The sequence below is a fragment of the Streptomyces sp. NPDC059832 genome (genome assembly GCF_042731715.1).
In the GTDB taxonomy this organism is placed as follows: domain Bacteria; phylum Actinomycetota; class Actinomycetes; order Streptomycetales; family Streptomycetaceae; genus Streptomyces.
In genome coordinates this window covers 150917-208587 of record NZ_JBHWIY010000013.1, presented here as the reverse complement: position 1 = coordinate 208587, position 57671 = coordinate 150917, and the positions used below count along the sequence as shown (strand labels likewise).

The window sequence follows — 57671 nt, the reverse complement described above, 5'->3', positions numbered from 1 at the left end:
TCCAGGTGCTGGACATTGAGCGTGGTGACAACATCGATGCCGGCGTCCAGGAGCTCCTCCACGTCCTGCCACCGCTTGGCGTTGCGGGCCCCCGGAACGTTGGAGTGGGCCAGCTCGTCGACCAGCGCGACCTGGGGACGGCGGGCCAGCACCGCGTCGAGATCCATCTCGGTGAAGAGCGCACCGCGGTGGCTCAGCGTACGGCGGGCCATCGTCTCCAGGCCGTCGGCCATGGCCGCGGTCGGCCGGCGACCATGCGGCTCGACGAGGCCGACGACCACATCCGCGCCCCGTGCGCGCAGCCGCTGCCCCTCGGCAAGCATGGCGTACGTCTTCCCGACCCCGGGGGCGGCCCCGAGGTAGATCCGCAACCGTCCACGTGCCACCGGCGGACTCCTGCCCGGGTCACCCCCATGTCGTGTTCGCGCCCTTCCATGGTGCGCCCGTCGAAGCCGTTCCACTCGACGACACCGACGACACCGGCCGGAACACTCGACGCCACCCTTGGGGTGCTTCGCGTCACCGGCGAGCCGCGGTGGTGGCGGGTGATGTGCCTGACCGGCGTCGACCACTTCTCCACGCTGGGCCATCAGCCGGGCATCGCCGCCCTGGCGGCCGGGCTGCTGTCCCCCATGGCCACCATCGGGCTCGTGGCCGTCACTCCGGCGGGCGCGCTGCCGGTCCACCGGCGGGCGGCCGAGGAGAGCCCGCACGGCGAGGGCTCGACCGCGATGCTGGAGCGGCTGCTGACCACCGCTGCGGTGGTCATGAGCGTGTTCCTGATCGCCACCGGCTTCATCACCACCGTGCTCATCCCGGAGAAGGAGTTCGAGCCGGGCGGCCGGGCGAATGGCCGCGCACTCGCGTATCTGGCGCACGAGTACCTCGGAAACATCTTCGTCTCCCTGACGCCCTGGCCGCCCTGCTCCTGCACGTCCGCGACCTCACCGGACACAACCCGCACATCTGCTTCGAGTGGACCGAAGGCAACCCCTTCACCGACTACCTGCGCTTCTTCCTCTCCGGCCAGGGCGAGTTCGCCCCCGTCACCCGCGAGGTCCTCCGCGAAAGGCAACCCGACCGGGCCCGCCGCCCCCGTGTCCACGTCGGATGAGCCGGTCGCGCACCCGAGTCCGGGCCAACGCCTCCGCTTCCCCACGCGCCTCCCCCTCACCCCCGGGTCAGCCCAGCAGCGCGCTCAAGGAACCCGCGGTGGTGTGCTGTTCGCGGCGCATCGCGCCCCGGGCCAGATGTACCAGCTCTTCTGGCGTGAGGCCGGCGAGCGTGCGGCGAAAGTGCGCGATGAGGTCGTTCGCGGCCCCGGTCAGCGCTGCGTCGTCGTTGGGCCGGGCGGGCAGTCCGTCACCGTCCAGCAGGAGCGCCTCAAGAACGGCGTACAAGTGGGCGGAGCCGGCCTCGCGGACCGTGAACGAGAAGTGAGCCGACGCGCTCCCCCCGGTGGCTTCGGCCACATGCGCGAACCCCCTCGGTACGTAGAGGACTTCGCCCTGACGCAGAACCACGTCCAGCAGCGGCTCCCCCGGGTCGCCGTCCACGCGCTCGGGCTGCCAGTTCCCGTCGGGCGGTCCCGGATACACACGCCACCGCTTCGAGCCGTGCATCTGCACGGCCAGCACGTCGGCGTCGTCGCGGTGCACCGGACGGCCCTGCGTCCCCGGCGGGGTGAGGAAGAAGAACGCCTCCACCTGGCGTTGAAAACACTCCGCAAGCCCGTCGGCCAGTGCCCGCACACCTGCGTGCCACTGGTCGACGTACCGCAGAAGGAGCGTGGCTCCCTCCTCGCCGATCAGTCGGCGCACCGCCCCGGCATCCACGTAGCGGTTGTCGATCCCGCCCAGGACGACTCGGGGGGAACAGTAGCGCTCCTCCGGTACCGGACCGTCCTCGTGCACGAGCGTCGCGTAAGGGGTGGTGAGGAGACCTGCATCCAGGATCCTGTCCAGCTCGGCGACCGTCAGCAGCTCCATCGGGGGTGTGCGGGGGTGCAGTACGGCGGGTGTGCGGCGCCACAGGGTGTGATGAAATGCCTGCTCGTCGCCCACATATCGTGCAAGCGGGTCCATCGTTGCCTCTCCACGTTCCATGCCGTCGGCGTGATCAGACGGTCTGACGGTTGCTGTACGCACGCGGTCGTGCCCTGCCGATGACATCGTCCGGGGTGACTGCGTCGAGCTGCGCGCCGAGATGGTCCAGGAGGCCGGCCGCGGCGCGCAGCAGGGCGTCATCGTCCAGCGGACGGCCCGGCAGAGCGAGGCCGTCGACGATCCCCGTCAGCAGAGCGGTGCGCAGATGCTCCGCACCGGCCTCCCTCACCACCACGGTCAGATGAGCCGACGAGGAGTCACCCACGGCCGTGGCGGTGTGCGCGAAACCTCTGGGCACGTACAGCACGTCACCGCTCTCAAGGACCGTGTCCAGCAGTGGCGCTCCTGGATTCTCCTCGCGGACCGGCGCCCAGTCGCCGTCGGCCGGACCGGCGTACACCTGCCAGTGCTTGGCACCGCTGAGCTGGATGGCCAGCAGGTCCCCGTCGTCCCGATGCACCGGACCCCGGCGGCCGGGACGGCTCAGGAAGAAGAACGCCTCGACGAGCCGGCCGAGCCGCTCGGCAATGCCCCTCGTGAGTTCACGCACGGGGGGATGCCATTGGTCGACGTAACGGAGCTGCAGGGTCGCCCGTTCCTCATCGATCAGTCGTCGGACCGCCGCCGCGTCAACGTACCCCTGGGCAGGGCTCCCGGTGATGACGCGCGTCGGGCAGAAGCGATCGTCGGCGATGCTCCCCTGTGCGGTGTACAGGCCGACGTACGGAACGCGTAGCAGTCCCGCGTCGAGGAGCGCGTCCACGTCAGAGAGTGTCAGCACCTCCAACGGCGGGTCCTGCGGCCGCAGAAGCACTGGTTCCTTCCGCCAATACGTACCCAGGAGCTGCTCCACGTTCGGTACGCAGCGTTCCAGCCAGTCCATTTGTTCCGTCCCTCTCCGAGTGGACCCGCCGGTGTGATCACCGGCGGGTCCCGGACGCGCTTGCGCGCACTGGTGTGCGCGTCGGTCAGCCGATCAGATGACGTCGGGGTAGCAGTCCCCGCACCCGGCCTCGATCCTCTGGTCCGAGGTCGGGGACGCGGCGGCGTCCCCGACGGACGGCACGAAGAACGCCCCTCCGGCAACGGCGAGCGCCGCCACGCCCAGTGCGGCACGCTTGGAGATCTCCGCACGCTTCAACGGCTCTGCGGCCTGGGAATACGACATGACCAACTCCTTTCCCCGGCAACGGTTTCCACCGCTCCCGGGTGTTCGCTCGACCCCGGTTCCGAGGCCGAGAATGATCTTGCGTCGGCCCGCGTACACAGGAGAAGCAGCACTGACGCGTTCCATACGCCACTTACGGATCTCTGATACGCCCGCTCCTGCCCAGCCGGTGTCCTGTGTTGTGACTTGCCGGAGCAGTCGTTTGCAGCAGCGGGGGATGGCGGCGAGCCCGAGAACGGCAAGTGGTTGCGGGGGCGTTCGTCGTGGTGGCCGGGTCCGCCGAAGCCGGTCGGCCAGGCCACGGTCCGCTCGATGACCCACCTTCGGCGCGAGTCGATCGAATGATCTTCGCGTGGATGTGGGACGTGGCTGACCCCGGGCTCGCCTGCCTCGAACAGGACGGGAGAACCGGTGGCCCGGAGCGTGCTCGTTGCATAGGCTCGTTGCGTGCAGTGGCATCAGGTACTCGGCTTCGTGGTCGCCGTCACACCCCTCACCTTGATTCCCGGCACGAGCTTCACGCTGGTCACGCAACAGGTGATCGCGGGATCGCGGTCCGACGGTGTGCGCGCCGCGTTTGGCTCCGCGTGCGGGCTCCTGGTGCACGCGACATTTGCCGCGATCGGCCTGTCGGCCCTCGTCATGTCGTCGGCCCAGGCGTTGACGGTGGTGAAGCTCCTGGGCGGCATCTATCTGATCTGGTTGGGCGTGACCACGTGGCGTTCGACGCGTCGAGGCGTCGAACCAACGGCACGGAGGCGATGGCGCTTGCCAGGGGCTCGGCTCGGAGGGTTCGGCCAGGGGCTGTGGTCCAACGTCCTCAACCCGAAGGCCGCGTCGGTCTATCTCACCTTGGTGCCGCAGTTCCTCACGTCGAGCCGCCCCGTCGCGCCACAGATCGCGACGCTCGCGATCGTCCATGTGGCCGTCGTGCTGGTGTGGCTGCTGTTCTGGACGTCCGTGGTCGCCGCTGCGCGCGCGGCGATCGACACACCGCGATTCCGGCATGGGATGAGCCGTCTGGCGGGGGCCGTGCTGGTCGCCCTGGGAGTTCGAACGGCAACGGCGGGCTGAGCCCGCGTACCTCGGCCGTCCCGTAGCTGCCGGTCACGGTGAAATGGTGCCGTCGTAGGGGCGTCCATCACGGTCAGGTCCGTACCGTGCAAGTTGCCCTCCGAGGTCCCCTCGGAGCCTGCTTCCCCACCCGTCGAAGGGCGAGCCGCCCGGTTCGGCCAGTCGCACCAATGCTCGGGCCGCATGTGGTGGGAGTGGACGAAGAGGGCGGTTTCCGCAGGTCCTAAGCTCCTGCGCAGTCGAGCAGGGAGGGATGCCGTGCAGAAGCTGGACGGGTCGGAGCAGCTGAACAAGCTGGAGGAGGTCGGTGCCTGGTTGCACCGCCGGTTGCCGGATCTGCTCGTGGAGAGCCAGGTGCCCGGGGCAGCCGTGGCGGTCCAGGCCGGTGATGAATGGGTCGAGTCCGCGGCCGGTGTGCTGAGCACGGCCACAGGGGTCGACGCCACGGTGGACTCTCTCTTCCAGATCGGGTCGATCACCAAGGTGATGACCGCGACGCTGGTCATGCAGTTGGCCGACGAGGGACGACTGGATCTGGACGCTCCCGTACGGGCCGTCCTGCCTGAGTTCCGGATCGCCGACGAGGAAGCGGCGCGAGGGATCACCACGCGGCATCTGCTGAGTCACGTCGCGGGTTTCGAGGGGGACATCTTCACCGACACCGGCAAGGGTGACGACTGCCTGGAAAAGTACCTGGGCGTCCTGCGGGACGTGCCGCAGCTCTTCGAGCCGGGCGCGATGTTCTCGTACAACAACGCCGGGTACTGCGTGCTCGGGCGGATCGTCGAGGTGCTGCGCGAGGAGCCGTTCGACGTCTGCGCCCGGCGGCACCTGTTCACTCCGCTGGGTATGAGTCACACCGCGAGTGACCCCTACGAGGCGATCGTCCACCGCACGGCAGTGGGTCACATCGAGACGGTGCCGGGGGCGCCGCTGGAGCCGACGCCGGTGTGGGCCCTGGCACGCTCGAACGCACCGGCCGGATCGATGCTGGCGATGCGTGCGCGCGATCTGCTGGCCTTCGCCCGGATGCACCTCGCCGGAGGCCGGGGCCCCGACGGGGTGACCGTGCTCGGCCCGGAGACCGTCCGGGCCATGCAGCGGCCTCAGGTCACGCTGCCCGACATCGACCAGGGCGCCGCCTGGGGGCTCGGCTGGGAGCTCTTCGACCTGTCGTCGGGCGGCACGGTCATCGGACACGACGGGAACACCATCGGTCAGTCGGCGTTCCTGCGCCTGGTGCCGGAGCGGGACGTCGCGGTGGCCATCGTCACCAACGGCGGCCTGTCACGGCGCGTGTACACGGAGATCGCGGGCCGGGTCCTCGGTGAACTCGCCGGGGTCGGTCTGCCCGCCCCGCCGGTGCCGGACATGGGCGTTCCCGTTGCGGAGACGTCCCGGTACGTCGGTACGTACACGTCCAGCACCGCCGAGACCACGGTGAGCCGGGACACCGCCGGGCGGCTGTGGCTGGAGCGCACTCCCCGGGGAACCGTCGCCGAACTGGACGAGGCGCCGTACCGCACGGAGCTGGTCGGCAGGCGCGGTGACACCTTGATCCCCGTCGAGCCGGAGCGCGGGGTCCACGCGCCGCTCGCCTTCCTCGGTGACGACGGGCAGGGACACGCGCTGTATCTGCACACCGGCCGGGCCGAGCGGCGGGCACGGCGATGAACGAGATGCACCGCCGCGCGATCGTGGCAGACCTGCACAACGACCTGCTGTGTGCGGTGGTCGCCCGGCCGGTGGACCACTGGGCGGAGTTCTTCCGGGAGCGCTGGCTGCCGCAGTTGCTCGCCGGCGGGGTGAACCTTCAGGCGCTGCCGGTGTTCGTCGAAGATCCGTACCGGCCGGAGGGGGCACTTCGCCGCACGCTGCGCATGATCGAGGCGGCGCACCGGCTCGCGGCCGGCAACGCCGACGCCGTCACGCTGTGCACGGACGGCGCCCAGGTCGACCGGACACTGGCTGAGGGCCGGATCGCCCTGGTGCTGGCACTGGAGAGCGCACCCGGCGTGGGCGAGGACGTGGAGCTGCTGGAGACCCTGTTCCGGCTGGGGGTCAGGATCGCGTCCCTGGCCCACTTCGGTCGCACCTCCCTGGCCGACGGCAGCGGCGAGGACGCGACGGGCGGCCGGCTGACCCGCTCCGGGGTCGCGGCGCTGGCAGAGATGGAGCGCCTCGGCATGCTCTACGACATCAGTCATCTCGGCGCGTCCGGGGTCGAGCACGTCCTGGAGCTGTCCTCACGGCCGTTGATCGCCACGCACTCCGGTGCACGGGCGCTCTTCGACCACCACCGCAACCTTGACGACGAGCAGATCCGGGGCGTCGCCGCGGGCGGCGGAGTGGTGTGCGTGAACTTCTTCGCTCCGTACCTGCACGAGAGCGACTACTCGATCGGCCGGCTGATCGACCACATCGAGCACATTGCCGGGGTGGCCGGCGTCGAGCACGTCGGGCTGGGTCCCGACTTCATCAAGGAAGTGCTTGCCGACACCACTCCCCCGTGCTGCGAGCAGGCCTTCGTCGAGGGAGTGCCGGCCGACGCCTATCTGCCCGGACTTGAGGGTCCGGCCGGGCTGCCGCTGGTCACCGATGCGCTGCAACAGCGGGGGTGGCCGGAGCGCGACATCGTCGCGGTCCTGGGGGAGAACGTACGGCGCCTGCTGCGGAACGAACTGGGCCGGCCCGCGTCCACCGGCTGAGCGCCGTGCACGGCAGGAGATTCCCTTCGTGCGATCGGAACGACGCACACCTGAATGTTCAGTGAACCCGACGAACGACGCCTGAAGTACGTGTCTCAAAATCGTCGGATGGTCGAGGAGATGGAGAGCCCTATCGTGCGCACGAGCGATGGTTTTGAGAACGCACGTGAGCCCGTGGACAGCAGCCGGGTGCTGACGATCCGCGATCTGTCGGTCGAGATCCGCCGGGGCGACCGGATCGTCCACCCTGTCTCGGACGTCAGTCTGGCGCTCGATCGCGGGGAGACCCTGGGGATCGTCGGGGAGACCGGATCCGGCAAGTCCATGACCGGCCTGGCCGTGATGGGCATGCTGCCGGCCGGTGGCCGGGTGACCGGCGGCTCGATCGACTTCGGCGGTACGGAGCTCGTCGGACTCCCCGCGGACCGGTACCGGGCCCTGCGCGGCAACGACATCGCGATGGTGTTCCAGGATTCGATGACGGCCTTGAACCCCACCCGCCGCATCGGCGAACAGGTCGCCGAACCGGTGCGGTTGCACCAGGGCGCGTCGAAGCAGGCCGCGCGCACCCGTGCCGCGGAGCTGCTCGACCTGGTCGGGATACCGAAGCCCGTAGAGCGGTTGGACGACCATCCGCACCAGCTCTCGGGCGGCATGCGGCAACGCGTGATGATCGCGATGGCCCTGGCGTGCGAGCCGCGGGTCGTCATCGCGGACGAGCCGACCACCGCGCTCGACGTCTCCATCCAGGCGGAGATCCTCGATCTCCTGGACGACCTCAGGTCCCGGCTGGGCATGTCGATGATCCTCATCACCCACGACATGGGAGTGATCGCCCGGCACGCCGACCGGGTGGGCGTGATGTACGCCGGGCGCGTGGCCGAGACCGGGCCGACACCCGCTCTTTTCAGCCATACCCGGCACCGCTACACCCATGCGCTGCTGTCCTCGATCCCCTCGCTCACCCAGGACCGGCGCGAGCAGCTCTTCAGCATTCCCGGCACACCGCCGGATCTGGCCGCCTCCCCCGCGGGCTGTCCTTTCGCGCCGCGCTGCGCGGCCGCGACGGACCGCTGCCACGAGGAGCGGCCGCCGCTCTCGGTGGAGGAGGACGGGCACACCCACGCGTGCCGGCACCCGGTCGCCACGGCAGCGCTCCGTACCGGCTCAGGGGCATCGGCCGTCGCACGGCCCGCCGTCTCCGCCGAGGCCCCTGCCGCACGCGGGACGACGCCGCGGCTGCGGATCGTCGATCTCGGACTTGAGTACCCGGTGGGCGGACGGGGCCTCCTCGGGCGGCGCCGCACGGTCAAGGCGGTCTCCGGAGTGAGCTTCGACGTGGCGCCCGGTGAGACGTTCGGCCTGGTCGGGGAGTCAGGGTGCGGCAAGTCCTCGCTGGGCCGCATGCTCGTGGCCCTGAACCGGCCCACGTCGGGCGAGGTGATCTTCGACGGCGCGTCGGTGACCGGTATGAGTGCCCGCGAACTCGTGCCGCGCCGGTCCCAGTTGCAGATGATGTTCCAGGACTCGAACTCCTCTCTCGACCCCCGGATGCGCATCGGCGCGATCCTGCGCGAGCCTCTCGCGATCCAGGGCATCGGCAGGCGCGCCGCCCGGACCGCGCGGGCCCGCGAGCTCCTCGGGGACGTGGGGCTGCCGTCGGGCGTCCTGGAGCGCTACCCCCACGAACTCTCCGGGGGACAGCGCCAACGGGTGGGGCTGGCCCGCGCGCTGGCCCTGGATCCGAAGGTGCTGGTCGCCGACGAGCCGGTCAGCGCGCTGGACGTCTCCATCCGTTCCCAGATCCTCAATCTGATGCTCCGCGTCCAACGTGAACGCGAACTGAGCAGTGTCGTGATCTCCCACGATCTCGCGGTCGTGCGGTACCTGGCCGACCGCGTCGGAGTCATGTACCTGGGCAAGTTGATGGAGACCGGCACCACCGAGGAGGTGTACGGGTCCACCGCGCACCCGTACACCGCGGGGCTGCTCGCGGCGGTTCCCGAGGCGGACCCCGCCGCGCCGCGCCCCCGGCCGGGCGCGCGTGTGCGCGGCGAACTGCCCAGTCCCATCGATCCGCCCAGCGGCTGCCGGTTCCGCACCCGATGTCCACTGGCGACCGAGGTGTGCGCGGCGGCGGAGCCCGCCCTCGCGACCCTCGCCGGCACGCACAAGGTCGCCTGCCACCACCCCCTGCTGCCGGCCGCACAGTCCGAGGAGCTCTCCGCACGATGAACCGTCACTCACCGCTCCCCTGCATGCCGGGGACCCCACGGATCTCCCGGAGAGGAGATGGTCACGCATGAGCTGGTACGTGGTCCGACGGCTGGCGATCTCCTTCGTCGTCCTGCTGGGCATCTCCGCGATGGTGTTCTTCCTGCTGCACGTGGTCTCGGACGACCCGGGCCGCGTGGTCCTGGGACAGCGCGCGTCCCCCCAGGCCGTGGCCGACTTCAACCGGGAGCACGGGTTCGACCGGCCGCTCGTCGTGCAATACCTCAGCTATCTGGGCCAGCTCGCCCACGGTGACCTGGGCAGGTCGTACAAGCTCAACGAGAACGTGGGGGCGGTACTGCAGCAGAACGCCGGCCGCAGCGCGATGCTGTCGCTCGCCGGCCTGGTCCTCGCGCTGCTGATCGCCGTCCCGCTCGGCATCCTCCAGGCGGTCCGCCGCAACAGTCTCGTCGACCGCGCCGCCACAGCGGCCTCCTATGTGCTCTACGCGACTCCGTCGTTCCTGCTGGGCCTGATCCTGATCGCCCTGTTCAGCCAGTCCCTGCCGTTCTTCCCTGCCGAGGCGTCCCAGTCGCACTCCTCGTGGGTGGTCCTCACCGATCCCCGCGCCATGGCCCTGCCCGTCATCACGCTCGCTGTCACCAGCGTCGCGATCTTCTCCCAGTACCAGCGCTCGTCGGCTCTCGACCAGCTCGGCCAGGACTACATCCGGGTCGCACGGGCCAAAGGGCTCCCGGAGCGGAGCGTCCTGACGCGCCATCTGCTGCGCAACGCCTGTCTGCCGCTGATCACGCTGGTCGGCACGCTCATCCCCAGCCTCCTGGCAGGCAACCTGATCGTCGAGTCGCTCTTCAACTACCCCGGCCTCGGCCTGCTGTTCCTGAACAGCCTGCAGCACGAGGACTACCCGGTGCTCCTCGCCTACACCCTGATCGGCGGCGTCCTCACCGTGGCCGGCAACTTCGTCGCCGACATCGCGGTCGCCGCCGCCGACAGCCGAATCGAGTTGAACAAATGACCTCACGACACACGGACACGGCGGGGGCCCCGGAGGCGGGCGCCACGGCGCCGTCGGCAGCCGACCCGGCCGAACCGACCGACGTACGCGAGCGGTTCACTCCGAAACCGGTGCTGCGCGCACTGCGGCACCACCCGCTGGGCCTCGTCGGCGGGCTGCTTCTGATACTCGTCGTCGGGTTCTGCTTCCTCGGCCCCCTGCTCTACCAGACCAACCAGACCGACGTGGATCTGGTGAACGCGGCTCTGCCGCCCAGCACCGAGCATCCGCTCGGGACGGATCTCAACGGGTTCGACGTGCTCGGCCGCCTCATGGCGGGCGGCAGGGTGTCCTTGCAGATCGGGCTGCTCGCCGCGCTGTTCGCCACCACGATCGGTACGGTCTACGGCGCCGTCGCCGGACTCGCCGGCGGGATCGTCGACGGGTTCCTGATGCGGGTGGTCGACACCCTGCTGTCGGTCCCCTTCCTCTTCTTCGTCCTGATCCTCTCGGTGCGCTTCCACGCGAACGCCGTGTCGCTGAGCCTGGTCATCGGCGGGTTCTCCTGGCTGGTCTCCGCCCGGCTCGTCCGCGGCGAGGTCCTGACCCTGCGGGTACGGGAGTTCGTGCTGGCGGCCCGGGTGATGGGGGCCTCCCGCCCACGGCTCATCCTCACCCACCTGATTCCGAACGCGCTCAGCGTGATCATCGTCGTCATCACCTTCCAGGTGGCCGACGCGATCCTGGTCGTCGCCGCTCTGGGCTTCCTGGGCTTCGGCCTGACATACCCGACCGCGGACTGGGGCAGCCAGCTCGCCAACGGCGCGACCTTCATCTCCGCCGACTACTGGTGGCTGGTGTATCCCGTCGGCATCTGCGTCATCGTCACGGTGCTGGGGCTCAACCTGCTGGCGGACGCGTTCCGCGACGCGGTCGGTCACCGGGCCGGCTGAGGCCGCTCGCCGCAACCGTCACCTCTCCACCCTCTTCCACCACACCTCGCAGGGAGCCATCCATGACACATGTGCCCGGCAAGGCGCGAGGACGCCGCTTCGCGGTGCTCGCCGCCGTGCTCGCCGTACTGGCCACGGCGTGCACCGGCGGCGACCTGGCCAAGGATCTGCAGGGCGGTTACAAGACCCTGCCGAAGGAGTCCGGGAAGCCCAAGGACGGCGGCACGGTCACGGTCGCGCTGACTCCGGGGCTCAGCCCCAACTACATCTATCCGTATCCGCCGGCGTCCGCCAACGGCACCGTCATCGCCCGGGGGCTCCTGTGGCGCTCCCTCTACCGCCCCAGTGGTGAGGGCGACCAGATCGCGGACGCCGCACTGAGCCTGGCCGAGGCGCCCCGCTACAGCACCGACCGCAGGACCGTGCGCATCAAGATGAAGCACTACTCATGGTCCAACGGCAGGCCGGTCACCGCCGACGACGTCGTCTTCTCCCTGGCCCTGCTGAAGGCCGCGCTCAAGGAGAGCCCGGCCAACTGGAGCTTCTACACCCCGGGGCAGTTTCCCGACGGCATCACCGCGAAGGCCACCGCGTCCAACGAGCTCACCCTCAGGTCCACGACCGCGTACAACCCGTCCTACCTGATGTCGATGCTGACCCTGCTGTACGTGATGCCCGCCAAGGAGTGGAACATCGCCCGCACCTCGGGGCCGCACCTGGACTACACGCGGCCGGAGAACGCCAAGGCCATCTACACCTACCTCACCAAGGAGTCGGAGTCCCAGGCCACATTCGCCGACAACCCGCTCTGGCAGGTGGTCAACGGCCCGTACCGGCTCAAGAGCTTCGACCCCACGACCGGCTCGTTCTCCCTGGTCCCCAACACGTCCTACAGCGGTCCGGGCGGCTCACGGCTCGACCGGGTCGACTTCAAGTCGTTCACCTCCGCCCCGGCGGTCCTCAACCAGTTCAAGGCCGGCAACCTGACCGTCGGAACGCTGGACTCCAGCTTCATCATGCAGATCGGCGCGCTGAAGAAGAAGGGTTACCACGTCTACGGCGCCCCGGCGCCCGCCCGGTTCGACCCGCTGGTCCTGAACTTCGAAAACACCACCCACCACTTCGACAAGATGATCGCGCAGCCGTACTTCCGCCAGGCCCTGCAGCACCTGATCGACCAGCAGGGCTACATCAGGAGCCGGGGCGTGTACAACGGTGCCGCCTCCCCCAACTACACCACCGCGGGCAGCGACTCCCCGTACCCGCCCGCCTTCGGTGACCAGGCGCCCTACCCGTACGACCCGGCCGCCGCCGAGAACCTGCTCACCGCCCACGGCTGGAAGGTCGAGCCGGGCGGCGCCACCACCTGCCGGCACCCGGGCACCGGGGCCGACGAGTGCGGGGCGGGCATCCCGCGCGGGCAGACGATCGAGTTCTCCCTCGCCTCCGCGAACACCCCGGCGTACGTCGGCGCCCGGGACACCGCCTTCGCGTCGGAGGCCAAGAAGCTGGGCCTCAAGGTCACGCTCGTGAGCAAGTCGCTCAACTACCTGTACACCAACTACGGCAACTCCTTCGCGCCCGCCAACAAGAACAAGTGGGCGGCACAGGACTACGGGCCGCTGTACCTGGCGGCCGGATACCCGAGCAGCAACACCGTGTTCAACACGGAAGGCAGCTTCAATCTCGGCGGGTACCGCGACGCCGAGGCGGACAAGCTGATCGACGCGTCGACGTTCGGAGCGGATTCCAAGGCCCTGTCGGCCGAGGTGACCCGCCTCGGCAAGGACCTGCCGGTGCTCTACTTCCCGACTCCGCACACCCTTGTCGTGTGGAAGGACAGCCTCTCCGGGCCGCCGTCGTCGTTCAGCTCACTGCTCAGCTTCCTGTATACGCCGGAACTCTGGTACTTCCACAACTGAATGCCGCGCGCGGGAAGGTGGTGAGCCGTCATGGACACGTTCCACGACACGTCTGCGGACATGGCTGCGCTGCGTCGACTGATCGGCGGAGCACGGGTGGTGGCGCTCGGCGAGGGCGCACACAACGTCACGGAGTTCTACGGGCTCAGGGACCTGCTGTTCCGGTTCCTGGTCCGGGAGTGCGGGTTCACCGGGCTGGTCCTGGAGTCCGGATTCGCCGAGGGGCTGGCCGTCGACGAATGGATCGACGGCGGGCCGGGACGGGTCGAGACCGTCGCCCGGGACGGCATCACCTACCGCTTCGGCGAGTGCGAGCCGATGCGGAGGCAACTGCGCTGGATGCGTCGGCGCAACTCCGGCGGGTCGGCGAAGGTCTCCTTCTACGGAATGGACCTGCCCGGCTCGTCCACCTCCCCCGGCCCGGCGGTCCGTGCCTGCCTCGACCGGCTGCCCGCACGTCCGGGCGACAAGGAGTTGCTGCGGCTGAGCGATCTGGGCGACCGGTCGCAGGCGGCGGTCCGTTACGCGGCGATGTCCTCCTCGGACCGTGCCCGGCTGCTCGACGGCCTTCGCGGACTGGACGAGCGCGCACTCCGACACCGCCGGCACAGCGGCCCGGACGACGAGGACGCCGAGATCGCCCTGTGGTGCGCGGCCTCGCTCAAAGCCTTCGCCGCCGAGGCCGACGAGGACGGGACCTCCTCGGAGGGTCCCTACCCGCGGGAGGCGTTCATGGCGCGCAGCGTGGAGTGGATCCTGCGCCGGGAGCGGCGCATCGTGGTGAGCGCCCACAACGCGCACGTCCGCCGTACGCCGCTGCACGGTCGGCCGACCCTGGGCGGTCTGCTCTCCTCCGAGCTGGGAGCGGACCTCGTCGTCATCGGGATGACGTACGGCTCCGGGCCCGAAGTCACCTTCACCCAGCGGTCGTCGCGTCCGTTCGACTGCGACGTCACACTCGGGGCGCGGACCCTGACGCCGGAGTCCGTCGAATCGCGGCTCGACCGTCTCGGCCCGCAGGTGACCCTCCTCGATCCGCGCCGCGCGCCCGCCGGGTTCTTCGACGGCGTCGAGGGGACGCTCGCCGGTGGGGAGCTCGACCCCGTCGACGACTTCCCGGCCGCCTTCGACGCACTGCTCCACGTCCGGCGGGTGAACCGGATCCCCGGGGCGTTCGAGCGGTTGCGTGCCGAGTTCGTCGCGGCCGCGCGAGCGGACTTCGGGGCGGCCCCCGACGCAGACGCACCAGCAGATCAGTCCATGCGTCCCGGAGACCTCGACGGTCTCCGGGACACCGAGGAGTCGGAGTCACAGTGAACAGCAGCCCTCCGCCGTATCCGCCCGCGCGGACCGTCGACGCCTTCGAGGACGTCGCGGGCGTCCGGGTGCCGGACCCGTACCGGTGGCTGGAGCCGGAGACCGACGAGGTACGGCGGTGGCAGCGCCGGCAGGCCGAACTCGCCACTTCGATCGCCTACGACGGGCAGGACCCTGCGGCCGTACGGAAGCTGATCGAGACCTACGATGCCGGGTCCCGCCCGGCACTGCCGAGGTTCGCGGCGGGCCGCTGGTTCCGCGCCGTGAAGGCACCCGGTGCGGCGGCGCCCAGCGTGGTCGTCGCCGGCCGGCCGTTCGGCGCGGGCCGACCGGTGGTCGACCTGACCGCGTTCGGCGACGGGCAGAACCCCGCGTTCCTGTCGTGGCTCGCGCCGTCGCCGAACGGTCGCGTCCTGGCCCTGGGCGTCTGCACCGACGGCAGCGAGCACAACACGGTCCGGCTCGTCGAGGTGGACTCGGGGCGCGTACTGGACGGCGCGCCGCGCCAGGTCCTGCACAGCGCATGGGCCGGTGGCGTGTCGTGGCTGCCCGACAGCAGCGGCTTCCTCTTCCTCGCCCTGACCGGTTCGCCGCACGAGTTCCGGCAGGCCGTGTACCGACACCGGCTCGCCACTCAGGACAGCGCGGGCAGCACCGTGGTGGAACCGGTCCCGGTCGGTGAGGGCTCCCAGGAGTACACACTCGTGCAGTTCTCGGCCGACGGCCGCTGGGCCGTCGCAAGTCACCGGGTGGGCAGTCCTGTTCCGGTCGCCGTACGCGATCTGTCCCGGCCCGCCACCCCCTGGCGCCCCTTCGTCACCGACTGCGCCGGGACCGTCGCCGGACACATCGTCGGCGACCGCTACATCGCGGTGACCGATGTAGCGGCACCACGCGGGCGCGTGGTTGCGCTCCCGCTGGACGCCGCCGACCCCAACGACCTCGCCTCGTGGACGGAGTTGGTGCCCGAGGGCGAGACGGTGCTGCGGTCCTTGACTCCGGTCGGTGACCATCTTTACCTCGGTGAGTTCGACCGGACGTGCGCCCGGGTACGGATCCTCGACCGCTCCGGCGCCGTCACCGGGGAGGTTCCGCTACCCGGGCAGGGGGCGCTCTCCGCACCGTTCTTCGCCCTGACCGGCCTGGCCGTGGGCCCTCCCCCGGACGACTTCGTCTTCGCCTTCTCCACCCCGACCAGCTCCTGGGGCGTCTATCGGCACCGTCCGGGAGAGGCGGACATCGAGACGCTGTCGGCCCCGGCGGTCACCCTGGACGCCGACGTGACGTTCGAGCGGGCCGTCGCACTCGACGGCGTGGAGATCCCTTACCACGTGGTGCGACCGGCGGGCAGCGACCCGACACGGCCCGCGCCCACGCTGATCTCCGCGTACGGAGCGGCGAACGTGCCTCTGCTGCCGCAGTACCAGTCCGAGATGGCCGCCTTCGTCGCGGCCGGCGGCGTGCTCGTACAGGCGCATCTGCGCGGGGGCGGCGAGTTCGGCCGCGACTGGTACCTGGCCGCGCACCGGGAACGCAAGCACGTGCGCGACCGCGACCTCGTCGCCGTCGCCGAGCACCTCGTCGCCACAGGGCTCACCACTCCCGAGCGGCTCGCGCTGACCGGTGGCTCCGACGGCGGTCTCATGTGCGGGGTCGCCCTCACGACGCGCCCCGAACTGTGGTGTGCCGTGCTCCCGATGGCGCCGCTTCTCGACCTCATCGGGGGCACCCGCGATCCCTATCTGGACTTCGTCATCCGCAAGGCGTGGGCGGATCCGGACGATCCTGCGGAAGTACGACGGCTGCTGCGGCTCTCGCCCTACCAGTTGGTCGGGCCCGGCGTCTTCCCGGCGGTCTATCTTCAGGCCGGGGCGACCGATCCGCGGTGTCCTCCCTGGCATGCGCGCAAGTTCGCCGCCCGCCTGCAGGCGGCACAGGAGGGGGACGCGCCGATCGTCCTGCACGTCTTCGACAACGCCGGGCACGGCGCGGCGACGTCGTACGAGGTCGCGACCGCACAGGACGCCGAGTGGCTGGCCTTTCTGATCAGGACACTCGGTCTGGGCCGTCAGGAAGCTTCCGGATGAACGGGCGGGACGGCCTGTCCGTTCATCCGCCGTCCGGGGCGGACCGGAGCGACATCAGGTGCAGCTGCAGCATGGCCGAGAGACGTGCGGACGGATCGTTGAGGTCGATCCGGCCGACCTCCGCCGCGCGCCGAAGCCGGTAGCGGAACGTGTTGGGGTGCACGAACATCGAGGCGGCGGCCGTGGCGACATCGCCGAAGGCGTCGAGCCAACTCCGCAGCGTCTCGGCCAGGTCGGTCGCGTGGATCTCGTCGTAGGCGATGACGCGTGCCACGACGCCGCTGGGCAGGTCCCCGCGCGGGACGAGGTCGGCGAGCTCCAGCAGCAGCGCCTCGACGTGGACGTCGTCCAGGCGGGCGACCGGCTGCCCGGCGGTTCCCGACCGCAGGACGCGCGACGCCCGTTCGGCTCCGGTACGCGACCGGGCCAGCGCCGCACTGTCCTCGGCGTACGGCCCTACGCCGATCACGGGGCGCAGCCGGGAACCCACGCGGGCCAGGAACTCGGTGGCGATGCGGGCCGCCCGTTCCTCGGCGTCGTGCCGGTTCTGCGGAAGAAGGGGCAGGATGCCGTACGCGATGTCGCCGATCAGCGCCGCGGTGGCGCGCGGGTGCACCGCGGCCAGATGCATGGCGAACGCGTCAGTGAGGCGTTTGCGTTCGGTGGCGGTACGGGCGGGCAGCCGGTGTTCATTCGCCGCGTCGACGACGGTGAGTGCGAGAACGACGGCGGGCTCGTCCTTCAGGCCGAGGCGGCGGATCGCCTCGGGTGATCCAGGGCCGCTCTCCAGTGCGGTGGCCAGCAGCTCCGCGCGCTGCCGCCTTTCCATGTCCGCGTCCGCGCGCTGCCACACCATGTGCATCGCGACCAGCTTGGACGCCTCGTAGAGCGCTTCGCTGCGGTCCTCGCTCAGCGGCTCGGCGACGACCACCCAGATCGCGCCGAGGATCTCGTCCCCGGCGCGCACGGCAATCGCCGCGCGCGGCAGTTCGGGCGGCTGTGTCGTGTCGCCCGACTCGGGGAGGGACGCGACGAAGACGGGGCGGTCACTGCGGTAGATCGCCTGGAACACCCCGCGCTCCTCGAGGATGCGCGTGTAGTGCTCGGGGACCTGCCGGCCCAGGATCGTCTGGACCCGCGAGGGGTCGATGTCCTCCTGCCGGCTGGAGAAAGCCAGCAGGCGCGAGTTGCGGTCCTCGATGGTGACGGGCGCGTCCAGCAGCGCGGCAATCGCGTTGGCGACCGCGAAGAGGTCGCCGGACTCGATCCGGCCGGCCGTGTGACCATCCATGTCATGCCGGTTGCTGTCGGTCGTCAGCGTCCGGAGCATCCCCGCCAGGTGCGTCCAGGAGGCGCCGCGGGCGAAGGAGAGCACGGCCACGCCCGACGCCTCGGCCGCATCGATCAGCGCCTCGTCGGCGGTGATGGGCGCGCGTACCACCAGGGCGGCGGCGCCGCGCTGCCCCAGGCGGGTGACGACTCGGGCGATGTCGGAGAGGTCGTGCAGGGCTACGCCCAGTACCAGTGCGTGGTCCGGGAGTTCCGGCTCGTCGAGTGGGTCGTGGATGACGACGCCGCCGATGCCCTCGGCGCGTTCTACGTCACCGCAGACCACGTCGAGCAGGGTGGAACCGAGTTCCTCCAGGACACGCGCGAGGCTCGCTCGCGGAAGGCTGGTCACGGGAATGAGCACGGGGCCGAAACTAGCCCGGCCCACCGGCATCGGAGTTGGTCGCGCATGACGTAATGATGCCAGCCCGTTCGTCCGCACGGACGAACGGGCCGGCGCGGTGCGGGCCTCAGGGGACGGGCACCCAGGTCGTCGAGTCCGTCACCTCGTCCAGAATCTCCGGGACGGGGGTGACGCCGAGGCCCGGCCCGGTCGGCACGGCGAGATGTCCGTCCACGAGGTGGAACGGTGCGGTGATGTCGGTCCGGTAGTAGCGGTCGGAGGCCGAGGTGTCGCCGGGCAGCACGAACCCGGGCAGTGCGGCGAGCGCCACGTTGGCGGCGCGGCCCAGTCCCGTCTCCAGCATGCCGCCGCACCAGACGGGGACGCCGTGTGCCGCGCAGACGTCGTGGATGCGCCGCGCCTCCAGGTAGCCGCCGACGCGGCCCGGCTTGATGTTGACCACGTGGCAGGCGCCGAGCGCGAGCGCGTCGGCGGCGGCGCGGGCGGAGACGATCGACTCGTCGAGGCAGATCGGGGTGGTGATGCGCTTCGCGAGTTCCGCGTGGCCGAGGAGGTCGTCCTCCGCGAGAGGCTGCTCCAGCATCAGGAGGGCGAACGGGTCGAGCCGGGCCAGATGGCGGGCGTCGCCGCGGCGATAGGCGGCGTTGGCGTCCACCTGCAGCGGGATGTCGCCGAACCGTTCGCGGACGGCACGCACCGGCTCGATGTCCCAGCCGGGTTCGATCTTCAGCTTGATCCGCAGATAGCCGGCGTCCAGATATCCGGCGACGGCGTCGAGGAGCGCGGGGATCGACTCCGTGATCCCCACCGACACCCCGCACGGCACTCTGTCGCGGACCGCGCCCAGGGCGTGTGCGAGGGGCACTCCCCGGGCCCGGAGGTCCGCGTCCAGCACCGCCGTCTCCAGGGCGGCCTTGGCCATGCGGTGCCCCTTGAACACGGCCAGAGCCGGGGCGACCCGGTGGGCGTCGAGGTCGGCCACCCTGGCGAGCGCCGGGACCAGGAAGCGGCTGAGGACGTCCGCGGCGGCGTGCGTGTACTGCGACGAGTACTGCGGGGCGGTGCCCGCGCCGCACTCGCCCCAGCCCTCGGCCTCGTCGGTGACGACGCGCACCAGGAGGGCCTCCCGCACGGTCTCGGTGCCGAACGAGGTGCGGAACGGGGCTACGAGAGGTGCCTTGATGGTGCGCAGTTCGACTCCGGTGACCTTCACGCTGTCTCCTGTGGCGCTTCGTCGTGGTGTGTTCCGTGCCGGCGCGTGCCGCCGGCGACCTGCGTCGGGCTTCCACGGTCCACGACGTACCAGCCCGCCGGGTCGAAGCCGCGCACCCGCGCGCCGTCGGCGAGCAGTCCGCCCAGCACGTCCCGCACCGCGGTGCGCCAGCTCACGGCGCACGCCGGGTCGCTCTCGCGCAGTGCCTCGATGTCCTCGGGTACGGCCACCAGTACGGTGCGTGCGTTGCCGCCCGTGCGCCCCACCGACGGCGCGCCCGTGGCGGAGACTCCGAGGGCGACGGTCGCTCCGCGCGACCGGGCGACTTCCGCGTCGGCCGGTCTGGGCCGCCCGGCGCAGACCGGCTCGGCATCCGGGGACGCCAGACGCCACCGCACCAGAATCCGGTCGCTGTCGTCGCTGAGGTTGATCCCGTCGTCGATGGGGCCGTAGAAGTCCGGCAGGTACTCGGCAGGCTCGGCAGCCAGCTTGGCGATGTTGAAGTACGCGTTGCGGCGCACCAAGGGGTCGTACGTCCAGCAGATCTCGCCCACACCCCGCGCCAGCGTCCAGGCCCGCTGGTGCAGTTTCAGGGCGAATCCGACGTTGCGCCGCCGCACGTGGGGCAGCACCCCGGCGATGTGGCTGTGCAGGGCCGCGCGCGCCGGCGGGGAGAAGAACCCGAAGCAGGAGCCGACCAGTTCGTCCCCCACGAAGGCGCCGCTGACGTAACTGCCCGCCTTCGCCAGTGCACGCAGCAGGTCGGCGGTCACCACCGGACTGTTTTCGCCGGTGCGCCAGATCTGCTCGTACAGACGCCGAACGGCCTCGAGCTCACTGACACTGTCCAGGGAACGGATGCCGACGCCCGCGACGCGCGCGGCGGTCTCAGCCGCGGCGTACGCCGCGTCGACGGGCGGGGATTCGGTGCGGTCGCGCAGGAGATCGGTCACGCAGGTCATGGTTTCAACCCCGGTCTTCGCGCAGCTGGTTCGAGGGCACAGGATGCGGGCTCCCGCTTCGTCCGGGCGGACAGCCGTCCTGCGGTGCCAGGAGGTCGGCCACCAACGCGGTGAGCAGTCGGGTCCGCCGCGGCAGCTCCGCGACGAGCAGATGTTCGTCGTCGGCATGCGCGCCGCCGCCCACCGCTCCCAGGCCGTCGAGGGTGGGGGTGCCGACTCCCGCGGCGAGATTTCCGTCGGAGGCGCCGCCGACGGCCACCTGTGCGAGCGGGCCGAGCCCGAGGTCCGTCGCGAGCCGGCACGCCCGCGCAAAGAGATCCTTCGACGCGGTGGCCTGCAAGGGCGGCCGGTTCGGACCACCTGTGACCTCCACGGCTGCGCCGGCCGACCGGGCCCGCAGCTCGCGCATCGCTCGGTCCACCCGGTGCTGCTCTGCCGCGTCCCGTATGCGGACGTCGACGTCGAAGCGTGCCGAGGCGGGGACGGTGTTGCTCGTGGTGCCCGCCTCCAGGCGGGTCGGCGTGACAGTCGTACCGTGTGCCGCATCGCCCAGTGCGGCCACGGCCAGGATCTGGTGGGCGGCCTCGATCGTCGCGTTCACGCCACGCTCCGGCTCAAGGCCGGAGTGGGCGGCACGTCCTCGAACCAGCACCTCGTAGCGCGACACCCCTTTGCGTTCCGTCTTCAGGGCCCCACCCGGTCCGGCGGCCTCCAGTACGAGGGCGGCAGCGTGGCAGCGGGCCTCGCCCTCGATGAGCTCCCGGGACGAGGGCGAACCCGGCTCCTCGTCACCGGTGATGAGGAGGGTGACACCGTCCAGCGGATGCGCGGCCCCAGGTCCGGACACACTCGTCCGTGCCCCCGTGCCCATCAGGTCCGCCAAGGCGTGGAACGCCATCACCAGGCCGGCCTTCATGTCAAAGCAACCGGGTCCGCGCAGCACTCCGTCGCGAACCTCGAACGGATGGCTCTTCAACGACCCGACCGGCCACACCGTGTCGTGATGCCCGATGAGCAGCACGCGCGGGGTCCGGCCGAAGCGCCACCGCACATGCGTGCATCCGTCGATGACCACCCGCTCCGCCTCGGCCCCGAGGTGACCGGCGCCGATCCGGGCCACCAGCTCGGCGCTGCGGGCGACCGCGGCCAGGTCGTCCGAGGGGGACTCGCAGCGCACCAGCCGCTCGATGTCTGCGATCACCGCGGCCGCGCGCTCTCGTTCCCGGCTCTCCGGCCGGGCGCCGTCCTCCTGCCCAGTAGTTCGATTCACCACGGCGCGGTGTTCTGTCACGGCGGAAACCTCCGGTCGATGCATCTGCCCAGCATCGTGAGCTGCGCCGCGGCGGGAGCTGTCCGGTCGGCCAATATCGATGTGCTCGATTGGGGTGGGGCGATGAACCGGGCCTCCAGTGCAGCGACCCGGCTCAGGCCGTACCGCCCAGTGCCGCGGGGAGCGATCCAGAGCGTCGCAATACGCGCGACAACGTCACCTCGTGCCGAGCGGTTGACGGGCGCACCCGTGCCGCCCCGTAACTCCGGCGGCTCGGCCCAGTTCCTGGAGGTCCGCCACCGTGGACACGCCACCGTCGAGGACCGCGTCCGGTACGGCAGGACCACCGGTTTCGGACGCTGCCCACCCGGCTTGTTCTCCGTCGACGCCGCCTGGTTCGAGCTCGGCCTCGCGGCCATAGGCCTTCGGGCCCGGACCCGCGTCCTGCTGCTGGACGGCGAGCCGGCTACCGCCGAACCCAAGGAACTCACCGTCACCTTCCACCGTCTGGCCGTCCTACCCCGCGCCGAGTCGCACGCAGATGCGGGCGAGGTCGAGCGAACGTTGCAGGTCCCCGCGGCTCCATGTCCTTGTGACGTCCGCCCCCCTGCGGGCGTCGAGCACCTGTGTGAGGTGCGGCCGGAACTCCGGAGACCTGTCGGCGGCCAGCTCGCCGCCCTCCGACTTCGAGACGATGCGCCCGGTGAGGACCGTCGCCAGCAGGCGAGCCGGCCCCAGGGACATCCACTCGACCTCGAACGTGGACACCGGGTGGGCCGCCTCGTCGTGCAGGTGGATCTGTTCGGACAGGGTGATCCTGTTGCGCCAGTACTGGTCGAGATTGGCGCGGGAGAACCTGACCGCCCCGTCACGCGCGGCCGCCTCCTCGATCGGCATCCCGGCGCTCCTCGGATCCACCGCCGTCATCGCCCCGTCCTCGGCGAGAGGGACACGGACACCGGACTGGACGATGTCGAGCCAGGTCGCCCAGTTCATCGGTCCGTCCGTCGACTCGGGATGCAGGGTTCCGGCGACCGACGCCACGACGGACTGGAGGGTGTCAGGGCCCTTGGCCAGACCGTCTCTTGTCACGTACATCGCATCGATCGTGTGACCGTATTCGTGCTTGGAGTTCTCGTGCAGCGGCGAGACGGCGTCACGTGCCCGGCGCGAATCAATGGCGCATCGGGCGGCTGTTCGCCTTCCGGTTGCCTTGAACAGGTCGGCGTGCGAGGTCGATTGATCGGTCGCACCCTGTCAATGACAGCGATATTTCACCAGCGACAGTACGTGGCGGACTGCTGTGGGAGAACGAATGCCCGCACGCGTCATGAGACCGGTCACGGTGACGGCCGAAATCCGGAGTGGCGCACTGCGGCGGGACCACGCGGACCGAGTATTCACCGAGGGCTGTCCCGTAATCCCCGGACGCCCGCCAGGGATTGCGGGACAGCGCTTGGCTCCAGAAACGCCACGGGCGCGGCGTACTCGTGCGAGACGCGACCTCGCTGTGCAGACGACCGAGTGAGCCGCTGAAGTGTCCGCACGGCAAGGAAGGCGGCCGGCGGCCGGTTCCGCCGGGGTCAGCCCGACTTCGGCGGCTTCTGCGCGTCGAAGGCAAAGAGAGTGTTCTTGGCCGCGGCCACGATCACCGCACGCCCCGCGACGGTCACGCGCGGGCTTGCGCCCTGCTCGCCCGTCAAACCGTCGGCCTGCGGATCTGTTGTCCACAGAGGTTTGCCGTCGTACGGCGACAGCGCGACCACCCGGCCGGTGGCCGAGCTGAAATACAGCGCGTCGGCTCCCGCCACGGGCCCCGACGCGCCCTCCACGCCCGTCTGCCGGAGCCACTTCTTCCGGCCGGTCGCGGGGTCGAGCGCCGTGACGAGGCCGGTCTGCGTGCTCACGTAGAGCGTGCCGCCCGCCATGCCGGGCGTCCCCGCGTATGTCTTGGCCAGTCGGGAGTACGTGACCTTCCGCGAGGCCGGGTCGACCCGCGCCACCCCGTCGTAGCCGGCCAGCGCCGGCCCCTCCATGTGCCCCTGAAGGAGTACGAGCCTGCCGTTGGCGACGCCCATCGGCACGGCGGGGCCGTTGACCGCGATGGGCCTGCCCAGTGCCCCCGAGGCGCGGTCGACCCTGTACAGGGTGGAGTGGCGCACCTCTGAGGCATCCACCTCCGCATCCGTCGCGCACATCGCGAAGAGCTGCGGGCCCACCGGGACGGGAGCGCACTGTGTGCCCGCGGGGAACGGCGTCTGCCAGGCAACCGCACCGCTGTGCGCGTCCCGGGCCTCGAAGCGGGAGTTGGAAGCGTCGACCGTCACAACGGCGGAGCCGACCACGATGGCGTCCTGGGTCCGGCCCGTGACGGCCTTCGACTGGGCGCCGGACGGCACGGACCACAGCTCCCGGCCGTTGTTCGCGTCGATGGCCACCACCTCACTGGGAGGGCCCTGCGGGGCGTCCTGGGCGGCGAAGCGGTAACCGAGCACCGTGTCGTCGGTGGCGCCCACCAGGTGCATGCCCTGGACGGGGACGCCCGGACTCTTCACCGTCCACACCCGCGAGCCGTCCGAGGCCCTGATACGGGCCGCGACAACACCGCCGCCCCCGCAGAACAGCGCGTCGCCGCGCGCGACGCAACGCAGCTCGTCGGGGATGTCCTCCTGGCCGCCCTGCACGGTCTTGCGCCACGGCCGGAAGCCGTCCGGAAGCGCGACACCCGGCGCCGCGACGCTGTTGCCCTGGTCGCCGCTGTTCCCCCCGAAGGCGCCCGCCTTCAGCGCGGCGGCTCCCCCGCCGATCGCCGCCACCGCGACCGCGGCCGCGAGCACAGGACGCCACCGGCGCCGCAGACGGCGGCCGATGGGGGTGCCGGCGCTCCCTGTATCGGGAGCGGCCGGGGCTGTGGTCGGGGCAGTCGGCGCCGGGGTGGCCGGCGTCGCGAAGTGATGCTGGGTGATCATGTCGCGGGTGCGGCCCGTGCCGACCCCGTTCGCGCCGGTCCCGCCGAGGTCGGCCGGCAGGTCCCGCAGCAGCACGAGGAGTTCGTCCGCCGAGGGGCGTCCCTCGGGCTCCTTGTCCAGGCACGGCTCGACGACCGCGCGCAAGGCCACCGGCACGGCATCCAGCGACGGCTCCTCGTGCACCACCTGGTACGCCGTCAGGTACGGGCTGTCCGCGTCGAAGGGGCCGTGGCCCGTCGCTGCGTAGACCAGCAGCGTCCCCAGCGAGAAGACATCGGACCGCGGCCCCACACCACGCGGCGCCTGCAACTGCTCCGGCGACATGAAGGGCGGCGTACCGATGACCCGCCCCGTCATCGTCAGCGTCTGCTGGTCCACGGCGCGCGAAATGCCGAAGTCGATGACGCGCGGGCCCTCCGGCGAGAGCACGACGTTCGAGGGCTTCAGGTCACGGTGGACGACCCCCACCCGGTGGATGTCGCGCAGCGCCTCCGCCAGCCCGATGGCGAGCCTCCTCAGCTCCGCCCCGTTCAGCGGGCCGTTCGCCGCGATCCGCTGGGCGAGCGTGTGTCCCTCGATATAGGTCGTCGCCATCCACGGCTGCTCGGCCTCGGGGGCGGCGTCGACCACGGCGGCGGTGAACGCGCCGCTCACCCGTCTCGCCGCCGCCACCTCCTGCCGGAAACGGATGCGGAACTCGTCGTCCCCCGCGAACTGCTGGTGGATCAGCTTGATCGCGACAGGCCGCCCCGAGCTCGTACGGGCCAGAAAGACCGTGCCCATGCCACCCGAGCCGAGCCGCGCCTCAAGCGGATAACCGCCGATCTCGGCTGGATCACCTCCGCGCAGCGACACTCTTCCCGACCTCCCGTCCCCCGTGCACTTCTGCCACCACGGGCCTGCGTACCTGTTCTGGACACAAACTAGCCGCAGGGCAGTACGGCAGAGCAAAGCGGGTGACGAACAGGGAGCCCAGGGCTGCTCCCGTGCCGCTCACGACGAAGCCCCCGGGAGAAGCATGGCAGGGCTTCGCCGTGTCGTGGAACACCGCACGGTACGGCCCATCGCCACACGCAGAACCCCGTCGGCACGAGCCGACGACGTCCGTGACCTCTCACACCCGTATCACCAACAGCGTCGACGGTTCTGGACCGCATTGACCTGACCTGAGTCCACTCACCTCGAATGAACCACCTGGACCACATAAGACGCGATCTGCAACCTGCGCCATGTGGTACCGATGCAGCCGCCCGCGCTGCGCAGGCACCCCGGCAGAAGGGCCGGCGACCTCTTCGCCGGCGGATGAAGATCCGGGCCATTCCCGGACCGTCGCCGCACCGCATGGCTCAGAAGCCGCCGTTCTGGCCGGCCAGCAGGGCGATGCGCGGTCTAACCAATGAAACTCAGCCGCACCTGCCGCTCCGGATTGTCCCGGTTCGTATCGACCAGGCACACCGACTGCCACATCCCCAGCTCCAACCGGCCCCCGATCACCGGAAGCGTGGCGTGCGGTGGGACGAGGGCGGGCAGTACGTGGTCGCGGCCGTGGCCGGCGCTGCCGTGGCGGTGCTGCCAGCGGCCGTCGGCGGGCAGCAGGGTGTGGAGGGTGGCCAGCAGATCGTCGTCGCTGCCGGATCCGGTTTCCAGGATGGCGATGCCGGCGGTCGCGTGCGGTACGAAGATATTGAGGAGACCGTCCCTGGAGGCGGCGTTCCGGGTGAGGAACCGCTCGCAGTCGGACGTCAGATCGGTGACGGTCTCCGTCGTTCCGGTGGCGATGTGCAGAACGCTGGTGGCGAAGGCATGGGGCATGCGTCCATCTTCTCGCTCGCGCGGCGAGATCGCGCGTCCACTTGCCGAGACACCATTGACCGTTTCAGCCATGGATCGCTACGTTCAGCGCCATGCTCCGTTCAGCCCTGCTCACTTCGCGCGGTCACATCGACCTGCTGCGGGTGGCCTCCGCCGCGTGTCGCCGCGGCTGCTGACGTTTCTTCGGCGCTTCCTCCGCCGGTGACCGGGCGCTCCGGCGTACCCCGCCCCGTCCACCGCGCCTCGTGATCCCCGTGCCGTAACGGCGGCAGCGGTTCGCGTACGCGTGGTCGCGGCGCGCCTCCCCCACCCGTGGACTGCTCGTGGAGCCCTCATGACCATCGGCCATGCTCTCGCAGCACCGGATATATCGTCAGAATCCGGAAATACTACTGCTCCTGGCGCTCCTCGGTCGCTCGATCTGGAGCCCATCGTTCCGGCCTCCGTGCGGGGTGTGCGGATGCGCACCGTGCCCCGTTGGCTCCGGCGCGCCGTCGGGCCGCTGCTGTTGCTCGCGCTGTGGCAGGTACTCAGCGCCACCGGCGTGCTGCACGCCGATGTGCTCGCTTCGCCCGGCACCATCGCCCGCGCCGGATCGGATCTGATCGCCGACGGGACGCTGCCGTCGGCGATGGGGATCTCGCTGCAGCGGGTCGCTGCCGGGCTGGTGCTCGGGGGTGTCGTCGGTACGGCTCTCGCGCTGGTCTCCGGGCTCTCGCGGCTCGGCGAGGATCTGGTGGACGCGAGCGTGCAGATGCTGCGCACCGTTCCCTGGGTCGGGCTGATCCCGCTCTTCATCATCTGGCTGGGGATCGGCGAGGCCCCGAAGGTCGCGCTCATCGCGCTCGGGGTCGCCTTTCATCTGTATCTCAACGTGTACGCGGGCATTCGCGGAGTCGACGCCCAACTCATCGAAGCCGGCGAGCCGTTGGGTCTCGGCCGGTGGGGACTGACCCGGCATGTGGTGCTGCCGGGCGCGCTGCCCGGGGCCATGACCGGGCTGCGTTACTCGCTGCCCTACGAGGTGGCCCTGGACGCGGTCGGGCGGAGTTCCGGGACCCGCGTGTCCGTTGCCGTCGATCCCGCCGTGATCGCCTCCGAGCAGGCCATCGCCGACACCTTCGCCGATCTGAAGCTCATCCCGCGGCGCTTCTCCTTCAAGGACCACGTCGACACCCGGTTCAACCGCGATCTGCCCCCGTCCTCCACCGCTCCCCGCTCGTACGGAAAGGCCTCGTCATGAATGTTCATCTGCACTGGTTCCTGCCCACCGGTGGTGACGGGCGCACGCTCGTCGACCGGCACGCGTACACCGACGGCGGGATCGGGCGGGACCGGATCACCCCGGTGAGCGGGGTGCGCGCGCCCGACATCGAGTATCTGGCGCAGATCGCCAAGGCCGCCGAGCAGCTGGGCTTCGAAGCCGTGCTGACGCCCACCGGGACCTGGTGCGAGGACGCCTGGCTGGCGACGGTGGCGCTGGCCCAGCACACCGAGCGGCTGAAGTTCCTGGTGGCGTTCCGGCCTGGAGTGATCTCGCCGGTGCTCGCCGCGCAGATGGCGGCGACCTATCAGCGGATCACCCGGGGACGGCTGCTGCTGAATGTCGTCACGGGTGGCGACTCCACGGAGCAGCGGCGGTTCGGTGACCAGCTGGACCACGACCGGCGCTACGCACGGACGGCGGAGTTCCTCTCGGTGGTGCGGGGCGCGTGGAGCGGGCGGCCCTTCGACTTCGACGGTGAGCACTACCGGGTGGAGGGCGGACTGACCGCGCTGCCGTCGGACCCGCTGCCGGACATCTTCTTCGGCGGGTCGTCGGCGGCGGCCGGTCCGGTGGCCGCCGCACATGCCGATGTCTATCTGACCTGGGGCGAACCGCCGGCCGCGGTGAAGGAGAAGATCGACTGGATCCGCGCCCTGGCCGAGGAGCAGGGACGCACGGTGCGCTTCGGCATCCGGCTGCACACCATCTCGCGCGACTCCTCGCGCGAGGCGTGGGCGACGGCCGACCGGCTGCTGGGCGACCTCGATCCCGAGACGATCGCCGCCGCCCAGCAGGCACTGGGGCGGAGCGAGTCGGTCGGGCAGCAGCGGATGCTGGCGCTGCACGGCGGTTCGCGCGACAAGCTGGAGATCTCGCCGAACCTCTGGGCGGGCGTCGGTCTGGTGCGGGGTGGTGCGGGCACCGCGCTGGTCGGCAGTCATGCGCAGGTCGCCGACCGGATCGAGGAGTACCACGCACTGGGCGTGGAGCACTTCGTGCTGTCGGGTTACCCGCATCTGGAGGAGGCGTACTGGTTCGGCGAGGGCGTCACGCCCGAGCTGGCGGCACGCGGCCTGCTGTCGACCGTACCCGCGTCACCGCTGCTCGGGGCGCCTGCCGCGAACGGCCGGCCGGCGTCCGCGCCGGGCGGGGCACCGCTGCTGGTCGCCGGGGGCCGCTGAGGGAGGAACACCGAGGCGGGCGGGCCGGTGGCCGATGCGTCGTCGCGCAGGCCCGCCGGTGGGAACGGACCGGTGGGAACGGACAGGTGGGAACGGGCGGCCCGGAAGAACCTCGGTCGATCGGGGAAGATCCTCACACCCCGAACAGTTGGTAGAAGCGTGAACAACCTAGGGGTGGCCGCAGCACGCAAAGTCGATGTCGTCGTGATCGGCGCCGGACAGGCCGGACTGTCCGGCGCCTACCATCTGCGTCGCAGCGGTCTGGAGCCCGATCGCGACTTCGTCGTACTGGACCATGCCCCGCGCCCCGGCGGCGCCTGGCAGTTCCGCTGGCCCTCGCTGACGTACGGCAAGGTCCACGGCATGCACGCGCTGCCCGGCATGGAGCTCACCGGAGCCGACGACAGCCGGCCCTCCTCCGAGGTGATCGGTGAGTACTTCGCCCGGTACGAGCGCGCCTTCGGCCTGCGGGTTCACCGCCCGGTCGAGGTGAGCGCGGTACGTGAGGGCGCCGACGGACAACTGCTCGTCGAGACCTCCGAGGGTACGTACGCCACCCGTGCCCTGATCAACGCCACCGGCACCTGGGACCGGCCGTTCTGGCCGCGCTACCCGGGCCAGGAGAGCTTCCGGGGGCGTCAGCTGCACACCGCGAACTACCCGGGTCCGGCCGAGTTCGCCGGACAGCGCGTGGTGGTGGTCGGCGGCGGCGCCTCCGGTACGCAGCATCTGATGGAGATCGCCGAGGTGGCGGCCGAGACGTACTGGGTGACGCGTCGGCCGCCGGTCTTCCGCGACGGCCCGTTCGACGCGGACCGGGGGCGGGTCGCGGTGGCGATGGTGGAGGAGCGGGTGCGGCGCGGGCTGCCGCCGCAGAGCGTGGTGAGCGTGACCGGGCTGCCGCTCACGGACGCGGTGCGGCGCGCCCGCGAGACGGGGGTGCTGGACCGGCTGCCGATGTTCGACCGGATCACGCCCGGCGGGGTCGCCTGGGACGACGGCCGGACGGTCGAGGCGGATGTCATCCTCTGGGCCACCGGCTTCCGGGCCGCCATCGATCATCTCGCGCCGCTGAAGCTGCGCGAGCCGGGCGGCGGCATCCGGGTCGAGGGCACCCGGGCGGTACGGGACGCGCGCGTCCATCTCGTCGGGTACGGGCCGTCCGCCAGCACGATCGGCGCGAACCGGGCGGGGCGGGCGGCGGTACGCGCGATCGGCCGGCTGCTGGACGGGCAGGATCCGGTGGCGGAGGCCGATGCGGCGCTCGCGCCCGCCATGGTGTGACGGCGCGGGCGCTCAGCCGGCGGACGCGCTGCGGCGGTTGCGGTTGAACTCCGCCACGTTCCTCTGCTGTTCGGTGTAGCTGCTGGTGAAGCGGGTGTCCCCCGGCGCGACCGTGACGAAGTACAGCCACGCTCCGGGAGTGGGGTTGATCGCCGCCGTCATCGCCTGTTCCCCCGGGTTCCCGATGGGTGTGGGCGGCAGCCCCTTGCGCTCATAGCTGTTGTACGGGCTGTCGATCTTCGTGTCGTCCTCGGTGGTGTGCAGGGTGCTGCGGTTCAGCGCGTAGTTGAGCGTGGAGTCCATCTGGAGCGGCATGCCCCGGGCCAGCCGGTTGTGGACGACTCTGGCGACCTTGCCCATGTCGGCCCCGGTGTCGGCCTCGGCCTGCACGATGCCGGCGATCGTCACCGTCCGGTACACCGAGACGCCGTTGCGCCGAGCGCCCGCGGCGATGTGGTCCGCGCCGAACCGCTCGACCGCGGTGTCGACCATGTACCTGAGCAGGCCCTGCGGGGTCGTGTCGGAGGTGATCGGATACGTCGCCGGGAAGAGGTATCCCTCGGGGTTGCCCTTCGCCTCGGCCGGAAGCGGAAGATCCGCCGTGCCGGCGGCCTTCCCGGTGGTGCCGGGCTCGACCGCGAGGGCCTTGTCGACCGCCGCGTACACCTGGGCTGCCCGCCATCCCTCGGGAATCACGAGCGAGCGGGCCTGCTCGACCTTCGGCCCCCTCGTCAGCAGTGGCACGAGCACGGCCGCTGCCACGACCGGGACGAGCACGATGCCGATGAACAGCGCCAGACGGCCGCGCCGGGCCGGGCGGAACGTGCGACGGGGCGGGGTGTCCGGGGACTCGTTCACCATGCGGGCACGCTATCCCGCCCTCCGGAACCACGGCCCGGACGACACGACGCCCGCATCCCATGAAGGGAACACGCGAACACGGGATCGGTTGTTCGCCCGAACGCGTGGTCGTTCCGCTATTCGTTGCTCAACTCCCCTGCGGCACAGGATGATTACAGGGCGCAAGCGACGGGCTGCAGACCGCGACTGTGCTGTCCCACATATGCACCACGTACAAGGAGAAACGCCGAATGAACGTCATCACCAACCTGCTCGCCGGCATCATCCACTTCGTGGGTTGGCTCGTCTGAGCATTGCTCCGCCCGGCGCCGTCGCTCCCCGTCCCACGGGAGCGGCGGCGTCGCCGCGTGTCCGGCCTCGGCGGGGGCGCGCCCACCCCCCTGCCCATCAGCTTGTCGCGGGGGCGAGTTGGGTGTCCCGTCGGACCAGCGCGGCATAGCGGCCGTCCTGCTGGAGCAATTCCTCGTGGCTGCCGCGCTCGGCGGTCCGGCCGTCGTCCAGGACGATGATCTGGTCGGCGTCGCGGACGGTGGAGAGCCGGTGCGCGATCGTGATGGTGGTGCGCCCTTCGGAGAGCGCGTCGATCGCTTCCTGCACGGCGAATTCCGTACGGGTGTCGAGGGCACTCGTCGCCTCGTCGAGCACCAGGACGGGCGGATCGCGCAGAATCGTGCGGGCGATGGCGAGGCGCTGCTTCTCGCCGCCCGAGAAGCGGTAGCCGCGCTCACCGACGAGGGTGTCGTAGCCGTCGGCCAGTGAGGCGATGTGGTCGTGGATCTGCGCCGCACGGGCCGCCGCCTCGATTTCGGCGTCGGTCGCGTCCGGCTTGGCGAAGCGCAGGTTGTCGGCGACCGAGGCGTGGAAGAGGTAGGTCTCCTGGGAGACCACTCCCACGGCTCTTGCCAGGGTGTCGAAGTCCAGATCGCGTACGTCGACCCCGTCGAGCATGACCCGGCCGCCGGTGACGTCGTAGAGCCTGGGCACCAGATAGCTGAGCGTGGACTTGCCGGATCCGGTCGGTCCGACGACCGCCAGGCTGCCGCCCGCCGGGACGGTCACATCGATGCCTCTGAGGGTCGGACCGCTCTTCTCGTCGTAGCTGAAATCGACGTCCTCGAAGCGGACCTCGCCGCGGATCCGCTCCAGCCGGACCGGCTTCTCGGGCTCGGTGATGTCCACGTCGAGGTCGAGGTACTCGAAGATCCGCTGGAAGAGCGCGAGGGACGTCTGCATGTCCACGCCGGTGGAGAGCAGGCTCACGGCGGGCCGGAAGAGGCCCTGCTGGAGCGAGACGAAGGCGACGAGGGTGCCGATGGAGACGGCGGGTCCGCCGGACTGCAGGGCGAGGCCCGCCGCCCAGTAGATGACGGCGGGCATGGCGGCCATGACGATGCCGATCGTGGACATCCGCCACCGCCCGGCCATGCTGGAGCGCACTTCGAGGTCGACGAGCTTCTCGGACTCATCGGCGAAGCCCCTGGTGAGGGAGTCCGAGCGGCCCATCGTCCGGCCGAGCAGGATGCCGCTGACGGAGAGCGACTCGGTGACCGTGGCCGCCATGGCGGCCATCTGCTTCTGACGCCGCGTGGTGATCCGCTTGCGCTCCCGGCCGACCCGGCGGCTGATCCAGACGAAGACCGGCAGCAGCAGGAGCGAGACCAGGGTGAGCCGCCAGTCGAGCGCCAGCATGGCGACGACCGTGGCGATGACCGCGGTGAGGTTGGAGACCAGGGACGTCGCGGTGGAGGTGACGGTCGCCTGCATGCCGCCGATGTCGTTGGCGATGCGGGACTGTACCTCGCCGGTACGGGTCCGGGTGAAGAAGGCGAGCGGCATCCGCTGCAACTGGGCGTAGACGGCGGTGCGCAGGTCGTGCATGACCCGCTGGCCGACCGTGGTGGAGATCAGGGTCTGCAGGACACCGAAGACGCTGTTCATCACGGCGGTGAGGATCATGCCGAGGGCGAGCAGCGACAGCAGCCCCGTGCGCCCCTGGGGGATGGCCGTGTCCAGGATCTCGCGCAGCAGGAAGGGCGAGGCGACCGACACCAGCGACGAGGCGCCGACGAACAGCCCGACCAGTGCGAGCCGGCCGCGGTAGGGACGGAAGAGGCGCAGGATGCGGCGCACCTCGGCGGGCGGACGGCTCGCGTCCTTCGGCGGGGGTGTCCAGTTGATTTCGTCGGGTTTCATGGGCTCCTTCGTCGGGCGTGCGGCGGCTGCGACTCGAGCAAGCAGGAAGCGAGCAGGGGCTCGAGCGAGCGCATTTTTGAGAGCCTAGCTCATTGTTACCTATACTCACAATGAACTGGGTCCTGATATTGTTCCCTCCATGGACTCCTCCGACGCCGATGGCGTGCTCGCCGAGCAGCTGCTGCGGGTGACCCGCAGGCTCCAGCGGATCCAGGGCCGCCAACTGGAGCCGATGGGCATCACTCCAGCGCAATTCCGGCTGCTCCGCACCGTCGCGCATTACGACGGCCCGCCCCGGATGGCCGATCTCGCGCAGCGCCTGGACGTCGTCCCGCGCGCCGTGACCACCCTCGTCGACGGCCTGGAGGCGAGCGGTCGGGTGCGCCGGGCCCCCGATCCGGACAGCCGCCGGGTGGTCCGCATCGAGATCACGGAGGAGGGCCTCGCCACCCTCCGGTCGCTGCGCGACGCGCGCCGGGCCGCCGCGGAGGAGATCCTGGCTCCACTGACCGCCGATCAGCGCGAGGTGCTCGGCGGGCTGCTGTCCGCTCTGGTCGACGGAATGCCGGAGCGCCGCTGTTAGACACCGCGCGGACGCGCTCGCCCCTGGCGGGCGACGCACGTCCGCCACCGTGATACCGAACCGAACCGCCGAGGAGACCTCGACATGCCACTGCTGGAGCCGAAGCCGGAAGCACTGCGCCCTGGAGCGGTGCGTACGCCGTCCGTGGACCGGGTCCCGGACCGGCAGGCTCAGGGCACACCCGAAGCGCTGCGCGGCGAGCTGATCGCCCTGCTCGGACCGGGGAAGGTGCTGTGGAAGGTCTCCGACCTGGTCAAGTACGCCTCCGACGCCAGTCCCTACCGCTTCGTCCCCCAGGTCGTCGTGGTCCCGGAGGACATCGACGACATCTCGGCGGTCCTGTCGTACGCGCACGGAAGGGGCCGTGAGGTCGTCTTCCGGGCGGCCGGCACCAGTCTGAACGGCCAGGCCCAGGGCGAGGACATCCTGGTCGACGTGCGCCACCACTGGGCGGGCATCGAGGTCCTGGACGACGGTGCGCGGGCCCGCATCCGGCCGGGTACGACCGTCGTACGGGCCAACGCCGCCCTCGCCCGGCACGGCCGGCTGCTGGGCCCCGACCCGGCCAGCGCGATCGCCTGCACGATCGGCGGGGTCGTCGCCAACAACGCCTCGGGAATGACGGCGGGCACGACCCGCAATTCGTACCGCACGGTCTCCTCCCTCACCTTCGTGCTGCCGAGCGGCACCGTCGTCGACACCGCCGACCCGGCCGCGGACGAGGACCTCGCCCGCGCCGAGCCGCGGCTGTGCGAAGGGCTGCTGGCCCTGAAGGCGGAGATCGAGGCGGACGCCGAGCTCACCGCCCGGATCCGCGCCAAGTACGAGATCAAGAACACCAACGGCTACCGCCTCGACGCCTTCCTGGACGGCTCGACGCCGGTCCAGATCCTGCGCGGTCTGATGGTCGGCTCCGAGGGCACCTTCGGCTTCATCTCCGAGGTCGTCTTCGACACGTTGCCGCTGGACCGCCGGATCTCCACGGCCCTGCTGTTCTTCCCGTCCCTGACCGCGGCGGCGGCCGCCGTGCCCCGCTTCAACGAGGCCGGGGCAATCGCCGTCGAGCTGATGGACGGCAATACGCTGCGCGCGTCGGTGAGAGTCCAGGGCGTGCCCGCGGACTGGGCCGAACTGCCCAAGGAGACCGCGGCGCTGCTGGTGGAGTTCCGGGCCCCGGACGAGCTCGGCCAGGAGGCGTACGAGCGGGCGGCGGCGGCCGTCGTCGAGGAGCTCGACCTGGTCGCGCCCGTCCCCTCGGTGACCAACGGGTTCACCCGCGACGCCAGGGTCATCTCCGGCTACTGGAAGGCCCGCAAGGCATTCGTCACCGCGGTCGGCGGCTCCCGGCCCTCGGGGACGACGCTGATCACGGAGGACTTCGCGGTGCCGCCCTCCCGGCTGGCGGAAGCCTGCGAGGCCCTGCTCCGGCTCCAGGCGGAGCACGGTTTCGACGCCGCCGTGGCGGGCCACGCGGCCCACGGCAACCTGCACTTCCTGCTCGCCTTCGACGCGGCGAAGCCGTCCGACGTCGACCGCTACGCCGCGTTCATGGACGACTTCTGCCGGCTGACGGTGGAACGCTTCGACGGCTCCTTGAAGGCCGAGCACGCCACCGGCCGCAATATCGCCCCCTTCCTGGAGCTGGAGTGGGGCCCGAAGGCGACCGGGCTGATGTGGCGCACCAAGCAGATCATCGACCCCGACGGCGTCCTGGCCCCCCGGATCGTCCTCGACCGCGACCCGAAGGCCCATCTGCGCGGGCTGAAGACCATTCCCGAGGTCGAGGCGGTCGCCGATCCCTGCATCGAGTGCGGCTTCTGCGAGCCCACCTGTCCCAGCCATGATCTGACCACGTCCCCGCGCCAGCGGATCGTGCTGCGCCGGGAGATGATGCGGCAGCCGGGCGGCTCCCCGGTGGAGACGCAGCTGCTCGACGCCTACGGCTATGACGCCGTCGACACCTGTGCGGGCGACTCGACGTGCAAGCTCGCCTGCCCGGTGGGCATCGACACCGGCGCGATGATGAAGGACTTCCGCCACCGGCGCCACTCGCCGCGCGAGGAGCGGATCGCGGCGCTCACGGCGAAGAACTTCAAGGCGGTGGAGGCGGCTGCGCGGCTCGCGGTGGCCGCGGCCGACCGGATCGGCGACCGGCTCGGGGACGGACCGCTGGAGACCATCACCGCGCTCGCCCGCAAGGCCGTGCGCCCCGATCTGGTGCCCGAGTGGCTGCCCGAGATTCCCGGCGCCGCCGCCCGGAAGCTGCCCCGCACCTCCCGCGTCGGGGCGAGCGCCGTCTACTACCCGGCGTGTGTGAACCGGATCTTCGGTGGCCCCGAGGGCCACCGCGGTCCGTCGCTGCCGCAGGCCGTCGTCGCCGTCTCCGCCCGCGCCGGAAAGCCGGTTTGGATCCCGGACGATGTCGCGGGGACCTGCTGCGCGACGATCTGGCACTCCAAGGGGTACGACGAGGGCAACGCCGTGATGGCCAACCGCATCGTGGAGGCGGCCTGGGGCTGGACGGCCGGCGGAAAGCTCCCACTGGTCGTGGACGCCTCGTCGTGCACCCTGGGCATCGCCCATGAGGTGGTGCCGTATCTCACCGACGACAACCGGGAGTTGCACCGGGAGCTGACCGTCGTCGACTCCCTGGTCTGGGCGGCCGACGAACTGCTTCCGGAGCTGACGGTCCTCCGGAAGACCGGTTCGGCGGTCCTGCATCCGACGTGCTCCATGCAGCATCTGGACGACGTGGAGCAGTTGCGTACGGTCGCGCAGGCCTGCGCCGAGGAGGTCGTGATCCCTGACGACGCCGGGTGCTGCGCCTTCGCGGGCGACCGGGGCATGCTGCACAAGGAGTTGACGGCCTCGGCCACGGCGAAGGAGGCCGCCGAGGTGAACGGACGCGCGTACGACGCCTATCTCTCGGCCAACCGCATGTGCGAGATCGGAATGGACAGGGCCACAGGTCATTCGTACTACTCGGTGCTGATGGAATTGGAACGGGCCACCCGGCCAGGAGCCGTTGTGCGCTGATCACCTGGGCCGTTCGGTCCCCGTAGCCGCCCTGGACAGCCGGGCGGGCTCGATGCGTTCGAGCCCGCCCGGCGTTTTTGCGTGTGTACGAAAGTCCATGGTTTCGAAACAGGAGTCCAATCACTCCTCTTGCGCGACAACAGACCCAACTACCAAGGTCCTTACCGAGGTTCATTACCAGCCGCGCACGTCAGACCCCCTTCACGGAGGATCGATGAACGACGCAGCACAGCAGAACGACGGTACGCAGGGCGGCGACGAGGGCTCCATGAGCCGCCGCTCGGTCCTGTGGACGACCGCCGGAGTGGCCGGTGCCGGGCTCGGGCTCGGTGCCCTCGGGAGCTCCACCGCAGCCGCAGCCCCGGGCCGGGGACCGGAAGCCGCTGCCGCGGACCGGGCGGACGCTCCGAAGCGCCAGGGCAGGACCATGGTGGGGGTCCCCTTCGACCGGCGTTCCACCGTCCGGGTCGGCATCGTCGGCCTCGGCAATCGCGGTGGCAGCATGATCGATCTCTTCCTCGCCGTCAGTGGTGTACAGGTCGTCGCCGTCTGCGACCCGGTCAAGGCCAAGGCGCAACGGGCCGCCGCGAAGGTGACCGCCGCAGGTCAGCCGGCACCCGCCGTCTACACCCATGGTGAGGACGACTACGAGAACCTCTGCCGGCGCGGGGACATCGACTTCGTCTACGTGGCGACGCCCTGGGACTTCCACTTCCAGATGGCGAAGACCGCCATGCTGAACGGCAAGCACGTCGGCGTGGAGTGTCCGATCGCTCTCCAGCTCGACCAGCTCTGGGAACTGGTCGATCTGTCCGAGCGCACCAGACGCCACTGCATGCAGCTGGAGAACTGCTGCTACGGGCAGAACGAGATGCGGGTGCTGCGCATGGCGCATGCGGGTCTCTTCGGTGATCTGCTGCACGGCGCGGGCGCGTACAACCACGATCTGCGTGGCCTGATGTTCGACCCGGGCTACTACGAAGGCCCTTGGCGCAGGCTCTGGCACACCCGGCTGCGGGGCGATCTCTACCCCAACCACGGGTTCGGCCCGGTCGCCAACTACATGGACATCAACCGCGGCGACCGTGCGGTGAGCATCACCAGCGTCGGCTCCCCGTCCCTCGGCCTCGCCGAGTACCGCGAGAAGAACATGCCGGCCGGCGACCCGAGCTGGAAGGAGACCTATATCGAGTCCGACCGGACGATCAGTCTCGTCCAGACCGCCAAGGGACGAGTGATCCGGCTGGAGCACGACGTGTCCACTCCGCATCCGTACTCGCGGATCAACAGCCTCGGCGGCACGAAGGGCGTCTTCGAGGACTACCCCGCCCGTATCTACATCGAGCCCGACCACACCAATGACGACTGGGGCGACTTCGCCAAGTACCAGGAGTGGGACCACTGGCTGTGGAAGGAACACGCCAACCCGCCCGGCGGTCACGGCGGCATGGACTACATGCTGGTGTTCCGGCTGATGCAGTGCATGCGGCTCGGCCTCGTCCCCGACTTCGACGTGTACGACGCGGCGACCTGGACGTCCCCCGTGCCGCTCAGCCATCTGTCCATCAGGGCGAAGGGCGCGCCGCAGCAGATCCCGGACTTCACCCGCGGTGAGTGGAAGAAGGCCCGCTCCGGCATGGACTCGGAGAACCCCGAGAAGGCCTGACCGGCCGATGTGAACGGGCGGGCCGGGTACGCGCGTGCCACGACGCCCGGCCCGCCCGTTCGCCTCGCGACCGTGGCTCGAAAAGTACCGTTCGCGGAGAAAACCAATTGCTCCGACCGACGTCCCAGGGCGAACCTTGCACGGTTTGGATCATTCACCTTGATCCATTCACCGAACAAACCGTCACACCGAACCATGGGACGTCATGCAGATTCGCGATCTTCCCTACCCGGATCCCGGCGATCCCGATGTCCGGTCGGGCCCACGCTTCCTGCTCTGGCTCGGCCGCAATCAGCTCAAGGGCCAGCTCAGATCCATGTCCTGGGGCCTGCTCCACCAATGCTCCATCGCCGGGCTGCCGCCCGCCGTCGGTCTCGCCGTTCAGGCGGTGGTCGACCGTTCCGGCAGCCGGCTCGCATGGTCGGGCGGCCTGATCGCGGCCCTGGGCGTGCTGATCGCGCTGGGCGACACCATGCTCCACCGGACGGCCGTCACCAACTGGATCACCGCCGCCGCCCGGGTCCAGCAGCTGCTGGCCCGTAGGACCGCGGAGCTCGGCTCGGCGCTGACCCGTCGGGTCGCGGCGGGCGAGGTGATCGCGGTTTCCACGGGCGACGTCGAGAAGATCGGCTGGTTCGTCGAGGCCCTCTCGCGGTTCGCCGCGGCCGCCGCCGCCCTGGTGCTGATCTGTGCGGGGCTCCTCCTCTATCTGCCGTCGCTGGGCATCCTGGTGACCCTCGCCGTGCCGCTGCTGGCCCTCGCCGTGCTGCCGCTGCTCCCCCGGGCCACCCGGCGAGCCGATCTCCAGCGCGAAAAGGCGGGCAAGGCCACGGAACTGGCTTCGGACACCGTGGCGGGTCTGCGGGTGCTGCGCGGGATCGGCGGCGAGGAACTGTTCCTCGGCCGCTACCGGCGTGCCTCCCAGGAGGTCCGCGAGGCCGCGGTGCGCAGCGCGCGGATGTGGTCGCTGATCTCGGCGATCCAGGTGCTGCTGCCGGGCGTGCTGCTCATCTCGCTGGTCGTGTACGGGGCGGTGCTGGCCCGGGACGGCCGGATCGACGTCGGTCAGCTGGTCACGGTGTACAGCGCGGCGACGCTGCTGCTGTTCCCGCTCCGTCACGTCGAGGAGATCGCGATGGCGTACTCCTTCTCGCGGCCTTCCGCCCAGCGCGCGGTCCGGGTGCTGTCGTTGCGCCGCACGGACCGGCCGTCGACCGTCGACGCAGCACCGGCCGGCGATCTGTACGACCCGGTCACCGGTCTGATGGCCCCGGCCGGCCTGTTCACCGCCGTGGTCTGCGGAGATCCGGACGAGGCGGGCCGACTGGCCGAGCGGCTCGGCGGACACGCCCAGGTGAACACGGACACGGGCGCGGCTGCTGACAAGAGCGAGCGCGCCGCGGAGGCGGAGGGCGGAGCACGCGACTCCTCCGGCGCGGACGCCGCGGAGCGGAGCGCCCCGTCCGTCCTGCTCGGCGGCGTGCCGCTGGACGAACTCCCGCTGGAATCCGCCCGGACCGCCGTGCTGGTCCAGGACAAGGACCCGGTTCTGCTGTCCGGGACGCTGCGCGAACTGCTGGACGTTCCGTCGTCCGGCCGGGTGACCGCCGAGGAGGCGCTGACGGCCGCGCAGTGCGGCGATGTGCTGGACTCCTTGGCGCAGGCGTCGCTCGCCACGGACGGCGACCCGATGGCGACCCGGATCACCGAGCGCGGCCGGTCGCTCTCGGGTGGCCAGCGTCAGCGGCTCGCGCTGGCCCGCTCCTTGGTGACCGACCCGGAGACGCTGGTTCTCGACGAGCCGACCTCCGCCGTCGACTCGCACACGGAGGCCCGGGTCGCGGCCGGAATCAAGGCACTGCGCCGGGGCCGCACCACCGTGGCGTTCGCCTCGTCACCGCTGCTGCTCGACCTCGCGGACCGGGTGGTGCTGGTGCACCGGGGCACCGTCGTCGCGGTCGGCGGGCACCGTGAACTCCTGCATACGGACCCCCGTTACCGGGCGGTCGTGACACGCGAGACGGACGACGAGATCGCGGCCCTGACCTCTCGGGGCACGACCATGACGATCGAGGAAATCGAGGAACGGGCATGATCGGCGTCGCAGTACCGGCGTACGACCCGGCCGCGCCGGAGTCGGCGACGACCCTGCCGGTCGGCACCCCCACCACCGTACGGAGCTATGTACGCGAGCTGCTGCGGCGCCATCGCGGACGGTTCACCGTACTCGTCGCGTTCAACGCCATCGCGGTGATCGCGTCGATCGTCGGCCCCTATCTGCTGGGCGGGCTGGTCGAGGACCTCTCCGACGGTGTGCGGGACCTCCATCTGGAGCGCACCGCCGGGGTGTTCGCGCTCGCGCTGATCGTGCAGACCGTGTTCACCCGGCTGATGCGCCTGCGCAGCGCGATGCTCGGCGAGGAGATGCTGGCCGATCTGCGCGAGGACTTCCTCGTACGGTCGGTCGGGCTGCCGCCGGGGGTGCTGGAGCGGGCCGGTACCGGAGATCTGCTCTCCAGGATCACCACGGACATCGACCGGCTGGCCAACGCGATGCGCGAGGCCGTGCCGCAGCTGGCGATCGGTGTGGTGTGGGCGGGGCTGCTGCTCGGTGCGCTCACCGTGACCGCTCCCCCGCTGGCACTCTCCGTGCTGATCGCGCTGCCGGTGCTGATCCTCGGCTGCCGCTGGTACTTCAGGCGGGCACCGTCCGCGTACCGTTCGGAGGCCGCGGGATACGCCGCGGTCGCCGCGATGCTGGCGGAGACGGTGGACGCCGGACGGACGGTGGAGGCGCACCGGCTGGGTGCGCGCCGGGTGGCGCTGTCGGACACGCGCATCGCCCAGTGGACGGCGTGGGAACGCTACACATTGTTCCTGCGCTCCGTGCTCTTCCCCGTCATCAACGTCACGTACGTGACGATTCTGGGCGCGGTGCTGATGCTCGGCGGCTGGTTCGTCATCGAGGGCTGGCTGACCGTGGGACAGCTGACGACGGGTGCGCTGCTGGCGCAGATGATGGTCGACCCGATCGGTCTGATCCTGCGCTGGTACGACGAGCTGCAGGTCGCCCAGGTGTCACTGGCCCGGCTGGTCGGGGTGCGGGACATCGAGCCGGACGCGGGCGATGCGGGGCTCGTCCCGGACGGCCGGGACGTGCGGGCCGACGAGGTGCGCTTCGGGTACCGCGCCGGCCTCGACGTCCTGCACCGGGTGTCGCTGGACGTCGCGCCGGGGACGCGCCTCGCGCTGGTCGGCCCGTCCGGCGCCGGCAAGTCCACGCTGGGCCGGCTGCTGGCCGGGATCTACGCCCCGCGTACGGGCGAAGTGACGCTCGGCGGCGCCGAGTTGTCACGGATGAAGGCGGAGGACGTACGTGCGCATGTGGCGCTGGTCAACCAGGAGCACCATGTGTTCGTCGGTTCGCTGCGGGACAACCTCCTGCTGGCCCGTACGGGCGCCGAGGACGCCGAGCTGTGGGCGTCGCTGGCGGCCGTCGACGCTGACGGCTGGGCGAGGAGCCTGGACGACGGGCTGGACGCCGAGGTCGGCTCCGGCGGTCTGGCGCTGACTCCGGCCCAGGCCCAGCAGATCGCCCTGGCCCGGCTGGTCCTGGCCGATCCGCACACGCTGGTGCTGGACGAGGCGACATCGCTGCTGGACCCGCGGGCGGCCCGCCATCTGGAGCGCTCACTGGCCCGGGTGCTGGACGGCCGTACGGTCGTGGCCATCGCACACCGGCTGCACACCGCGCACGACGCGGATGTGATCGCGGTCGTGGAGGGCGGCCGGATCAGTGAACTGGGCAGTCATGACGAGCTGGTGGCGGCGGACGGCGCGTATGCGGCGCTGTGGCGGTCCTGGCACGGCTGAGCGGGCCACGCGTGCCGTCCGCGCGCCTGAGCGGCTCCGGGCGGGCGGGCGGACGGGAACACCGGACAGCCCCGGGGTACCACCCGCGACCGTCGGCGCATGGGTGTCGAGCTCGTGGTGGCCGGAATCTCGGGTGTGGTCGCGCTCGCCGGTGTTGCGCTCAGCGGCCGGGCGACGCGGAAACAGGCCTTGCCGAGTGCCGAGTTGGCGCCGGGGTCCGCCCGCCGCGCCCGGTCCGAGCAGCGGCAGGACGTGATGAGCCGCTACCGCGATCCGCTCCTGCGGGCGGCCTTCGACCCGCAGTCCCGCCCGGAGAACATGGCGGTCCGCGAAGTGTGCTTCCTGACCACGCACTACGCGTGGAACTCACCGCACACGCGCGAGTACGCACGCCGCAGCACCCTGTTCGTGCTCACCGAGTACCTGGGCCGGGTGGAGATCATTCGGCTGCGGGTCAGGTTCCTCGACCTCGGTGACCGGGAGGACAACCGCAGGATCGTCGCCCTGTTCTTTGAGGTCGGCAAGGTCCTGACGGCATGCGCTTCCCGGCGGACCAACGGCACCAGGTGCCCGGTCACCGGCTGAGCCCCGATCGTGCCGATGGCGCGGATCGCCGGTGATCCGGCGGCAGAGCCGCCGGCGTCCGTCAGATGAAGTTCAGCGCGGCCGCTCCGCCCACTCCCCCGAGCACCATGAACACCGGCATCAGCACCTTCAGCTCCACCCAGCTCCCGGCCCGGAACCGCATGCCCTTCGGCGGACCGATCGGGTACCAGCGCTTGCGGCCGATCGGGATGGGCCACAGGATCGGGCAGCCGGAGACGGTCAGCGCGTCGCCGATGTCGTGGACGAGGGCGCCCAGCACGATCGGCAGCCCGAGCCAGAGGTACTCCTGGCCGGGGGCGGTGAACAGCCAGTCCGAGCCGTTGCCCGGCTTGTCCAGGACGCCGGCCAGTATCCAGGCGCTGGTCGCGCCGAGCAGCCAGACCAGGACGTCGCTGGACATCCGGGCGGCCCGCCACAGCAGCCCTTCGACGGCGAGCACCAGGTGGACGAAGAGGATCCCCAGGACCGCCCACCGGCCGCCGGTGATCGCCGCGGCGGAGGCGCCTGCGCCGATCAGGACCGCCCACAGCCAGGTGTGGGTCAGCGTGCGGTGGCCGCCGTTGCGGTGCGAGTCGCCGCGCATCCTGGTCGCCTTGTAGACGGCGTGCGAGAGCTTGTCGACGATCTCGCAGAGCCCCCGGGACACCGGCCCGAAGGCGCGCGAGATGGTCGCGGACTTGTGGTCGAGGTCCGGGGCCAGCGCGGCCCCGGCGGTGATCAGTGCCCCGACGACGAGGACGGGCCACGGCATCGCGTGGCCGGCGGCCGCCGCCGCCGCGCCCACCCCCAGCCAGGCCGCTGCCCCTGACAGAGAGTGTGCCGGTCCCATCATGGTTCTTCCCGCCCCCAGAGTCGTATCGCTGCCATTGCCGTTACGGCACGGCCGAGTTGAGTGGGAAGCGTATCGCCCGTGATCTTCATACGGTCGTCCGGTTCCCTCATCCGGGCGGAAGGCAGGCAAGATGGGGGCGTGACCCTTATCGATCAGCTGCCCCCGACCGACGACCCCGACGCCCTCTTCGAGGCTTTCTCGTCATGGACCGAGACACAGGGCATCACCCTCTACCCGGCCCAGGAGGAGGCGCTGATCGAGGTGGTCTCCGGCGCGAATGTGATCCTTTCCACCCCGACCGGTTCCGGAAAGAGCCTGGTCGCGGCGGGTGCGCACTTCACCGCGCTGGCCCAGGACAAGGTCACCTTCTACACCGCGCCGATCAAGGCGCTGGTCTCGGAGAAGTTCTTCGACCTGTGCAAGCTGTTCGGTACGGAGAACGTCGGCATGCTCACCGGCGACGCCTCGGTCAACGCCGACGCCCCGGTGATCTGCTGCACGGCCGAGGTGCTGGCCTCCATCGCACTGCGCGACGGCAAGCACGCCGACATCGGCCAGGTCGTGATGGACGAGTTCCACTTCTACGCCGAGCCGGACCGCGGCTGGGCCTGGCAGATCCCGCTGCTGGAGCTGCCGCAGGCCCAGTTCATCCTGATGTCGGCCACGCTCGGTGACGTCCGGATGTTCGAGGAGGACCTGACCCGCCGCACCGGCCGCCCCACCTCCGTGGTGCGCTCCGCGACCCGGCCGGTCCCGCTCAGCTACGAGTACCGGCTGACCCCGATCACCGAGACCCTCACCGAGCTGCTGGACACCAGGCAGTCACCGGTCTACATCGTGCACTTCACCCAGGCCGCGGCCGTCGAGCGGGCGCAGTCGCTGATGAGCATCAACATGTGCACCAAGGAGGAGAAGGAGAAGATCGCCGACCTGATCGGCAACTTCCGCTTCACCACCAAGTTCGGCCAGAACCTCTCCCGCTATGTGCGGCACGGCATCGGGGTGCACCACGCGGGCATGCTGCCGAAGTACCGGCGCCTGGTGGAGAAGCTCGCCCAGGCCGGTCTGCTGAAGGTGATCTGCGGTACGGACACCCTCGGCGTCGGCGTCAACGTCCCCATCCGCACGGTGCTGTTCACGGCGCTCACCAAGTACGACGGCACCCGGGTGCGTACGCTGCGCGCCCGGGAGTTCCACCAGATCGCCGGCCGTGCGGGCCGGGCCGGCTTCGACACGGCGGGCTTCGTCGTGGCGCAGGCGCCCGAGCACGTCATCGAGAACGAGAAGGCCGTCAAGAAGGCGGGCGACGACCCGAAGAAGAAGCGCAAGGTGGTCCGCAAGAAGGCCCCCGAGGGCTTCGTCGCCTGGTCGGAGACCACCTTCGACAAGCTGATCCAGTCCGACCCGGAGCCCCTGACCTCCCGCTTCCGGGTCACGCACACCATGCTGCTGTCCGTGATCGCGCGTCCCGGCAACGCCTTCGAGGCGATGCGGCACCTGCTGGAGGACAACCACGAGCCGCGCCGGGCGCAGCTGCGGCACATCCGCCGGGCCATCGCGATCTACCGCTCGCTGCTGGACGGCGGTGTCGTCGAGCAGCTCGACAAGCCGGACGCGGAGGGCCGGATCGTCCGGCTCACCGTCGACCTCCAGCAGGACTTCGCGCTCAACCAGCCGCTGTCCACCTTCGCGCTGGCCGCGTTCGACCTGCTGGACCCGGACTCCCCCTCGTACGCGCTGGACATGGTCTCCGTGGTCGAGTCGACGCTCGACGACCCGCGGCAGATCCTCGCCGCGCAGCAGAACAAGGCACGCGGCGAAGCGGTCGGGCAGATGAAGGCGGACGGCGTCGAGTACGAGGAGCGGATGGAGCTGCTCCAGGAGGTCACGTACCCGAAGCCGCTGAGCGAGCTGTTGTGGCACGCGTACGACGTGTACCGCAGGAGCCACCCGTGGGTGGGCGACCACCCGGTCTCGCCGAAGTCCGTGATCCGCGACATGTACGAACGCGCCATGACGTTCACGGAGTTCACCTCCAACTACGAGCTGGCCCGCACCGAGGGCATCGTGCTGCGCTATCTCGCCAGTGCGTACAAGGCGCTTGAGCACACCATCCCGGACGACATCAAGTCCGAGGACCTGGAGGACCTGATCGCCTGGCTGGGCGAGATGGTCCGCCAGGTGGACTCCAGCCTGCTGGACGAGTGGGAGCAGCTCGCCAATCCGGAGGTGGAGACCGCCGAGCAGGCGCAGGAGCGGGCCGACGAGGTGAAGCCGGTCACGGCCAACGCCCGCGCCTTCCGGGTGCTGGTGCGCAACGCGATGTTCCGCCGGGTGGAGCTGGCCGCGCTGGACAAGGTGGGCGAGCTCGGCGAGCTGGACGGCGACGCGGGCTGGGACGAGGACGCGTGGGGCGATGCGATGGACGCCTACTGGGACGAGTACGAGGACCTGGGCACCGGTCCGGACGCCCGTGGCCCGAAGCTGCTGAAGATCGACGAGGACGCGGCGCACGGGCTGTGGCGGGTCCGGCAGACCTTCGCCGATCCGAACGGCGACCACGACTGGGGCATCAGCGCGGAGGTCGATCTGGCCGCTTCCGACGAGGAGGGCCGGGCCGTCGTCCGCGTGACCTCCGTCGGTCAGCTGTGAGGGCGTACGCCGTGGGGGCGGCGCCGCTGCGAGAGTGGAGACGAACGGCATGACGAATCCCGCCGAGCGCCTGGTCGATCTGCTCGACCTGGAGCGGATCGAGGTCAACATCTTCCGCGGGCGCAGCCCTCAGGAGTCCCTGCAGCGGGTCTTCGGCGGGCAGGTCGCCGGGCAGGCACTGGTCGCGGCAGGCCGGACCACCGACGGGGACCGGCCGGTCCACTCGCTGCACGCGTACTTCCTGCGTCCGGGGCGTCCGGGGGTGCCGATCGTGTACGAGGTGGAGCGCGTCCGGGACGGCCGGTCGTTCACCACGCGCCGGGTCACGGCCGTCCAGCAGGGCCGGACGATCTTCAATCTGACGGCGTCCTTCCACCGGCCGGAGGAGGCGGGCTTCGAGCACCAGCTGCCGCCGGCCCGCGAGATCCCGGATCCCGAGGAGCTGCCGACCGTCGCCGAGGAGGTCCGGGAGCACCTGGGCGCGCTGCCGGAGGCGCTCGAACGGATGGCTCGGCGGCAGCCCTTCGACATCCGGTACGTCGACCGGCTGCGCTGGACGAAGGAGGAGGTCAAGGACGCCGACCCGCGCAGCGCGGTGTGGATGCGGGCGGTCGGCCCGCTGGGCGACGATCCGCTGGTGCACACCTGTGCGCTGACGTACGCCAGTGACATGACGCTGCTCGACGCGGTCCGTATCCCGGTGGAGCCGCTGTGGGGTCCGCGCGGCTTCGACATGGCGTCGCTGGACCACGCGATGTGGTTCCACCGGCCGTTCCGGGCCGACGAGTGGTTCCTGTACGACCAGGAGTCGCCGGTCGCCACGGGCGGTCGGGGGCTGGCGCGTGGCCGGATCTACGACCGCGGCGGCAATCTGCTGGTGTCCGTGGTGCAGGAGGGGCTGTTCCGCCGTCTCGGCGATTAGGGCCTGTCCGGTCAGATGCCGGGCAGCGGGTCCTGCTCGACCTCGTGGCGGCGGGTGCGGATGTCCGGCGGCGCCGGGTGGAGTTTGGCGTCGCAGGCGGGGCCGAGGCCGGTGCGGCGTGACTCCGTACCGGTGAGCGGGCGGCCGCACATGCGACAGCGCACCACCCGTCGCCGGGTGGTACGGCCTGCCCGGTCGTCCTCGGGCGAGGGTCCGGTACCGGATCCGGGGAGGGGCTCGGGGAGGGGCTCGGCGGATTCCACGGATCGATCTTCTCAGGACGCCCGTCCACCGTGCGACGTCCGAGCAGCACACACGTCCGAGCAGCACACGACGGAGGAGTTCACTGGTGGGCAGCGTGCTGACATTGAAGCCGGTTCCGGGGGAGACCTCGCCCGTCAGCCGTGTCGTCGAGTTCGCCGACGCGCCCGGTGGCGAGTCCCGGGTGGTCGCCCATGTGGAGCGCGAACTGCCGGAGGGCGGGATACCGGCGTATCTCGCGGCCCGCAGGACGGGGGCGCGCTCCTTCGTCCTGTGGGCCGACCCCGAGCGCCGGATCCGGCTGGCCACCCTGGTCACCGCGTCCGCGGCCGACGGCGTCGCCACGTACCGGGTGCTGGGCGCGCAGGGCGAGCTCATCGGCACGCTCGTCCGCGAGAAGGCCCTCCACGGCAAGGGGCTGCGGACCCGCTGGACGGTCGCCCAGGTCGGCTGCCCGGAGGCGGTCGGCTTCAAGGGCCGGATCTTCTGGTGGTACGTGTGGTGGCTGCTGCTCCCCGTCCAGGTGGCGATCGGCGTGGGCAGCCTCCTGAGCGGCGGGGGCGATGCGGCGCGCGGACCCCGGCGCATCATCTGGCGGGCCGGCCGGGAGGTTCCGCTGGAGTTCTTCTCGGACGACGACGAGGTCCATGTCCACGCGCCGTGGGTCGACTGGCGGCTCGCAGCCGCGCTGAGCGCGCTGATCCGCACCTTCGACAGCTGGATGGGCACGCCCTGGGACGACAAGCGCAAGTGAGGCGGGCGCGCGGGCCCGCCCGCACGGCCGGACCGGTCAGCCGGCGAGGATCCTGGCCTTCTGGGCCTCGAACTCGCTCTCGCTCAGCACCCCCTGGCTCTTGAGGTCGCCGAGGTCCTTGAGCTGGGCGATCTTGTTGCTCATCTCGTCCTCCGGCGCGAGGGACGTGGGCGCCGGAGGCGGCGGCGCCGCGGGGGCGGGCCGGGGCTGCGCCTGCTCGGCGTCCTGCCGCGCCCAGCGGCCAGCCTGGCGCCGGGAGACCCGGTTGGAGACGGAGGTGGCGGTTCCGGCGATCACCGCTGTACGGGCGACGCCACGAAGAAGGCCTGGCATGGTGCATCTCCTTTGACTGGCTCTGCGAGAAACGGCCGGCGACCGGCTCTGCGAGAAAGACCGGCGGCCGGCTCCGCGCATCCGGCCGGCCCGGTACGGCGGCTCAGGCCCTGGACCCGGCCTCGGCCGCGTCGAGCGATGCCAGGACCTCCTGGATCGGGATGCGCCCGTTGGCGACGAGCCGTCCCCCCGAGCGGCGCAGGGCGGCCGCGAGCGGTCCGGCCCACGCGTTCTCGTAGATGACGATCCCGGCAGCGCTGCCGGGTTCGAGAACCGCGCTCACCTCGTCGATGTCGTCCCGGCCGAGCAGGCCGGAGGAAACGCCTTCGAACACGGTGAGGTCCTCGTGGCCGTCCGCGGTCAGCTCGGAGAGTTCCACGCCCGCGACGGTTCCGTCCTGGTCCTTCCTGACGAAGACCAGGTCCAGGATCCGGATGATTCCCCGGTCGACCAGATCGACCAGCAGGGGCAGTCCTTCGCCCGTCATCCGGTTTCCCGGGAACTCGACCACCAGGTAGTCGATCGGCCCTGTCTCGTCGGTCTCGCTGCTCACACCGGCTCCTCGGAATCTCGACTGCCCCGCGTCCGGCCGGGGCCTGTGCCTCCGTCATTGGAGCAGTGGGCGGGCCGGTGCGCATCTCGATCGTGGACCTGGGGGACGCGGACCCGTTGGGCCGTCGGAGGGACAGCGGGTCCCTCCGACGGCCCAGTGGCGCGAGCCGCGCCCCGCCCTTCCCCCACCGCCACCGATGGTTGCCGGGCAGCACGGCGTCCAGGGAGGCACGGACATGACGGCCGACGAAGTAATGGTGGGTGTGGGCCTCGTCGTGGTGCTGGCGGTCGGCTCGCAACTGCTGGCGAGCCGGCTGCGGGTGCCCGCCCTGCTGATCCTGCTGCCGGTCGGCTTCGGCGCCGGGGCGCTGACGGACAACGTCGATCCCGAGAAGCTGCTGGGCGATGCCTTCTCCCCGCTGGTCTCCCTCGCGGTGGCGGTGATCCTCTACGAAGCCGGACTCGGCCTGGAGATCGGGCGGCTCCGGGGCCATACACGTCGCATCGTGGTCAGGCTGCTCTGGCTGGGGGCGCTGATCACCTGGCTGCCCGCCGCGTTGTTCGCCGTTCCGGTGCTGGGCATGTCCAGGGGCGCGGCCGTGATGCTGGGCGCGATCCTCGTCGTGTCCGGGCCGACGGTCGTGGGGCCGCTGCTCAATTTCGTCCGGCCTTCCGAGCGGCTGCAACGCGTCCTGATCTGGGAGGGCTCCCTGATCGACCCGGTCGGCGGCATCCTGGGGGCGCTCGTCTTCCACGCCGTCGTCGCCGGTGAACTCAAGGGGTTCGGGAGCCAGTTGGAGCAGTTCTCGGCCAGTGCCGCAGTGGGTGCGGTGGGCGGCGTGGTCGGGGCCGGGGTGCTGTGGCTGCTGCTGCGTCGTGCCCGGCTGAGCGAGGAACTGGCCACATCCGCGCAGATCGCCGCGGTGATCGGGATCGCGGCCGCCTGCGACGCGCTCCGCGAGGACACCGGGCTCATCTCCGCGGTCGTCATGGGAATGGCCATGGCGAATCTGCCGGGCCTCGACATTCCGGCCCGCCGGCCGTTCCTCGACACACTGGTCTCGCTGATCATCGGCCTGTTGTTCATCTCCATCTCGGCCACGGTCACCCCGGCCTCGCTGCGGCACGTGGTGCTGCCCTCGCTCGCGCTGGTCGCCCTCCTGGTCCTGGTGGTGCGTCCGCTCGTGGCGCTGGTGTCGACGGCCGGTACCGATGTCCGCGGCGGGGAGAGATGGTTCATCGGGTGGATGGCCCCGCGCGGCATCGTCGCCGCGGCGACCGCCTCCACGTTCTCGGCGACTCTGGTGGCGCGGGGCGTCGACGGCGCCGAACGGATTCTGCCCGCGACCTTCGTGGTGATCGTCGCCACCGTCACCCTGTACGGCCTGACGGCGTTTCCGGTCGCCCGGTGGCTCGGGGTGCTGCGCCCGTCCCGGTCCCGGCCGCTGCTGGTCGGCGGCGCACCCTGGGCGGTCGACCTGGGGCGCGCGCTGCGCTCGGCGGGGCTGGACGTGCTGATGTGGGCGGGCGCCGAGCGGCAGCGGGCCCGGATCGAGGAGGCCGGGCTGCCCCTGGCGCCGGGCGAACTGCTCGCGGCGGCCTCCGGTGCCGGGGCGGAGCTGGAGGGCATCACGGGTGTGCTGCTGCTCACCGAGGAGGACGACTTCAACGCACTCGCCGCCATGACCCTGCGGGAGAGCGTCGAGGGTCCGGTCCACCGGCTCGCTCCGGCCGCCGACAGCCAGGGCGTGGTGGCGCCGTACACCGGGGGCGAGCCCCTCTTCCGTACCGGCCTGACCGGCCCGGAGCTGGCCCGCCGGTACGAGGCCGGGGCCCGGGTGCTGACGCGGCGGGCCGACGGCGCCGTCCCGGCCGGACACGACGTGCTGTTCGTCGTCCGCGCCGACGGGCGGCTCGCCCCGGTCACCCACACGCAGACCCCGGACATCCGGCCGGGCGACACCGCCGTCCTCCTCGGTCCCCCGTCCCGGCAGCCGTCGCTCTGAGCGCCGTCAGGCGCGTTCCCCGGCGCGTGCGCGGTCCAGCGCCTCGTCCAGGGTCCGGGCCGCCGTGATGAGCGAGAGGTGGGTGAACGCCTGCGGAAAATTGCCGAGTTGCTCGCCGCTGGGGCCGATCTCCTCGGCGAACAGGCCGACATGGTTGGCGTACGTGAGCATTTTCTCGAAGGTGTAGCGGGCCTTGCGCAGCCGGCCCGCGCGGGCCAGGGCGTCGACGTAGAGGAAGGTACAGAGGCTGAACGTGCCCTCGGATCCCCGCAGTCCGTCCGGGGACGCCGCGGGGTCGTAGCGGTAGACGAGGCTGTCGGAGACGAGGGTGCGGTCCATGGCGTCGAGGGTGGCGAGCCAGCCCGGGTCCTTCGGGGCGAGGAACCCCACCCTGGGCATCAGCAGCAGCGAGGCGTCCAGCACTCCCCCGCCGTAGTACTGGACGAACGCCTGCTCGGATTCGCTCCAGCCCCGGTCCATGACCTGTTCGAGGATGGCGTCCCTGGCGCCGGTCCACCGGGCGGTGTCGGCGGGCCGGCTGAGGTCGGACGCCAGGCGCAGGCCGCGGTCGAACGCCGCCCAGCACATCACCCGGCTGTAGGTGAAGTCCTGCCGTCCGCCGCGGGTCTCCCAGATGCCCTCGTCGGGCCGGTCCCAGAAGTCCACGAGCCAGTCGAGCGTCCGGGCCACGACCTGCCAGCCCCGGTAGCCCGACTGGATGCCCACCTCACGGCCTTCGGACAGGGCGTAGAGGGCCTCGCCGTAGATGTCGAGCTGCAACTGGCCGGTGGCCGCGTTGCCGAGCCGTACCGGGTACGAGCCCCGGTAGCCCTCGAAGTGGTCCAGGATCTCCTCCGTCAGCAGGGGTTCCCCGTCGACGCGGTACATGATCCGGAGGGGCTCCTCTCCGCTGTCCTCCCGGAGCCGGTCGCCGAGCCAGTGGGTGAAGGCGATTGCCTCGTCCACGAACCCGAGGTCGAGCAGGGCCCGGACCGACAGCGCGCCGTCCCTGACCCAGGTGTAGCGGTAGTCCCAGTTGCGTTCGCCGCCGACCTGCTCCGGCAGGCCCATGGTCGCCGCCGCGACCGGTGCGCCGGAGGGGGCGTAGGTGAGCAGCTTGAGCGTGATGGCGGAGCGGTTGACCATGTCGGACCAGCGGCCCCGGTAGCGGGAGCCGTGCACCCACCGCTGCCAGAAGTCGACGACCTCCCAGAGCCGTTCCGTGAAGGCGTCGACGGCCGGCGCCGGCGGCGCGGGCCCGTCCGCCGCGCAGACGGTGAAGACCGCGACGGTCGACTCGCCGACGTGCAGCACCACTTCGCCCACGGCGTCCCGGCCATCGCGTGATATGGGGAAGCCGGTCCGCAGGTGTGCCGCGATCCCCGGCGCCCGGAACACGGCTCCCCCGGGGATCGGATCGAGATCGAGTTCGTGGGAGGCCCGGCCGTAGTCGAACCGGGGCCGGCACTCCATGGCGAACCGTACGGTCCCGCGCACCGCGCGCACGTACCGCACCAGGGTGTGCCGGTCGGTGGGGGTCCCGGTGCGCTCGGGCGGCATCCAGTCGAGCACCTCACCGACGCCGTCCGGCGACATGAACCGGGTGACCAGGACCGCGGTGTCCGGGTAATAGAGCTGCCGGCAGGAACTCTTGGGGGCGTCGGGCGCCAACCGGAAGAAGCCGCCGTCGTCGTGGTCGAGCAGTGCGGCGAAGATGCTGGGGGAATCGAACCTCGGGGCGGCGAACCAGTCGACGACGCCCCGCGAGGAGACCAGTGCGGCGGTCTGCAGGTCGCCCACCAGCCCGTGCTCGGCGATGGGCGGGTATCGGTCCATGAGCATCCAATCCCGGACGGGTCCCTCTCCGGTTCCACTATCCGCCCGGCGCCCCGTGATCGCCCGCTCGGGCCTCCCGGGCTTCCCCGGTGCCGGGCGGCCCGGACTGCCCGCCGTCCCGCCCGCGGTGTCACTGGAGGAGGGACCGCCCGCGCGCCCGGTCCGGCCGTGACCGGCGGCGACGGTGCGGGACTTCGTGGAGGTTCAGGATGGACATGATCCATGTCCGCGCGGTGAGCCCGCCGGACCTGACCGACCAGGTGGTGGACCGGCTGGCCGAACGAGCGGCACCACCGGGCGCTCGTCGAAGCGGTGCGGGCGGGGCGGCTTCCCGCTTCCCGGGACGTCTGAGCCGCCCCGGGAAGCCGGCCCGTCCGCTGGTCCGGAGGAATGGCAGTACGGAAATCACCGCACGCACCCGGCGGGTACGTCACGGCGGCAACCGCGCATTGTGCTAACTCCTTGTGGACGCTTGCGGGACAGCGTGTTCCGGACGGGTTGCGACGCGAGGAGACAACGACCATGTCGACCGAGCCCGCCGCACCACCGACCACGACGGCGGCGGACCCCTTCGCACTGGTCCGCACCCGCGGTTACGCCCTGCTCCTCGTGATGGCGGCGGGCATCGGAGTCCCGGTCTCGGCGGTGGCGTTCGGTTTTCTCGCGCTCGTCCACGAACTCCAGGCGCTGACCTACCACGATCTGCCCCGAGCGCTCGGTTTCACCGGTACGCCGTCCTGGTGGCCGGTGCCGCTGCTCGCCGTGGCGGGCCTGCTGGTCGGGCTGACCATCCGCCATCTGCCGGGGAAGGGCGGTCACCGGCCCGCCGACGGGATGGTGAGCACGGGAGCGCCCTCGGCGGCGGAACTGCCCGGCGTCGTGCTGGCGGCGCTCGCGTCGCTGGGCATCGGAGCGGTGCTCGGCCCCGAGGCGCCGCTCATCGCGCTCGGCGGCGGACTGGCCGTGTACGCGGCGCGCCTGGTCAGGCCCGGCATCGAACCGGGTGCGAGTGCCGTGCTGGGAGCCGCGGGAAGCTTCGCCGCCATCAGCGCGCTGCTGGGGTCGCCGCTCCTGGGTGCCTTTCTCCTGATGGAGGCCTCGGGACTGGCCGGGATGATGCTCGGGATGGTCCTGGTGCCGGGTCTGCTGGCGTCCGGCGTCGGCGCGCTCATCTTCACCGGACTCGGCTCGTGGACCGGGCTCGGGACGTACTCCCTGGCACTTCATCATGTGCCCCGGGCATCGGGGCCCGACCTCGCGCAGTTCGGCTGGGCACTCGTCGTGGGCCTGGCCGCGGCCCTGGCCGGCACGGGCGTCCAGCGGCTCGCCCGGTTCCTCCAGGAACGGGTGGAGCGGCGGACCGTGGTGGCCACAGCCGTCATGGGCCTGGTCGTCGGCGTGGCCGCCCTCGTGTACGCGGAGAGCACCGGGAGGGAGGCGTCCGGGGTGCTGTACTCCGGGGAGAACGCCCTCGATCCGCTGCTGGCCGGGAGCGCCGGATACTCGGTGGGCACGCTTGTGGTGCTGGTCCTCTGCAAGGCGGTGGCGTACTGCGCGTCCTTGAGCAGCTTCCGGGGAGGCCCCGTCTTCCCGGCGATGTTCGTGGGAGCGGCGGGCGGAATCGCCCTGTCCCATCTCCCGGGACTGAGCATCACCTCGGGCTTCGCGATGGGCATCGGCGCCATGTGCGTGGCGATGCTCAAGCTCCCGATGACGTCGGTACTGCTGGCGACACTGCTGCTGGGGTCCGAGGGCCTCACCGTCATGCCGCTGGTGATCGTCTCGGTCGTGGTCTCGTATGTGGTCACGCTCGGGCTCGCGCCGTCCCCCGCCGTCGTCCGGCCGGATCGAGGATGACGGGCCCCTGCCGTGACCTCAGGCCTTCTTCTCGTCCCGGAGCGGATCCGCGCACAGCGCCCAGATGATGAAGACGTCGATGGCGATGAGCACGATGGACCAGAGCGGGTAGTGGGGGAGCCAGAGGAAGTTGGCGAGTGCGCCCAGGCCCGCGAGCACGATGCCCGCCACGCGTGCCCATACGGCTCCGGTGAACAGCGCGCAGCCGGCGAGAACGATGACGATGCCGAGTACGAGATGGATCCAGCCCCAGCCGGTGAGGCTGAACTGGAACACATAGTTGCGCGTGGCGATGAACACGTCGCTCTTGGCGATGGCGGCGATTCCTTCGGAGATCGCCATCAATCCGCCGAAGATCATCAGCACCGCCGCGAAGGCGGTCCAGCCGAACCGGAAGGGGTGGTGCGAACTCGGCGTGGCGTCGGGCGCCACTCTCGGCCCGTTGGCGGTACTGGCCATTGCGGCCTCCTCCGGTAGCAGAGCAAACCGGCAGGCCCGAGTGGGCCACCGGCCCCTCCCCGGACAAGCCTGTCACGGTGGCACCCGATCGGCAGAACAGCCGCTCCCGGAGGCCGCCGTCATGACACGATCCGTCTCCATCCAGGGATATCATCTCCATCGTGAGAGAAATCGAAGAGGCGGAGCCCGGCTCCGTCGATGCCCGGCTCGCCGCGCGGCTGGGCGAACTGCGTACCGAACGCGGCTGGTCGCTGGACGAGCTCTCGCGACGCAGCGGGGTGAGCCGCTCCACGCTGTCCCGGCTGGAGCGCGGCGAGTTGAGCCCGACCGCCACCCTGCTCGGCAGGTTGTGCACGGTCTACGGACGGACGATGTCCCGGCTGCTGCTGGAGGTGGAGGCGGAGCCCCCGCAACTCGTCCCCGCCGCACGGCAACCGGTCTGGCGGGACGAGGCATCGGGCTTCGTACGCCGCTCGGTGTCGCCTCCGCACACCGGTCTGCGCGCGGAGGTCATCGAGGGCACCCTCGACGCGGGCGCCGCCATCGCGTACGAGAACGCACCGGTGCCCGGCATGGAGCAGCATGTCTGGGTGCTGGAGGGAACGGTCGAGATCACCGTCGACGGCACCGCGCACACCGTGCGCAGCGGCGACTGCCTTCGGTTCCGGCTGCGCGGCCCCTCGCGCTTCCACTGTCCGGGACCGGAGCCGGTCCGCTATGCCCTGATGATCGTTCTGCCATGACAGCCACCAACGCCGCGATGGCCGCGATGTCCGTGAAAGGACTCCGTACATGACCGAGATCGTCCCCGTGCACGGCCCCGAACTGGTCACCTACGCCGATGAGTTGGCAGCCCTCCTGGTGGAGACCGTGAACGGCGGATCGTCGGTGGGATTCCTCGCTCCGCTGGACCGTGACGTGGCCGCCGCCTGGTGGCGCGAGCGGGCCGGGGCCGTCGACGCCGGCCTGCTTCAGGTCTGGATCGCCCGCGACGCGGAACGGGTCGCCGGAACCATCGGCCTGGTCCGGGCCCAACTGCCCAACGCCCGCCACCGCGCGGAGGTGGCCAAGCTGATGGTGCGTCCGTCGGCCCGCGGCCGGGGCCTCGGCCGGTCGCTGCTCGACGCCGCCGAGCGGTCGGCCGCCGAAGCGGGCGTCGCGCTGCTGGTCCTGGACACCGAGACCGGAAGTCCGGCCGAGCGGCTCTATCGTTCGGCGGGCTGGACGGAGTGCGGCTCGATCCCGGACTACGCCGGGGACCCGGCCGGGGTCCTGAAGCCGACGACGCTGTACTACAAGGCGATCGACTCCGCACCCACGGCGCCTCCCCCGTGACGAGGCAGTCGCCCGGCCGCCTGCCGATCTCCTGGGCGAGGCACTGGAGTTCGACACGAGGCGCATACCGCGCGCAGGTCGCTCATCGGGGTCATGCCGCGTTCGACACGATGGCGGGACTCCCGCAGGTCGGTGGCTTGCGCGGGCTCCGGACGGCCGGACGACCGGCTTCGTACGGACCGGCTCGGGGCGTGACAATGGCTGCGGAAGTCACATCTACGAGGAGACCCTCATGACGCTGCACGACATCCCCCTGCGCACCCTCACCGGCGAGCCCACCTCCCTGGCCGACTACAGCGGCAAGGTGGTCCTGTTGGTGAATGTCGCGTCCAAGTGCGGGCTCACCCCGCAGTACGCGGGCCTGGTGAAGCTCCAGAACGAGTACGCGGACCGCGGCTTCACCGTGCTCGGCGTGCCGTGCAACCAGTTCGCCGGCCAGGAGCCGGGGAGCCCGGAGGAGATCCAGACCTTCTGCTCGACGACGTACGGGGTCAGCTTCCCGCTGCTGGAGAAGACCGATGTGAACGGCGAGGGGCGCCACCCGCTCTACGTCGAGCTGGCCCGGCTGGCGGACGCGGACGGCGAGGCCGGTGACGTCCAGTGGAACTTCGAGAAGTTCCTCATCTCCCCGGCGGGCGAGCCGGTCGCGCGGCTGCGCCCGCGCGTCGAGCCGGAGTCGCCCGAGCTCGTCACGGCCATCGAGTCCCTCCTTCCCGCCTGACGTACCGCGCCCCCGATCGCCGGACGGGGCCAGGGTTCGGACCCTCCCGGGAGCGGGGGGGGGCCCCGGAGGAAGGGCCCCAAGGAGTCGGATGCCCCACAAAGGGTGGGGGGGGA

At 70.9% G+C, this 57671-nt stretch carries 46 protein-coding genes and 2 pseudogenes (1 of these 48 cut by a window edge); 29 read left to right on the top strand and 19 right to left on the bottom strand.

Going from position 1 to position 57671, the window contains the following annotated elements:
* Positions 1-386 carry the start of a DUF4118 domain-containing protein gene (locus tag ACFV8T_RS24150; RefSeq protein ID WP_385330917.1) on the bottom strand. The gene continues 2134 nt to the left of window position 1, outside the view, so the window shows 386 of its 2520 coding nt (coding positions 1-386); the start codon lies at positions 384-386; its stop codon lies beyond the left edge, outside the window.
* 123 nt (positions 387-509) lie between these two features.
* On the opposite strand from ACFV8T_RS24150, the pseudogene ACFV8T_RS24145 reads away from it, so the two are divergent.
* Positions 510-1114, top strand: a pseudogene (locus ACFV8T_RS24145) (hypothetical protein).
* 67 nt (positions 1115-1181) lie between these two features.
* Here ACFV8T_RS24145 and ACFV8T_RS24140 read toward each other — a convergent pair.
* The 3 genes from ACFV8T_RS24140 to ACFV8T_RS24130 form a co-directional block, all read right to left on the bottom strand.
* The gene (locus tag ACFV8T_RS24140) at positions 1182-2084 is read right to left on the bottom strand and encodes a JmjC domain-containing protein (protein WP_385330915.1); all 903 of its coding nucleotides are present in this window, start codon (positions 2082-2084) and stop codon (positions 1182-1184) included.
* Positions 2085-2118: 34 nt separating this feature from the next.
* Entirely contained in the window at positions 2119-2988 is an 870-nt protein-coding gene (locus ACFV8T_RS24135) for a JmjC domain-containing protein (protein ID WP_385330913.1), read from the bottom strand.
* Between the two features lie 93 nt (positions 2989-3081).
* Complete coding sequence (locus tag ACFV8T_RS24130) at positions 3082-3273, bottom strand: hypothetical protein (protein WP_385330911.1); 192 nt, start codon at positions 3271-3273, stop codon at positions 3082-3084.
* Between the two features lie 447 nt (positions 3274-3720).
* On the opposite strand from ACFV8T_RS24130, the gene ACFV8T_RS24125 reads away from it, so the two are divergent.
* The 9 genes from ACFV8T_RS24125 to ACFV8T_RS24085 all read left to right on the top strand — a co-directional run bounded on the left by ACFV8T_RS24125 (position 3721) and on the right by ACFV8T_RS24085 (position 16566).
* Complete coding sequence (locus ACFV8T_RS24125; protein WP_385330908.1) at positions 3721-4347, top strand: LysE family translocator; 627 nt, start codon at positions 3721-3723, stop codon at positions 4345-4347.
* Between the two features lie 258 nt (positions 4348-4605).
* Positions 4606-6021 (top strand): serine hydrolase domain-containing protein, encoded by a 1416-nt coding sequence (locus ACFV8T_RS24120; protein ID WP_385330906.1) that lies wholly within the window; start codon positions 4606-4608, stop codon positions 6019-6021.
* Positions 6018-7055 carry a dipeptidase gene (locus ACFV8T_RS24115; RefSeq protein ID WP_385330905.1) on the top strand — a complete coding sequence of 346 codons (1038 nt, stop codon included), beginning with the start codon at positions 6018-6020 and terminating at the stop codon, positions 7053-7055. The genes ACFV8T_RS24120 and ACFV8T_RS24115 overlap by 4 nt, the downstream gene beginning before the upstream one ends.
* 135 nt (positions 7056-7190) lie before the next feature.
* Complete coding sequence (locus ACFV8T_RS24110; RefSeq protein WP_385330902.1) at positions 7191-9290, top strand: dipeptide ABC transporter ATP-binding protein; 2100 nt, start codon at positions 7191-7193, stop codon at positions 9288-9290.
* Between the two features lie 67 nt (positions 9291-9357).
* On the top strand, positions 9358-10308 hold the full coding sequence (locus tag ACFV8T_RS24105) for an ABC transporter permease (protein WP_385330900.1): 951 nt from the start codon (positions 9358-9360) through the stop codon (positions 10306-10308).
* Positions 10305-11240, top strand: coding sequence for an ABC transporter permease (locus tag ACFV8T_RS24100; RefSeq protein WP_385330897.1), 936 nt, complete (start codon positions 10305-10307; stop codon positions 11238-11240). The genes ACFV8T_RS24105 and ACFV8T_RS24100 overlap by 4 nt, the downstream gene beginning before the upstream one ends.
* Before the next feature lie 62 nt (positions 11241-11302).
* On the top strand, positions 11303-13162 hold the full coding sequence (locus tag ACFV8T_RS24095; protein WP_385330894.1) for an ABC transporter substrate-binding protein: 1860 nt from the start codon (positions 11303-11305) through the stop codon (positions 13160-13162).
* A 30-nt stretch (positions 13163-13192) separates the two neighbouring features.
* Positions 13193-14479 (top strand): erythromycin esterase family protein, encoded by a 1287-nt coding sequence (locus ACFV8T_RS24090; RefSeq protein WP_385330891.1) that lies wholly within the window; start codon positions 13193-13195, stop codon positions 14477-14479.
* The gene (locus tag ACFV8T_RS24085; RefSeq protein WP_385330888.1) at positions 14476-16566 is read left to right on the top strand and encodes a prolyl oligopeptidase family serine peptidase; all 2091 of its coding nucleotides are present in this window, start codon (positions 14476-14478) and stop codon (positions 16564-16566) included. The genes ACFV8T_RS24090 and ACFV8T_RS24085 overlap by 4 nt, the downstream gene beginning before the upstream one ends.
* A gap of 22 nt (positions 16567-16588) precedes the next feature.
* Here the strand turns inward: ACFV8T_RS24085 and ACFV8T_RS24080 are convergent, their stop codons facing one another.
* The 4 genes from ACFV8T_RS24080 to ACFV8T_RS24065 all read right to left on the bottom strand — a co-directional run bounded on the left by ACFV8T_RS24080 (position 16589) and on the right by ACFV8T_RS24065 (position 21635).
* The gene (locus tag ACFV8T_RS24080) at positions 16589-18259 is read right to left on the bottom strand and encodes a PucR family transcriptional regulator (RefSeq protein ID WP_385330886.1); all 1671 of its coding nucleotides are present in this window, start codon (positions 18257-18259) and stop codon (positions 16589-16591) included.
* Positions 18260-18365: 106 nt separating this feature from the next.
* Positions 18366-19472 (bottom strand): o-succinylbenzoate synthase, encoded by a 1107-nt coding sequence (gene menC, locus ACFV8T_RS24075; RefSeq protein ID WP_385330884.1) that lies wholly within the window; start codon positions 19470-19472, stop codon positions 18366-18368.
* A complete protein-coding gene (locus ACFV8T_RS24070) occupies positions 19469-20425 on the bottom strand; it encodes a GNAT family N-acetyltransferase (RefSeq protein ID WP_385330883.1) in 957 nt (318 codons plus the stop codon). Before ACFV8T_RS24070 ends, menC begins: the two co-directional genes overlap by 4 nt.
* Positions 20426-20438: 13 nt before the next feature.
* Complete coding sequence (locus ACFV8T_RS24065; RefSeq protein WP_385331014.1) at positions 20439-21635, bottom strand: M20 family metallopeptidase; 1197 nt, start codon at positions 21633-21635, stop codon at positions 20439-20441.
* A 339-nt stretch (positions 21636-21974) separates the two neighbouring features.
* Between ACFV8T_RS24065 and ACFV8T_RS24060 the strand changes: the two are divergent.
* Positions 21975-22193, top strand: a pseudogene (locus ACFV8T_RS24060) (IS1380 family transposase); the annotation flags it as partial.
* Positions 22194-22220: 27 nt separating this feature from the next.
* Here the strand turns inward: ACFV8T_RS24060 and ACFV8T_RS24055 are convergent.
* From ACFV8T_RS24055 to ACFV8T_RS24045, 3 genes are all read right to left on the bottom strand, one after another.
* Positions 22221-22802: an aminoglycoside adenylyltransferase domain-containing protein gene (locus ACFV8T_RS24055; protein ID WP_385330882.1), complete on the bottom strand. Its 582-nt coding sequence runs from the start codon at positions 22800-22802 to the stop codon at positions 22221-22223.
* Positions 22803-23287: 485 nt separating this feature from the next.
* The gene (locus ACFV8T_RS24050) at positions 23288-25528 is read right to left on the bottom strand and encodes a serine/threonine-protein kinase (protein ID WP_385330879.1); all 2241 of its coding nucleotides are present in this window, start codon (positions 25526-25528) and stop codon (positions 23288-23290) included.
* A gap of 534 nt (positions 25529-26062) precedes the next feature.
* The gene (locus ACFV8T_RS24045; protein WP_385330876.1) at positions 26063-26485 is read right to left on the bottom strand and encodes a secondary thiamine-phosphate synthase enzyme YjbQ; all 423 of its coding nucleotides are present in this window, start codon (positions 26483-26485) and stop codon (positions 26063-26065) included.
* Between the two features lie 92 nt (positions 26486-26577).
* Between ACFV8T_RS24045 and ACFV8T_RS24040 the strand changes: the two genes are divergently transcribed.
* The 4 genes from ACFV8T_RS24040 (at position 26578) to ACFV8T_RS24025 (ending at position 30217) form a co-directional block, all read left to right on the top strand.
* Positions 26578-26661, top strand: coding sequence for a putative leader peptide (locus ACFV8T_RS24040; protein WP_383991831.1), 84 nt, complete (start codon positions 26578-26580; stop codon positions 26659-26661).
* 158 nt (positions 26662-26819) lie between these two features.
* A complete protein-coding gene (locus tag ACFV8T_RS24035; RefSeq protein ID WP_385330874.1) occupies positions 26820-27728 on the top strand; it encodes an ABC transporter permease subunit in 909 nt (302 codons plus the stop codon).
* Positions 27725-28933, top strand: coding sequence for an LLM class flavin-dependent oxidoreductase (locus ACFV8T_RS24030; protein WP_385330872.1), 1209 nt, complete (start codon positions 27725-27727; stop codon positions 28931-28933). The genes ACFV8T_RS24035 and ACFV8T_RS24030 overlap by 4 nt, the downstream gene beginning before the upstream one ends.
* A 159-nt stretch (positions 28934-29092) precedes the next feature.
* Complete coding sequence (locus ACFV8T_RS24025) at positions 29093-30217, top strand: NAD(P)-binding domain-containing protein (protein WP_385330869.1); 1125 nt, start codon at positions 29093-29095, stop codon at positions 30215-30217.
* Positions 30218-30229: 12 nt separating this feature from the next.
* On the opposite strand, the gene mltG is transcribed toward ACFV8T_RS24025, so the two are convergent.
* Both mltG and ACFV8T_RS24015 read right to left on the bottom strand, forming a co-directional pair.
* Positions 30230-31078: an endolytic transglycosylase MltG gene (gene mltG / locus ACFV8T_RS24020; protein ID WP_385330867.1), complete on the bottom strand. Its 849-nt coding sequence runs from the start codon at positions 31076-31078 to the stop codon at positions 30230-30232.
* A 387-nt stretch (positions 31079-31465) separates the two neighbouring features.
* Positions 31466-33271 carry an ABC transporter ATP-binding protein gene (locus tag ACFV8T_RS24015; protein WP_385330865.1) on the bottom strand — a complete coding sequence of 602 codons (1806 nt, stop codon included), beginning with the start codon at positions 33269-33271 and terminating at the stop codon, positions 31466-31468.
* A gap of 139 nt (positions 33272-33410) precedes the next feature.
* Between ACFV8T_RS24015 and ACFV8T_RS24010 the strand changes: the two genes are divergently transcribed.
* From ACFV8T_RS24010 to ACFV8T_RS23985, 6 genes are all read left to right on the top strand, one after another.
* The gene (locus tag ACFV8T_RS24010; RefSeq protein ID WP_385330862.1) at positions 33411-33854 is read left to right on the top strand and encodes a MarR family winged helix-turn-helix transcriptional regulator; all 444 of its coding nucleotides are present in this window, start codon (positions 33411-33413) and stop codon (positions 33852-33854) included.
* Between the two features lie 84 nt (positions 33855-33938).
* The gene (locus ACFV8T_RS24005; protein WP_385330860.1) at positions 33939-36890 is read left to right on the top strand and encodes an FAD-binding and (Fe-S)-binding domain-containing protein; all 2952 of its coding nucleotides are present in this window, start codon (positions 33939-33941) and stop codon (positions 36888-36890) included.
* A gap of 214 nt (positions 36891-37104) precedes the next feature.
* Positions 37105-38556, top strand: coding sequence for a Gfo/Idh/MocA family protein (locus tag ACFV8T_RS24000; protein WP_385330858.1), 1452 nt, complete (start codon positions 37105-37107; stop codon positions 38554-38556).
* A 205-nt stretch (positions 38557-38761) separates the two neighbouring features.
* Positions 38762-40651 (top strand): ABC transporter transmembrane domain-containing protein, encoded by a 1890-nt coding sequence (locus ACFV8T_RS23995; protein ID WP_385330856.1) that lies wholly within the window; start codon positions 38762-38764, stop codon positions 40649-40651.
* Complete coding sequence (locus ACFV8T_RS23990; protein WP_385330854.1) at positions 40648-42429, top strand: ABC transporter ATP-binding protein; 1782 nt, start codon at positions 40648-40650, stop codon at positions 42427-42429. Before ACFV8T_RS23995 ends, ACFV8T_RS23990 begins: the two co-directional genes overlap by 4 nt.
* Positions 42430-42528: 99 nt before the next feature.
* Entirely contained in the window at positions 42529-43014 is a 486-nt protein-coding gene (locus tag ACFV8T_RS23985; protein WP_385330851.1) for a hypothetical protein, read from the top strand.
* Positions 43015-43075: 61 nt separating this feature from the next.
* On the opposite strand, the gene ACFV8T_RS23980 is transcribed toward ACFV8T_RS23985, so the two are convergent.
* Positions 43076-43867, bottom strand: coding sequence for a metal-dependent hydrolase (locus ACFV8T_RS23980; RefSeq protein WP_385330849.1), 792 nt, complete (start codon positions 43865-43867; stop codon positions 43076-43078).
* Between the two features lie 138 nt (positions 43868-44005).
* Here ACFV8T_RS23980 and ACFV8T_RS23975 point away from each other — a divergent pair, with 138 nt between their 5' ends.
* Together ACFV8T_RS23975 and ACFV8T_RS23970 are read left to right on the top strand one after the other, a co-directional pair.
* Positions 44006-46519 (top strand): DEAD/DEAH box helicase, encoded by a 2514-nt coding sequence (locus ACFV8T_RS23975; protein ID WP_385330846.1) that lies wholly within the window; start codon positions 44006-44008, stop codon positions 46517-46519.
* A 49-nt stretch (positions 46520-46568) separates the two neighbouring features.
* Positions 46569-47441 carry an acyl-CoA thioesterase gene (locus tag ACFV8T_RS23970; protein WP_385330844.1) on the top strand — a complete coding sequence of 291 codons (873 nt, stop codon included), beginning with the start codon at positions 46569-46571 and terminating at the stop codon, positions 47439-47441.
* 11 nt (positions 47442-47452) lie between these two features.
* Here ACFV8T_RS23970 and ACFV8T_RS23965 read toward each other — a convergent pair whose 3' ends face one another.
* The gene (locus ACFV8T_RS23965) at positions 47453-47704 is read right to left on the bottom strand and encodes a DUF6011 domain-containing protein (protein WP_385330842.1); all 252 of its coding nucleotides are present in this window, start codon (positions 47702-47704) and stop codon (positions 47453-47455) included.
* An 86-nt stretch (positions 47705-47790) separates the two neighbouring features.
* Here ACFV8T_RS23965 and ACFV8T_RS23960 point away from each other — a divergent pair, with 86 nt between their 5' ends.
* Positions 47791-48456, top strand: a complete 666-nt coding sequence (locus ACFV8T_RS23960; RefSeq protein WP_385330840.1) for a hypothetical protein — start codon at positions 47791-47793, stop codon at positions 48454-48456.
* A 36-nt stretch (positions 48457-48492) separates the two neighbouring features.
* On the opposite strand, the gene ACFV8T_RS23955 is transcribed toward ACFV8T_RS23960, so the two are convergent.
* Together ACFV8T_RS23955 and ACFV8T_RS23950 are read right to left on the bottom strand one after the other, a co-directional pair.
* The gene (locus ACFV8T_RS23955; protein WP_385330837.1) at positions 48493-48789 is read right to left on the bottom strand and encodes an SHOCT domain-containing protein; all 297 of its coding nucleotides are present in this window, start codon (positions 48787-48789) and stop codon (positions 48493-48495) included.
* 103 nt (positions 48790-48892) lie between these two features.
* A complete protein-coding gene (locus tag ACFV8T_RS23950) occupies positions 48893-49342 on the bottom strand; it encodes a DUF6325 family protein (RefSeq protein WP_385330835.1) in 450 nt (149 codons plus the stop codon).
* Positions 49343-49577: 235 nt separating this feature from the next.
* Here ACFV8T_RS23950 and ACFV8T_RS23945 point away from each other — a divergent pair, with 235 nt between their 5' ends.
* A complete protein-coding gene (locus ACFV8T_RS23945) occupies positions 49578-51347 on the top strand; it encodes a cation:proton antiporter (protein ID WP_385330832.1) in 1770 nt (589 codons plus the stop codon).
* A 6-nt stretch (positions 51348-51353) separates the two neighbouring features.
* Here ACFV8T_RS23945 and ACFV8T_RS23940 read toward each other — a convergent pair whose 3' ends face one another.
* Positions 51354-53189: a glycoside hydrolase family 15 protein gene (locus tag ACFV8T_RS23940; protein ID WP_385330830.1), complete on the bottom strand. Its 1836-nt coding sequence runs from the start codon at positions 53187-53189 to the stop codon at positions 51354-51356.
* Positions 53190-53705: 516 nt separating this feature from the next.
* On the opposite strand from ACFV8T_RS23940, the gene ACFV8T_RS23935 reads away from it, so the two are divergent.
* Positions 53706-55040 (top strand): chloride channel protein, encoded by a 1335-nt coding sequence (locus ACFV8T_RS23935; protein WP_385330827.1) that lies wholly within the window; start codon positions 53706-53708, stop codon positions 55038-55040.
* 18 nt (positions 55041-55058) lie between these two features.
* On the opposite strand, the gene ACFV8T_RS23930 is transcribed toward ACFV8T_RS23935, so the two are convergent.
* Entirely contained in the window at positions 55059-55499 is a 441-nt protein-coding gene (locus ACFV8T_RS23930; protein WP_385330824.1) for a hypothetical protein, read from the bottom strand.
* A gap of 161 nt (positions 55500-55660) precedes the next feature.
* On the opposite strand from ACFV8T_RS23930, the gene ACFV8T_RS23925 reads away from it, so the two are divergent.
* The 3 genes from ACFV8T_RS23925 to ACFV8T_RS23915 all read left to right on the top strand — a co-directional run bounded on the left by ACFV8T_RS23925 (position 55661) and on the right by ACFV8T_RS23915 (position 57555).
* Positions 55661-56242 carry a helix-turn-helix domain-containing protein gene (locus tag ACFV8T_RS23925; protein WP_385330821.1) on the top strand — a complete coding sequence of 194 codons (582 nt, stop codon included), beginning with the start codon at positions 55661-55663 and terminating at the stop codon, positions 56240-56242.
* Between the two features lie 49 nt (positions 56243-56291).
* Positions 56292-56834 carry a GNAT family N-acetyltransferase gene (locus ACFV8T_RS23920; protein ID WP_385330818.1) on the top strand — a complete coding sequence of 181 codons (543 nt, stop codon included), beginning with the start codon at positions 56292-56294 and terminating at the stop codon, positions 56832-56834.
* 232 nt (positions 56835-57066) lie between these two features.
* Positions 57067-57555, top strand: coding sequence for a glutathione peroxidase (locus ACFV8T_RS23915; protein WP_385330815.1), 489 nt, complete (start codon positions 57067-57069; stop codon positions 57553-57555).
* Positions 57556-57671: the final 116 nt, after the last annotated feature.

What these genes read in the sequence shown, in the direction of transcription:
- ACFV8T_RS24140 (WP_385330915.1), bottom strand. Translation starts at nt 2,084, where the DNA reads ATGGACCCGCTTGCACGATATGTGGGCGACGAGCAGGCATTTCATCAC.
- ACFV8T_RS24135 (WP_385330913.1), bottom strand. Translation starts at nt 2,988, where the DNA reads ATGGACTGGCTGGAACGCTGCGTACCGAACGTGGAGCAGCTCCTGGGT.
- ACFV8T_RS24130 (WP_385330911.1), bottom strand. Translation starts at nt 3,273, where the DNA reads ATGTCGTATTCCCAGGCCGCAGAGCCGTTGAAGCGTGCGGAGATCTCC.
- ACFV8T_RS24115 (WP_385330905.1), top strand. Translation starts at nt 6,018, where the DNA reads ATGAACGAGATGCACCGCCGCGCGATCGTGGCAGACCTGCACAACGAC.
- ACFV8T_RS24105 (WP_385330900.1), top strand. Translation starts at nt 9,358, where the DNA reads ATGAGCTGGTACGTGGTCCGACGGCTGGCGATCTCCTTCGTCGTCCTG.
- ACFV8T_RS24100 (WP_385330897.1), top strand. Translation starts at nt 10,305, where the DNA reads ATGACCTCACGACACACGGACACGGCGGGGGCCCCGGAGGCGGGCGCC.
- ACFV8T_RS24095 (WP_385330894.1), top strand. Translation starts at nt 11,303, where the DNA reads ATGACACATGTGCCCGGCAAGGCGCGAGGACGCCGCTTCGCGGTGCTC.
- ACFV8T_RS24090 (WP_385330891.1), top strand. Translation starts at nt 13,193, where the DNA reads ATGGACACGTTCCACGACACGTCTGCGGACATGGCTGCGCTGCGTCGA.
- ACFV8T_RS24055 (WP_385330882.1), bottom strand. Translation starts at nt 22,802, where the DNA reads ATGTACGTGACAAGAGACGGTCTGGCCAAGGGCCCTGACACCCTCCAG.
- ACFV8T_RS24045 (WP_385330876.1), bottom strand. Translation starts at nt 26,485, where the DNA reads ATGCCCCATGCCTTCGCCACCAGCGTTCTGCACATCGCCACCGGAACG.
- ACFV8T_RS24040 (WP_383991831.1), top strand. Translation starts at nt 26,578, where the DNA reads ATGCTCCGTTCAGCCCTGCTCACTTCGCGCGGTCACATCGACCTGCTG.
- ACFV8T_RS24035 (WP_385330874.1), top strand. Translation starts at nt 26,820, where the DNA reads ATGACCATCGGCCATGCTCTCGCAGCACCGGATATATCGTCAGAATCC.
- ACFV8T_RS24030 (WP_385330872.1), top strand. Translation starts at nt 27,725, where the DNA reads ATGAATGTTCATCTGCACTGGTTCCTGCCCACCGGTGGTGACGGGCGC.
- mltG (WP_385330867.1), bottom strand. Translation starts at nt 31,078, where the DNA reads ATGGTGAACGAGTCCCCGGACACCCCGCCCCGTCGCACGTTCCGCCCG.
- ACFV8T_RS24015 (WP_385330865.1), bottom strand. Translation starts at nt 33,271, where the DNA reads ATGAAACCCGACGAAATCAACTGGACACCCCCGCCGAAGGACGCGAGC.
- ACFV8T_RS24010 (WP_385330862.1), top strand. Translation starts at nt 33,411, where the DNA reads ATGGACTCCTCCGACGCCGATGGCGTGCTCGCCGAGCAGCTGCTGCGG.
- ACFV8T_RS24005 (WP_385330860.1), top strand. Translation starts at nt 33,939, where the DNA reads ATGCCACTGCTGGAGCCGAAGCCGGAAGCACTGCGCCCTGGAGCGGTG.
- ACFV8T_RS24000 (WP_385330858.1), top strand. Translation starts at nt 37,105, where the DNA reads ATGAACGACGCAGCACAGCAGAACGACGGTACGCAGGGCGGCGACGAG.
- ACFV8T_RS23995 (WP_385330856.1), top strand. Translation starts at nt 38,762, where the DNA reads ATGCAGATTCGCGATCTTCCCTACCCGGATCCCGGCGATCCCGATGTC.
- ACFV8T_RS23990 (WP_385330854.1), top strand. Translation starts at nt 40,648, where the DNA reads ATGATCGGCGTCGCAGTACCGGCGTACGACCCGGCCGCGCCGGAGTCG.
- ACFV8T_RS23985 (WP_385330851.1), top strand. Translation starts at nt 42,529, where the DNA reads ATGGGTGTCGAGCTCGTGGTGGCCGGAATCTCGGGTGTGGTCGCGCTC.
- ACFV8T_RS23980 (WP_385330849.1), bottom strand. Translation starts at nt 43,867, where the DNA reads ATGATGGGACCGGCACACTCTCTGTCAGGGGCAGCGGCCTGGCTGGGG.
- ACFV8T_RS23970 (WP_385330844.1), top strand. Translation starts at nt 46,569, where the DNA reads ATGACGAATCCCGCCGAGCGCCTGGTCGATCTGCTCGACCTGGAGCGG.
- ACFV8T_RS23955 (WP_385330837.1), bottom strand. Translation starts at nt 48,789, where the DNA reads ATGCCAGGCCTTCTTCGTGGCGTCGCCCGTACAGCGGTGATCGCCGGA.
- ACFV8T_RS23945 (WP_385330832.1), top strand. Translation starts at nt 49,578, where the DNA reads ATGACGGCCGACGAAGTAATGGTGGGTGTGGGCCTCGTCGTGGTGCTG.
- ACFV8T_RS23940 (WP_385330830.1), bottom strand. Translation starts at nt 53,189, where the DNA reads ATGCTCATGGACCGATACCCGCCCATCGCCGAGCACGGGCTGGTGGGC.
- ACFV8T_RS23935 (WP_385330827.1), top strand. Translation starts at nt 53,706, where the DNA reads ATGTCGACCGAGCCCGCCGCACCACCGACCACGACGGCGGCGGACCCC.
- ACFV8T_RS23930 (WP_385330824.1), bottom strand. Translation starts at nt 55,499, where the DNA reads ATGGCCAGTACCGCCAACGGGCCGAGAGTGGCGCCCGACGCCACGCCG.
- ACFV8T_RS23920 (WP_385330818.1), top strand. Translation starts at nt 56,292, where the DNA reads ATGACCGAGATCGTCCCCGTGCACGGCCCCGAACTGGTCACCTACGCC.
- ACFV8T_RS23915 (WP_385330815.1), top strand. Translation starts at nt 57,067, where the DNA reads ATGACGCTGCACGACATCCCCCTGCGCACCCTCACCGGCGAGCCCACC.